The organism is Bifidobacterium crudilactis (assembly GCF_000738005.1).
GTDB lineage: Bacteria > Actinomycetota > Actinomycetes > Actinomycetales > Bifidobacteriaceae > Bombiscardovia > Bombiscardovia crudilactis.
Window position 1 is genome coordinate 461374 of record NZ_JHAL01000001.1, and the last position, 57671, is coordinate 519044.

General features: G+C 58.1%; 41 protein-coding genes (2 of these 41 only partly in view). 29 read left to right on the forward strand and 12 right to left on the reverse strand.

Features of this window, described 5'->3' with window-relative positions:
- On the forward strand, window positions 1-2129 hold the 3' portion of the coding sequence (gene clpB / locus DB51_RS01800; protein WP_084674486.1) for an ATP-dependent chaperone ClpB. Its footprint begins 622 nt before the window's first position; the window shows 2129 of its 2751 coding nt (coding positions 623-2751); the start codon falls outside the window, past its left edge; its stop codon occupies window positions 2127-2129.
- A 135-nt stretch (window positions 2130-2264) separates the two neighbouring features.
- Here clpB and DB51_RS09685 read toward each other — a convergent pair whose 3' ends face one another.
- Both DB51_RS09685 and DB51_RS09690 read right to left on the reverse strand, forming a co-directional pair.
- The gene (locus DB51_RS09685; RefSeq protein ID WP_084674487.1) at window positions 2265-3545 is read right to left on the reverse strand and encodes an HAD-IC family P-type ATPase; all 1281 of its coding nucleotides are present in this window, start codon (window positions 3543-3545) and stop codon (window positions 2265-2267) included.
- Window positions 3520-4188, reverse strand: a complete 669-nt coding sequence (locus tag DB51_RS09690) for an HAD family hydrolase (RefSeq protein WP_051867158.1) — start codon at window positions 4186-4188, stop codon at window positions 3520-3522. The genes DB51_RS09685 and DB51_RS09690 overlap by 26 nt, the downstream gene beginning before the upstream one ends.
- Before the next feature lie 350 nt (window positions 4189-4538).
- On the opposite strand from DB51_RS09690, the gene DB51_RS01810 reads away from it, so the two are divergent.
- The 14 genes from DB51_RS01810 to DB51_RS01870 all read left to right on the forward strand — a co-directional run bounded on the left by DB51_RS01810 (window position 4539) and on the right by DB51_RS01870 (window position 19345).
- A complete protein-coding gene (locus DB51_RS01810) occupies window positions 4539-5945 on the forward strand; it encodes a DNA recombination protein RmuC (protein ID WP_051867159.1) in 1407 nt (468 codons plus the stop codon).
- Between the two features lie 54 nt (window positions 5946-5999).
- Window positions 6000-6725 (forward strand): orotate phosphoribosyltransferase, encoded by a 726-nt coding sequence (locus tag DB51_RS01815; protein WP_238548271.1) that lies wholly within the window; start codon window positions 6000-6002, stop codon window positions 6723-6725.
- Window positions 6722-7444 (forward strand): TrmH family RNA methyltransferase, encoded by a 723-nt coding sequence (locus DB51_RS01820; protein ID WP_034250830.1) that lies wholly within the window; start codon window positions 6722-6724, stop codon window positions 7442-7444. The genes DB51_RS01815 and DB51_RS01820 overlap by 4 nt, the downstream gene beginning before the upstream one ends.
- A gap of 161 nt (window positions 7445-7605) precedes the next feature.
- The gene (locus DB51_RS01825) at window positions 7606-8586 is read left to right on the forward strand and encodes an ATP-binding cassette domain-containing protein (protein WP_034250831.1); all 981 of its coding nucleotides are present in this window, start codon (window positions 7606-7608) and stop codon (window positions 8584-8586) included.
- Complete coding sequence (locus DB51_RS01830) at window positions 8583-9515, forward strand: ABC transporter permease (RefSeq protein ID WP_051867160.1); 933 nt, start codon at window positions 8583-8585, stop codon at window positions 9513-9515. Before DB51_RS01825 ends, DB51_RS01830 begins: the two co-directional genes overlap by 4 nt.
- Before the next feature lie 92 nt (window positions 9516-9607).
- Window positions 9608-9904 (forward strand): Asp-tRNA(Asn)/Glu-tRNA(Gln) amidotransferase subunit GatC, encoded by a 297-nt coding sequence (gatC, locus tag DB51_RS01835; RefSeq protein WP_034250832.1) that lies wholly within the window; start codon window positions 9608-9610, stop codon window positions 9902-9904.
- A gap of 8 nt (window positions 9905-9912) precedes the next feature.
- Window positions 9913-11454 carry an Asp-tRNA(Asn)/Glu-tRNA(Gln) amidotransferase subunit GatA gene (gatA, locus tag DB51_RS01840; RefSeq protein ID WP_034250833.1) on the forward strand — a complete coding sequence of 514 codons (1542 nt, stop codon included), beginning with the start codon at window positions 9913-9915 and terminating at the stop codon, window positions 11452-11454.
- Window positions 11455-11477: 23 nt separating this feature from the next.
- Window positions 11478-12980 carry an Asp-tRNA(Asn)/Glu-tRNA(Gln) amidotransferase subunit GatB gene (gene gatB / locus DB51_RS01845; protein ID WP_034250834.1) on the forward strand — a complete coding sequence of 501 codons (1503 nt, stop codon included), beginning with the start codon at window positions 11478-11480 and terminating at the stop codon, window positions 12978-12980.
- A gap of 81 nt (window positions 12981-13061) precedes the next feature.
- Window positions 13062-14183 carry a GNAT family N-acetyltransferase gene (locus DB51_RS01850; protein ID WP_034250835.1) on the forward strand — a complete coding sequence of 374 codons (1122 nt, stop codon included), beginning with the start codon at window positions 13062-13064 and terminating at the stop codon, window positions 14181-14183.
- A gap of 4 nt (window positions 14184-14187) precedes the next feature.
- Window positions 14188-14502, forward strand: a complete 315-nt coding sequence (locus tag DB51_RS01855) for a DUF2469 domain-containing protein (RefSeq protein WP_034250836.1) — start codon at window positions 14188-14190, stop codon at window positions 14500-14502.
- Window positions 14503-14779: 277 nt separating this feature from the next.
- The gene (locus DB51_RS01860; protein WP_034250837.1) at window positions 14780-16369 is read left to right on the forward strand and encodes an NAD(P)/FAD-dependent oxidoreductase; all 1590 of its coding nucleotides are present in this window, start codon (window positions 14780-14782) and stop codon (window positions 16367-16369) included.
- 61 nt (window positions 16370-16430) lie between these two features.
- Window positions 16431-16598, forward strand: coding sequence for a hypothetical protein (locus DB51_RS10145; RefSeq protein WP_156958180.1), 168 nt, complete (start codon window positions 16431-16433; stop codon window positions 16596-16598).
- Between the two features lie 200 nt (window positions 16599-16798).
- Entirely contained in the window at window positions 16799-18757 is a 1959-nt protein-coding gene (rho, locus tag DB51_RS01865) for a transcription termination factor Rho (RefSeq protein ID WP_034250838.1), read from the forward strand.
- Between the two features lie 141 nt (window positions 18758-18898).
- Window positions 18899-19345, forward strand: coding sequence for a chorismate mutase (locus DB51_RS01870; RefSeq protein WP_034250839.1), 447 nt, complete (start codon window positions 18899-18901; stop codon window positions 19343-19345).
- Between the two features lie 109 nt (window positions 19346-19454).
- Here the strand turns inward: DB51_RS01870 and valS are convergent, their stop codons facing one another.
- The 4 genes from valS to DB51_RS01890 all read right to left on the reverse strand — a co-directional run bounded on the left by valS (window position 19455) and on the right by DB51_RS01890 (window position 25600).
- Window positions 19455-22190: a valine--tRNA ligase gene (gene valS, locus DB51_RS01875; protein ID WP_034250840.1), complete on the reverse strand. Its 2736-nt coding sequence runs from the start codon at window positions 22188-22190 to the stop codon at window positions 19455-19457.
- 272 nt (window positions 22191-22462) lie between these two features.
- The gene (locus DB51_RS01880) at window positions 22463-24001 is read right to left on the reverse strand and encodes an ABC transporter substrate-binding protein (protein ID WP_034250841.1); all 1539 of its coding nucleotides are present in this window, start codon (window positions 23999-24001) and stop codon (window positions 22463-22465) included.
- 27 nt (window positions 24002-24028) lie between these two features.
- Entirely contained in the window at window positions 24029-24703 is a 675-nt protein-coding gene (gene nth, locus DB51_RS01885; protein ID WP_034250842.1) for an endonuclease III, read from the reverse strand.
- A gap of 123 nt (window positions 24704-24826) precedes the next feature.
- Window positions 24827-25600, reverse strand: coding sequence for a winged helix-turn-helix domain-containing protein (locus DB51_RS01890; RefSeq protein WP_034251272.1), 774 nt, complete (start codon window positions 25598-25600; stop codon window positions 24827-24829).
- 177 nt (window positions 25601-25777) lie between these two features.
- Between DB51_RS01890 and DB51_RS01895 the strand changes: the two genes are divergently transcribed.
- Window positions 25778-26521: a hypothetical protein gene (locus DB51_RS01895; protein WP_156958181.1), complete on the forward strand. Its 744-nt coding sequence runs from the start codon at window positions 25778-25780 to the stop codon at window positions 26519-26521.
- Between the two features lie 249 nt (window positions 26522-26770).
- Here DB51_RS01895 and DB51_RS01900 read toward each other — a convergent pair whose 3' ends face one another.
- Both DB51_RS01900 and DB51_RS01905 read right to left on the reverse strand, forming a co-directional pair.
- Window positions 26771-27265, reverse strand: coding sequence for an inorganic diphosphatase (locus tag DB51_RS01900; protein ID WP_034250844.1), 495 nt, complete (start codon window positions 27263-27265; stop codon window positions 26771-26773).
- A 124-nt stretch (window positions 27266-27389) separates the two neighbouring features.
- Window positions 27390-29579 carry a maltotransferase domain-containing protein gene (locus DB51_RS01905; RefSeq protein WP_156958182.1) on the reverse strand — a complete coding sequence of 730 codons (2190 nt, stop codon included), beginning with the start codon at window positions 29577-29579 and terminating at the stop codon, window positions 27390-27392.
- Between the two features lie 174 nt (window positions 29580-29753).
- Between DB51_RS01905 and DB51_RS01910 the strand changes: the two genes are divergently transcribed.
- A complete protein-coding gene (locus DB51_RS01910; RefSeq protein ID WP_051867161.1) occupies window positions 29754-32012 on the forward strand; it encodes a hypothetical protein in 2259 nt (752 codons plus the stop codon).
- Window positions 32013-32137: 125 nt separating this feature from the next.
- Here DB51_RS01910 and DB51_RS01915 read toward each other — a convergent pair whose 3' ends face one another.
- On the reverse strand, window positions 32138-35359 hold the full coding sequence (locus DB51_RS01915; protein ID WP_156958183.1) for a glucodextranase DOMON-like domain-containing protein: 3222 nt from the start codon (window positions 35357-35359) through the stop codon (window positions 32138-32140).
- Between the two features lie 228 nt (window positions 35360-35587).
- Window positions 35588-36601, reverse strand: coding sequence for a LacI family DNA-binding transcriptional regulator (locus DB51_RS01920; protein WP_034251286.1), 1014 nt, complete (start codon window positions 36599-36601; stop codon window positions 35588-35590).
- A gap of 201 nt (window positions 36602-36802) precedes the next feature.
- Here DB51_RS01920 and DB51_RS01925 point away from each other — a divergent pair, with 201 nt between their 5' ends.
- The 8 genes from DB51_RS01925 (at window position 36803) to DB51_RS01960 (ending at window position 47511) form a co-directional block, all read left to right on the forward strand.
- Window positions 36803-38437: a type 2 periplasmic-binding domain-containing protein gene (locus DB51_RS01925; RefSeq protein WP_034250845.1), complete on the forward strand. Its 1635-nt coding sequence runs from the start codon at window positions 36803-36805 to the stop codon at window positions 38435-38437.
- Window positions 38438-38564: 127 nt separating this feature from the next.
- Window positions 38565-40385 carry a glycoside hydrolase family 13 protein gene (locus DB51_RS01930; RefSeq protein ID WP_034250846.1) on the forward strand — a complete coding sequence of 607 codons (1821 nt, stop codon included), beginning with the start codon at window positions 38565-38567 and terminating at the stop codon, window positions 40383-40385.
- Between the two features lie 13 nt (window positions 40386-40398).
- A complete protein-coding gene (locus tag DB51_RS01935; RefSeq protein WP_034250847.1) occupies window positions 40399-41358 on the forward strand; it encodes an ABC transporter permease in 960 nt (319 codons plus the stop codon).
- A gap of 11 nt (window positions 41359-41369) precedes the next feature.
- A complete protein-coding gene (locus tag DB51_RS01940) occupies window positions 41370-42338 on the forward strand; it encodes a carbohydrate ABC transporter permease (RefSeq protein WP_034250848.1) in 969 nt (322 codons plus the stop codon).
- 210 nt (window positions 42339-42548) lie between these two features.
- Entirely contained in the window at window positions 42549-45041 is a 2493-nt protein-coding gene (locus tag DB51_RS01945; protein WP_084674489.1) for a glycoside hydrolase family 31 protein, read from the forward strand.
- 110 nt (window positions 45042-45151) lie between these two features.
- Window positions 45152-45844: a YesL family protein gene (locus DB51_RS01950; RefSeq protein WP_034250849.1), complete on the forward strand. Its 693-nt coding sequence runs from the start codon at window positions 45152-45154 to the stop codon at window positions 45842-45844.
- Between the two features lie 223 nt (window positions 45845-46067).
- Window positions 46068-47072, forward strand: coding sequence for a zinc-dependent alcohol dehydrogenase family protein (locus DB51_RS01955; RefSeq protein ID WP_034250850.1), 1005 nt, complete (start codon window positions 46068-46070; stop codon window positions 47070-47072).
- A 52-nt stretch (window positions 47073-47124) separates the two neighbouring features.
- The gene (locus tag DB51_RS01960) at window positions 47125-47511 is read left to right on the forward strand and encodes a VOC family protein (protein ID WP_034251292.1); all 387 of its coding nucleotides are present in this window, start codon (window positions 47125-47127) and stop codon (window positions 47509-47511) included.
- Between the two features lie 48 nt (window positions 47512-47559).
- On the opposite strand, the gene DB51_RS01965 is transcribed toward DB51_RS01960, so the two are convergent.
- On the reverse strand, window positions 47560-48990 hold the full coding sequence (locus DB51_RS01965) for an aminotransferase class I/II-fold pyridoxal phosphate-dependent enzyme (RefSeq protein ID WP_162174600.1): 1431 nt from the start codon (window positions 48988-48990) through the stop codon (window positions 47560-47562).
- A gap of 567 nt (window positions 48991-49557) precedes the next feature.
- On the opposite strand from DB51_RS01965, the gene DB51_RS01970 reads away from it, so the two are divergent.
- The 4 genes from DB51_RS01970 (at window position 49558) to DB51_RS10280 (ending at window position 56702) form a co-directional block, all read left to right on the forward strand.
- Window positions 49558-50499 (forward strand): ABC transporter permease, encoded by a 942-nt coding sequence (locus tag DB51_RS01970; RefSeq protein WP_034250851.1) that lies wholly within the window; start codon window positions 49558-49560, stop codon window positions 50497-50499.
- Window positions 50496-51383, forward strand: a complete 888-nt coding sequence (locus tag DB51_RS01975; RefSeq protein ID WP_084674490.1) for an ABC transporter permease — start codon at window positions 50496-50498, stop codon at window positions 51381-51383. Before DB51_RS01970 ends, DB51_RS01975 begins: the two co-directional genes overlap by 4 nt.
- On the forward strand, window positions 51380-53224 hold the full coding sequence (locus DB51_RS01980; RefSeq protein WP_034250852.1) for a dipeptide ABC transporter ATP-binding protein: 1845 nt from the start codon (window positions 51380-51382) through the stop codon (window positions 53222-53224). The genes DB51_RS01975 and DB51_RS01980 overlap by 4 nt, the downstream gene beginning before the upstream one ends.
- A 1399-nt stretch (window positions 53225-54623) precedes the next feature.
- Window positions 54624-56702: an isopeptide-forming domain-containing fimbrial protein gene (locus DB51_RS10280; protein ID WP_162174601.1), complete on the forward strand. Its 2079-nt coding sequence runs from the start codon at window positions 54624-54626 to the stop codon at window positions 56700-56702.
- Between the two features lie 143 nt (window positions 56703-56845).
- Here DB51_RS10280 and DB51_RS01995 read toward each other — a convergent pair whose 3' ends face one another.
- Window positions 56846-57671: the 3' portion of a P1 family peptidase gene (locus DB51_RS01995; RefSeq protein WP_034250855.1), read on the reverse strand. 140 nt of this gene lie beyond the right edge of the window; only the last 826 of its 966 coding nucleotides appear in the window; its start codon lies off the right edge, out of view; the stop codon is at window positions 56846-56848.

The following is a 57671-nucleotide window of genomic DNA, read 5'->3' on the forward strand; positions in this document are numbered from 1 at the left end:
CCGGAGTCGGCAAAACGGCGGTGGTCGAAGGACTGGCGGAGCGTATCGTCGCCGGGGATGTCCCTGTCGGCCTGCAAGGAAAGCGCCTGATATCGCTGGATCTCGGTTCCATGGTCGCCGGGAGCAAATACCGTGGCGAATTCGAAGAGCGGCTGAAGGCGGTGCTGAACGAAATCAAGAGCGCCGACGGGCAGATCATCACCTTCATCGATGAGCTGCACACCATCGTCGGCGCCGGTTCCGCGGAAGGTTCGATGGACGCCGGCAATATGCTCAAGCCGATGCTGGCCCGTGGCGAACTGCGCCTGATCGGTGCGACCACACTTGACGAGTACCGCGAGAACATCGAGAAGGACCCGGCCTTGGAGAGGCGTTTCCAGCAGGTCTTCGTCGGCGAGCCCTCCGTCGAGGACACGGTGGCCATCCTTCGTGGTTTGAAGCAGCGCTACGAGGCGCACCACAAGGTCACCATCGGCGACGATGCGCTGGTGGCGGCGGCGACATTGTCGAACCGCTATATCAGCGGGCGTCAGCTTCCGGACAAGGCCATCGATCTGGTCGATGAGGCCGCGGCTCATCTGCGTATGGAACTTGACTCGCAACCCGAGGAAATCGATGAGCTGCAGCGTAAGGTCACTCGCTTCGAGATGGAGGAGATGCAGCTGAAGAAGGCTGAAGACCCCTCGTCCAAGGCACGGCTCGAGAAGCTGCAGGCCGACCTTGCGGACACCCGTGAGCGTCTGGCAGGTCTGAAGGCTCGATGGGACGAGGAGAAGGCCGGGCACAACAAGGTCGGAGACCTCCGTGCAAAGCTCGATGCGCTCCGCGTGGACGCAGACAAGGCCACCCGTGAGGGTGATCTGGAGAAGGCTTCGCGCATACTCTACGGTGAGATTCCGACCATTCAGAAGGAACTGTCCATCGCTGAGGAGGACGCCGATGCGAAGGACGCCGAGTCTGGCCAGTCACCCGAAGCTGCGGGTAGCGCCGGTGGTTCCGGCAAGGAGCCGATGGTCCCGGACCATGTGGATGCCGATTCCGTGGCGGAGATCGTCGCCGACTGGACGGGCATCCCTGTAGGAAGACTCATGCAGGGCGAGAACGAGAAGCTGCTGCATATGGAGGACTTCCTCGGCAAGCGGGTAATCGGTCAGCGGCGGGCGATCACCGCGGTCTCCGATGCCGTTCGGCGCTCGCGTGCAGGGATTTCCGACCCCGATCGTCCGACAGGTTCCTTCATGTTCCTGGGGCCGACCGGCGTAGGCAAGACGGAGCTGGCCAAGGCGCTCGCGGACTTTCTCTTCGACGATGAGAAGGCGATGGTACGTATCGATATGAGCGAATACATGGAGAAGGCCTCCGTGTCACGGTTGATCGGTGCCGCGCCTGGGTACATCGGCTATGAGGAAGGAGGGCAGCTCACCGAAGCCGTGCGTCGCCGCCCGTATTCCGTGGTGCTCTTCGATGAGGTCGAGAAGGCCAATTCCGAGGTCTTCGATGTGCTCCTCCAGGTGCTCGACGACGGGCGTCTGACCGATGGGCAGGGCAGGACGGTCGATTTCAGGAACACGATTCTGATCATGACCTCGAACCTGGGCTCTCAGTTCCTGGTCAACGATGCACTCGATGCAGAAGCCAAGCATCGTGCGGTCATGGATGCCGTCCATGCCCAATTCAAGCCGGAGTTCATCAACAGGCTTGACGAACTGGTGGTCTTCGACCCGCTGACCCGTGACGAGTTGGGCAGCATCGTCGATATTCAGGTCGCTCAGGTCGCCAAGAGGCTGACTGACAGGCGTATCAGCCTGGATGTGAGCGAGGCGGCCCGTGAATGGCTGGCTGATGCGGGATATGACCCCGCCTACGGCGCTCGGCCCTTGCGCAGGCTGGTGCAGACCGAAGTCGGGGACCAGCTGGCACGTATGCTGCTTGCGGGAAGCGTGCATGACGGCGACACCGTGCTGGTCGACCAGACCGGTGGCGAGCATCTGGAACTCACCGTGTGGCCGACGGACACGCTTATCGATGACAGCGAGATTCACCGCTCGGGTGGGCGTCCGGACGGGCGTCTGGAAGGCGGCCATCAGGCGTCCTCCGATGATGCGTCGGACGGTTCGTCGCAACGGTAGCAATTGCCGTCACAAGATCGCGGAACGCCAGGCTCACGCCGTGAGCGGCGCTCCGCGATGCTTTCGACGCCATCCTTCTGCGCTCGGATCTGCCCGTTGCTGTGGGTCCGAGCGCAAAGGTGATTGACTATCTCGTCAGCCTTCGATCAGGCGAGGTTCATGCGTCGACCTTGAGGAGGGCTGCGCGTTGGCGGTGATGCGAATCACCTGATGGTGCAATCTGTGGGCGTTGAGCACGACGCACAGAGACGACAGGGCCATGGCCACGGCCGCGATGACGGGGTTGAGCAGCCATCCGGTGAAGGGGTAGAGCACACCCACGGCGATGGGGATGGACAGCAGATTGAAGGCCATCGCCCAGATGAAGTTCTCCCGGATGTTGCGGATGGTGATTTCGCACAGTCGGATGGTGTTGGGTATCCCTCGCAGATCTCCGTTTACCAGCGTCACATCGGAGGATTGCAGCATGCCGTCGGCCCCTGAACCCATGGCAAAACCCACATCGGCCGAGTTCAGCACGGCGGCGTTTTCAAAACCATCACTGGCCAGGGCTACAAGATCGCCGGGTTCGGACTCTGCAATAAGACGCTTGATCCAGGTCTTCTTGTCCTGTTGATTCACCGAGGCGATGACTTCCTCGATGCCGAAACGCCGTGCCTCTTCGACGGTCGATGTGCTTTCCCCGCTGCCCATGAGAATGGTGCGTATGCCTCGATCATGCAAGGACTTCACTGCGGAGGCGGTGCCGTGGGCATCGTCTTCGTCAACGTTGCCGATGGCGCTCTGATCGAGCACCACGGTGCGAATGCGGGCGCCTCGCTGCAGAACTTTGGCGGAGGATAGCAGTATGCCATTGGCGGCACCGAGATTGACGCTGGCGCTGACGGACAGGGGCGTGACGAGCCCAAGAGCGCATGGGCACGCGATGATCAGGACGTTGATGGCGGTTACCACCGCATGCGACAAGCGCGGTTGGGGCCCGAGGACCACCCAGATGGCAAAGGTCCAGATGGCGATGAGCATGACCACCGGAACGACGATTCGGGAAATGATGTCGGTGAGCCGCTGGACCGGAGCCTTGCTGTTCTGGGCCTTTGCGGCGACGTCGACGATACCGCCTAGTGTGCTGTGCCTACCCACCTTCGTGCAGCGAACGAGGACGGGGCCGCTCGAGGCGACCGTCCCTGCATGGACTCGTTGCCCTGGTCCTCTGAGTGGGCTCTCTCCTTGCCCGTTGATGGCGGATTCGTCGATGAGCGCCTCTCCGGCGACGATGCTGCCGTCGGCGGGGAATGATTCGCCTGGACCGACAAGCACGATGTCGCCCGGGGTCAGGGCGTCGCTATCGACATCGGTGCAGTATTCCGCCGCAGTGGAGGGGTCGGTGCGATCATCGCTGTGCCTTGGGCACGAGATGGGCGATTTTCGGAAGCAGCTCTGCGAGCTGGCGTACCGAAGAGGCGGACTTCGCTCTGGACTTGGTCTCCATCAGACGTCCCAACAGCACCAGGGTGATGGTCACGCCCACCGATTCAAAGTAGGGTTCACGGGATCCTTCGGGCATGAAATCCGAAGCGACGCATACGGCGAGGCTGTATATGTACGCTGCGGAGGTGCCGATGGAAATCAGCGAATTGATGTCGGGGCTGCGTTTCGCTATCGTATGCAAGCCGATGTGGTGGATGGGCCTGCCGCAGTAGAACATCACGGGAGTGATCAGAATCGCCTGAAGCCATGGGCTTTGTATCCAGGCGGCATTCGTCCAGTTGTTCGGATCGTCGGATCCGAACAAGGCCAGCACCGCCAACGCGAATACGATTGCCGTGAGAACTATGCCGACCAGCACCAGTCGGCTGAGCGCCGCCGCTTCGTGCTCTCTGTCCCCGTATAGAGCCGCATAGGCCTCATCGCTGGACTGCGAGTCTGCGGACGTGCCGCTCCCTTTTGCGGACGAGGATGACTCTGCGTCGGACGGGGAGAAAAAATACCAGATGACGAACCAGGTCAATGCTCCGGCAGCGACCACAGTGGCGCCGAGCATGAAGATATCGAATCCCATGTGTGTCCTCCTTCGGTTTCTATCATCTCATTGCCGGGTATGGTCTTCGGAATGCCGGCCCGTGAAGTGCGAAGCGCCGTGCGTCCCGTACGGCTTCGGCAGGCGTCCGCCTGTGGCGCGAAGGCCGTGCCGGAGGCAACACCGTGACCTTTGCATTGTATATTCCTGTACCGTTGCGCATCAGATGGACCATATGTTTACACGCAGACCACGTATTTGCCGTCTGGGGCCCTGACCTCTGCAAGGCCGGGGAGAGGATGCCGTCTGAGTCGGGATGACCTCGTCTGCTCAGACGTGAGCACCGTCGCAATGCCTGCGCGACGTCCAGCGATGCTGATTCAATAGAACATATGTTCGATAATGCTTCTGCTTCCATGTCGTTGCTTCTTGTGGTCCTGGCCGTATTGCTGGCTGCGCTCGCAGGATTCGCATTCGGAAGGTATTCTTCGCTGGGCGCCCGCTCGGGCGCAGACGGCGGTCAAGGGGGCGAGGACGCCCAGACACTGCTTCGTCGTTGCGAGACTCTGACGGAAAATCTGCAATCCGCCAATGCCAGGGTTGTGGAGTCTTCAACGAGGGCCGAAGGGCTGCAGCAGCAGCTGGACTACGTGAAGTCACAGCTGGTCGAGTCCCAGCGCTCGGAACAGCGGCGTCTGGAGCTGGAGCAGGAGCGCAACCGGGAGGAATCCCGGAAACGTGAGCAGCAGCAGCGGCAGGGCATGCAGGAGCAGAGCAAGGTTCTGAGCGCGTTGTCTCCGGTGCAGCAGAACCTCGAGGCCTTGCAGCGCAAGGTCGCGCAGATTGAAGAGGGACGCAAGCACGAGATGGGGATGCTCGGTGAGCAGCTCAAGGGGCTTGGTGATCAGCAGACCCGATTGGACAAGGAAACGAGTTCGCTGGCATCGGCTCTGCGGAACAACAAGATTCGCGGCGCCTGGGGCGAGGCCCAGTTGAAGAACATCGTCGAATCGGCGGGATTGCTTGAGCATGTCGACTTTGATACGCAGGTTGTGGTCAGCGATGGCGATGGTCATATTCAGCGGCCGGATATGATCGTTCACCTGCCGGGAGGTAAAACGATACCCATTGATGCCAAAGCTCCGTATGCCAATTACCAGAGGGCCTGTGAGATTCCCGAGACCGCGCCCCAGGACGAGCTGCTTCGCAGATCGGCCTTGCTTAAATCGCATGCCAAGGATCTGAGGGAACACGTCAAGACACTGGGGGACAAGGCCTATTGGAATGCCTTCGACACCGCCCCTGATTTCGTGGTGGCCTTCATACCCAATGAATCTCTGCTCCAAGCGGCTCTGGAAGCGGACCCCACGCTGATGGACGACGCCTTCGCGCAGAAAGTTGCCCTGACCTCGCCGGTTACATTATGGGCCGTTCTCAAGTCCGTCGCCTACGCATGGCAGCAGCAGAGTCTCACCGATGACGCGAAGACGCTGTTTACCCTATCCAAGGAGCTGTATGGGCGTTTCGTGGTGCTCGGCGGCAGAGCCAATGCCTTGGGCAAGGCCATCACCAAAAGCGTAGGGGCATACAACCAGTTCGCATCCTCTCTGGAATCGAGGGTGCTGGTCACCGCTCGCAGGTTGCAAAAGCTCGACCAATCCAAGATCATCGAGGAAGTCGGACTCATAGATTCGGAACAGGCCAATATCCGCGAACTCACTGCGCCGGAAGTGCAGGAAGAGGATGCGAAGATAGCGTCGGATACGCCGGTGCCTGACGGAGGGGAACGCGGTCGCTGAGCGTTTCATGGCTTCGGATTCACTCTGGGCGTGCCCGGCTCTATTCTGGTTGTCATGGCATCACAACGAGAATCCGGAACATTTCGGCAGACAGGCGCTCCTGAATTGCGCAAGGAACAAGGGGTCGGCAACGTTGAGACACTCGATACCAAGGAACAGCTCCGACGTTTGCTGATTCCCGAGGTCTCCCTTAAGCCCTTCAGCGAGCTGTCCGCTGTGACATACGATCACCAGGGTTCCCAGTTGGCGGGTCATCTGCTGCTGGATACCCTCGAGGAAGCAGGCTTCGGCATCGATGATTTCGATGCCGTGGGTGCGCTGACGGCGGCCGCGATTCCTTTGGCCATCTCAATGGTGCAGGCCGCAGCTTCGCGAGGACAGGATCTCGATGCCTTCGTCATGGATTTCGTCTACCCGGGCATCAAAGGGCCATCCGTGCGCGGCGAACGTGTGTTCCTGCTGGACGCGTGGCTCAGCGAAAAATCATACGTGCAGACATCGTCGCTGGTTACACTGCGCAACGGCAACGAACTGAGCCTGGATTTCGGCATCCTGCAACGGGAGGGTGCTGAAGTGCTGGGAATCGCCTCTTTGATCGGCTCCACGCGCTCTACGGAAGGCATCGAAGCGGTGAACCCTCTTGACGGGAGCAGACACACCCTGCCCTTCGTCAGAGTGTTCGACGAGGATGAATTCTCCGCGGTCAACCCGGAGCGGGAATCGGGTGCCGGGGATTCCGCGCGCGTTGCCGTTGATTCGGACGCCAAGGAGGGGCAGTGAGCAAGCCTTCCGCCTTCACGCTCGCATCGCTGGCATCGGGGGAACCTGAGTTTCGCGAGGTCGGGGTAGGTCCGTGGGCGCAGACGCATCCGGATGAGCCGCGTCCCGATGACCCGGCATCAGAGCAGTATGACCCACGATACGACAGCGAGCTTCTCGACAACGGGGATCGGCGCAACGTGCTCGATGCATTTCGTTACTGGAGCGTCGAGGCGATACGCGACGAACTCGACAGTCGGGGCAGACATCTCTTCGAAGTGGCCATCGAGAACTGGACGCATGACTTCAACATCGGCTCGATCGTGCGTACCGCCAACGCCTTCGCAGCGGCAAAAGTCCATATCGTCGGACCGCACAAGTGGAATCGCAAGGGCGCGTTGATGACCGAGCTCTACCAGCATGTTGAGCAGCATCCCTCCATGCAGGCTCTTCTGGATCACGTGAAGGCTGCGGACGAGGAACGCGACGACGGCACCTCCACGCGGATCATCGCCATCGATAATGTACCGGGCGCCGTTGCCATAGAGCGGTTCGAATTTCCCGAGCGCTGCCTGCTGATATTCGGTGCGGAAGGTCCGGGATTGTCGGAAAAGGCCCTGACCTGCGCCGATGACGTGGTGTTCATCTCCCAGTACGGGTCGGTCCGCTCGATCAATGCCGGAGCGGCCGCGGCGGTGGCGATGCATTCCTGGATCGAGCAGCATGGGCGGTCCCGGTGAGGACATCTTCGCATATGGCAGTCGCATGCGGCAGTTGTCTGTGATAGTGCCATTCGTGCATCGGCCATTCGTGAATAGGTCATGTGTACATAGGCCATGCGTAACGGCCTGGTCGTCTCACAGGCGGCACGAAGCTTGGAATTAGCTGATAGATTCGTAGTGTGATCGAAATACGGAAGCTCAGCAAATCATTCAAAGGCAGGCTCGCGGTCAACGATGTGTCCTTCGTTGCACAGGATGGCAAGGTGACTGGTTTTCTCGGCCCGAACGGCGCCGGCAAATCCACCACCATGCGTACGGCCCTGGGGCTTATCAGAGCCGACGAGGGCGAGGCCTTGATCGACGGACAGCCCTTCCTGAGCATGCGTTCACCGATGTTCGAGGTCGGCGCGGTTCTGGACGCCAAATCTGCTCACAAGGGCCGCTCGGCATACGCACATCTTCATGCCCTGGCGCTGACCAACAACATTCCCAAGTCGCGGGTCGATGAGGTCATCGACATCACCGGCATCGCCAACGTCAAGAAACGTCGGGCAGGAGCCTTCTCTTTGGGAATGGGCCAGAGGCTCTCCATCGCCACGGCTTTGCTGGGAGATCCGCACAATCTGGTTCTGGACGAACCTATCAACGGTCTTGACCCGGAAGGCGTGCGTTGGGTGAGGGAACTCTGCCGCTACTACGCGGGGCAGGGTAGAGCCGTGCTGCTCAGCTCTCACCTGATGAGTGAGGTCGCGCTCACGGCCGACAGCCTCGTCATCATCGGCCAGGGTCGTGTCCTGGAAGACACCTCCGTGCAGGCCTTCATCGATAAACACTCGAGTTCGGCCATCCGGGTAGCGACGCCGGACGAGGAGGAACTGAGAAGGGTGCTGGCGACGCTCGAAGGAGCGCAGGTCGAGCGCATCGACGCCAGCTCCGAAGATCCAGACGGCGTTCCCGTATTCCATATCGTCGGCGTTCCACTCGAGCGTCTGGCGCAGGCCGTGTCCTTCGGGAGCATACGCATCTATGAGCTACGCACCGAGCACTCGTCGCTAGAACAGGCATACATGGAGCTGACCCACGGCCATGTGGAGTACATGGCGCAGGAGATTCCGGCGCAGCGCGTCGTACCGATGGCATCAGGGGAGGTCGCACGATGAGTTCAACGAATACGCAAGGCTCGACGCAGTCACCACGACACGGCTACGTTTCCGGCAGTCGCCTGTCCCCACGACGAATCCATGTAAGCCTGGCGGGCAGCACCCGAGCTGAACTGGTCAAACTCCTCAGCCTCAAGTCCAGCTACATCCTGCTGATCATCAACACCGCATTGATTCCGTTGGGCACACTGCTCGTGGCTTGGAGCATACAGCTGACCAGCACTCTTGACGACAAGGGCAACACGCTCGACGTTGCCAGACCAATACAGATGACGGCGTTGTGGACCTCCGTCGGAGCCTTCGTCAGCACAGCGGTTCTGGCGATAGGCATTCTGTCCATCATGTCCCTGACCTCAGAATTCGGGAACATGTCGATACAGTCATCGTTGACGGCGAACCCGCGCCGCGGGATGCTGATGGCCGCGAAGGGGCTCGCACTATCGGCGCTTACCGGAGTCTCCACACTGGTGGGTGTGCTGCTGGCGTGGGGGGTTGCGCATCTGTTCTTCGTCGGCTCGACCTTGGAGCCCTTGTCCTCGGGGCAACGCTTCACGCCGTTGATCGTCATAGGCGCGGCCGTGGTGTCTTCGGTGCTGGTCTCGATACTGGCTCTCGGCATTGCCGGCATCTGCCGGTCAACGGTAGGCGCGGTCTTTGCCTTCATTGCCTTGATGATGATCGTCCCACAGATTCTTTCGGTGCTCTCCTTGCTGGGAGGGGGATTCGATTGGATTGGCTCCGCGACGGAGTTTCTGCCCAACTCCCTGATGGATGGGGCGATCGGTGCCGACATAAACAGCTCGATGAGTTCGGCGTCTTCGAGCGCCTTCGACCCGAATTGGTGGCAAAGCCTCCTGCTGCTGCTGGTTTGGTCGGCCGTGTCGTACGTGGTGGGGACCCTGCTGGTCAAGCATCGCGACATCGCCTGAACGCCGAGGCATTCGGCCATCGCCGATTCGGGGTGCGAATGTGTCCTGTATATGACGTTGAGGTGTCACACACGGCACATATAGTAAAGGCTATGCCAACATTCACACGAGAAGAAATCGAGCATTTGGGAGACCTTGCTCGCATAGCCCTCACCGATGACGAGATCAGCAGGCTCCAGGGCGAGCTCAACGTGATCGCCGAGTCGATTGCAAAAGTCCAGGAAGTCGCCGGTGAGGATGTGCCCCCCACGGCGAATCCGGTGCCCTTGGAGGCATATCTGCGGCCGGATGTGGCGGAACAGCCACTGACGCAGGAAGAGGCGCTGAGCGGGGCGCCTGCAACCGAGGCCGGTATGTTCGTGGCCCCACGCATTCTTGGTGAGGAGTGAGGGAAACAATGACACAACACAGTGAACTTGTCAGGCTGAGTGCTGCCGAGATGGCGGAGCAGATACGTAGCGGAGAGGTCTCCAGCCGAGAGCTCGTCGAGGCGGAAGTGTCGACCATCGAAGCCGCGGAACCGAGCATTCAGGCCTTCCTTCAGGTCTCCAAGGATGAGGCTTTGCAGCAGGCCGATGACTTCGATGCCCGTCGCAAGGCGGGTGACATCGACGGTCTTCCCGAATTGGCCGGTGTGCCGATCGCAGTCAAGGACATGATCGTTACCAAAGGCATTCCCACCACTGCGGCATCCAAGATTCTCGAGGGATGGATTCCTCCTTACGATGCGACCGTCGTGCGCAAACTCAAAGACGCAGGTATGCCGATTCTCGGAAAAACCAATCTGGACGAGTTCGCCCAGGGTTCTTCGACCGAGCACAGCGCCTACCAGACCACGCACAATCCCTGGGATACGGAACGAGTCCCCGGTGGTTCAGGCGGTGGCTCCGCTTCCGCGGTCGCCGCTTTCGAAGCGCCTTTGGCGTTGGGCACCGACACCGGTGGCTCGATTCGTCAGCCAGGCGCATTGACCGGAACCGTCGGGGTGAAGCCGACCTATGGCGGCGTTTCGCGTTTCGGTGCGATTGCGATGGCGTCCTCTCTCGATCAGATCGGGCCGGTCTCACGTACCGTCCTTGATGCTGCGCTCCTGCACGAGGTCATCGGCGGCTACGATGAGCGCGACTCCACATCGATTCCAAAGCCTCTGCCCAAGCTGGCCGATGCCGCTCGAGAAGGGCAGAAGCGTGACCTGCACGGTATGCGCGTCGGATTGGTCAAGGAAATCGGCGGCGAAGGGTTCCAGCCCGGAGTCGAAGCACGGTTCAAGGAAGCGGTCGCGGCTCTTGAAGACATGGGCGCCGAAGTCGTTGAGGTCTCATGTCCTCATTTCTCCTATGCCCTTGGTGCCTACTACATCATCATGCCTTCCGAGGTCTCAAGCAACCTTGCACGGTATGACGGTATGCGATACGGCCTGCGAGTGATGCCTGAGGATGGCACGCCGCAGACGGCGGCGAATATGATGGCGGCAACCCGTGAGGCAGGATTCGGCGACGAGGTCAAACGACGGATCATCCTGGGCACGTATGCGCTGTCCGCCGGGTACTACGATGCCTGGTACGGTTCGGCCCAGAAGGTCCGTACGCTGATCATCCGCGATTTCGCCAAGGCCTTCGAACAGGTCGACGTATTGGTGTCTCCGACGAGTCCAAGCACCGCATTCAAATTCGGCGAGAAGATGAATGACCCGCTGACGATGTATCTGGAGGATATCGCCACGATCCCTGCGAATCTTGCGGGCGTTCCGGCAATGTCGATTCCTGCCGGTCTCAGTGATGACGGGCTGCCAACCGGTTTCCAGTTCTTCGCACCGCAGATGCATGACGAGAAGCTGTACAAGCCTGCCGCCGCCTTGGAGGCCGCGTTGCTCGAACAGCAGCAAGGACCAATCTGGCAGTCCATGAACACCCCTTGGCTTGACGGCCTGAACAAGTAAGCATCGGAAGGATTACATTCGATATGGCTGACAAATTGATGAAGTACGCCGATGCCGTTTCAGAGTTCGACACGGTTTTCGGTCTTGAAGTCCATGTGGAGCTCAGCACGAACACCAAGCTCTTCTGCCCCGCGCACATTGAATTCGGCGGCGAGCCGAACACCCAGCTCACACCGGTGTCGCTTGGGCTGCCCGGCAGCCTTCCGGTGGTGAACAAGACCGCCATAGACTACGCCATCAAGCTGGGTCTGGCATTGCACTGTGAAATCGCGGAATGGAGCCAGTTCGCACGCAAGAACTACTTCTACCCGGATATGCCGCGCGACTATCAGATCTCGCAATATGACAAGCCGCTGAACGGCAACGGATATCTTGATGTGGAGCTGGCGGACGGAGAGATATTCCGCGTGCAGATCGAGCGCGCCCATGTCGAGGACGATGCCGGGAAGAACACCCACGTCGGCGGAGCCGATGGGCGAATCGAAGGTGCCGATCACTCGCTGTGCGACTATAACCGCGCAGGAGTGCCGCTGGTGGAGATCGTGACCAAGCCGGTGGAAGGCGCGGGTGCGCGTGCACCTGAAATCGCCGGTGCATACGTGCGCGCCATCCGTGACATCGTGAAGGCGCTGAATATTTCCCACGCCCGTATGGAGCAGGGCAATATGCGCGCCGATGTGAACGTTTCTCTGCGCAAGAACCCGGGCGATGCTTTGGGTACCCGTTCGGAAACCAAGAACGTCAACACCTTCAAAGGCATCGAGAAGACGATGGCATACGAGATTCGCAGGCAGGCGGCGATTCTGGATGCAGGTGGCGAGATTCTTCAGGAGACCCGTCATTGGGACGAAGGTTCTCAGTGCACCGCCGGAGGGCGCATCAAATCCGATGCCGACGATTACCGCTACTTCCCCGACCCTGATCTGGTCATGGTGCATGTCACCAGCGACCACATCGAGGAGCTCAGGAAGCAAATGCCCGAAATGCCACGCGACCGTCGTGCACGACTCAAGGCAGACTGGGGCTTCTCCGATTTGGAGATGCGTGATGTGGTGAACGCCGACGCTCTTGACCTCATCGAGGAAACCGTGAAGGCTGGCGCCAAAGCATCCGGAGCGCGCAAATGGTGGATGGGTGAGCTGTCCCGCGAAGCCAACGCCAAGGAAATCAGTCTGGAAGAGCTGCCTATTACTCCGGCTGATGTCGCACAGGTCGAGGTGCTGATTGCCAAGGGAACGCTGAACGACAAACTCGCCAAGCAGACCGTATCCGGAGTGCTCGCGGGCGAAGGCAGCCCTGAAGAGGTCGTAGCCAAGCACGGGTATCAGGTCGTTTCCGACGACGGGGCGTTGGTCGCCGCAGTCGACGAGGCTCTTGCCGCCAATCCCGACATCGTCGAGAAGCTGAAGTCGGGCAACATGAAGCCTATGGGAGCGATTATCGGAGCTGTGATGAAAGCCACCCATGGACAGGCTGATGCCAAGGCGGTGCGTACCATCGTTTCGGAAAAAGTCGCCTCGCTGTGATGTACACTGTATGCGCGTAATCGCATCAGAGTCGTGCAATACATGGAAATTCCAGACGACTAGCAACTACGAAGGCGGGATATGGTACAAGCCAACGAAGTCAACAGTCCGGAGTCGGAGCAAAGCAGGGAGCTGCCGGAGCGCCTCATCATTCCCGAAATAAAAGGGGAGATGGTGCACCTGCGCCCTGCCGGGCTTGACGATCTTCTATATATGGACCGACTTGAGGCTTTCTACAATGCTTCGGGCATTACAGGAAAAGGACCGCAGGCGGAACGAGCCGTGGTGCACACCTGGGTAAAGCGCTCGGTCGCCTGGAGTTGGGGGCAGACGGCAGGAGAGTCCGGCGTCGGCGATCCCGAATCCCGCAGGACCGTGGCATGGGCGATGCTCGCCAGCAGCGAGAACGGCGATGAGGATGCCGAGTCAGAGCGCAATGGCGATGCCATCATCGGCATGATTTTTCTGATCGATATCGACGGATGGGCACGATCGGCACGCATACAGGTCGTTCTCGGCAAGAACTACCGGGGGCGCGGGTACTCGCGCGACGCCATGCCGAGGGTTATGACCTATGGTTTCGCCCCCGAGCCAGCGGGCCTTGGACTTCACCGGATATGGGTCAGCGTTCCCGAGAAGAACACCCGGTCGACATCGGTGTATCAGTCCCTCGGCTTCGTTCCTCAAGGCACGTCGCGTGATGCTCTATGGGATGCGGAAAACGGGAAATATCAGGATCTCATCGTGATGGACACGCTTGTCGACGAGTATGATCCGATTCAATCGCTGGATGCCTTCGGCATGCATGTGATCGAGGACAATCCCGGTGTGCGCGAGGCCTTAAGCGCCAAGGAGCACTCGCTGGCCATCCAGCTGCGCAACAAGGCGGAATCCTCAGGGAAGAAGACTGCGGCGAGCATTGATGATCACCCGCTCCGTCAGGCGCCTCCTGTGGCGCTTCCACCTGAATCCGTGGAGACCATAGAGAAAACCTCCTTGAAGGATGCGCTTGCCCCGCATCCCGCCGAAGACGAGCATGCCGATAATCGACATGTCGAGAGTCCTGACGAACAGAAGGACGATCAGGGCGACGATCAGGCGGAATGGCCGTACAACCAGAGCAGCAGAAAAACGTCCAAACGTGCCTGGTGGAGGAATATCGGCAGAAGCCGCACCCGCACGGATGAAGGTCAGAAGGACTGAAACGATGAGTGCAGAGGACTTGGATAACTACGAAACCGATGCGGAGCTTGCACTGTACCGGGAATACAGGGATGTCATCAAGCTGTTCACCTATGTGGTCGAAACGGAACGCAGGTTCTACCTCGCCAATAAGGTGGATTTCAATGTTCGAAGCGCCGGGCAGGATGTGTATTTCGATGTTCAGCTCACCGATGCATGGGTTTGGGATGTGTACCGGCCAAGTCGCTTTGTCAAGAATGTGCGCATTGTCACATTCAAGGATGTCAACGTCGAGGAAGTCCAGAAAAGCGACATAGACATTCCCGATTCCATAAACTGAGCCTGCCGGGTCGCTTCGGTGATTCCATGGCTTCGGTGAGCGCCCGCCAGATTGGGAGGCTGCCCGTAAGTCCGGGCAGGAGTCGCTCGTATTCAGGCAAAGGCGACGAAGGTAATCTCAGAAACGATTGCGGCGCGGGGTGTGTGAATCGGCATAAACCGTTCCAGTCAACCGCTTTCCCTTTAAGCGTGTGCATTGGCTGGAGATTTTGCTATTCGGCAGTTACGTGGGGTCTTTCGTATAGACTAGACGGGATTATTGTGCTCAGGAGGTCAAGTTGACAGAAAAACAATCCGTGGTCATCATCGGTGGAGGCCCGGCAGGTCTGACCGCCGCATGGGAACTGGCCAAGGACGGCGGCAGCGACAAATATGACGTGATCGTGCTTGAAGCCTCGAATCAGTTCGGTGGCATTTCAAGAACCGTGAAGCATAACGGCAACCGCATGGACATCGGAGGGCATCGCTTCTTCTCCAAGGACGATCGCATCATGGACTGGTGGAAGAATGTGCTTCCGCTACAGGGTGCTCCTTCCTATGACGACAAGAAGCTCAACCGCCACCATGATCTTGAGCCTGGTGGCCCAGACCCCGAAACCACTGACAAAGTGATGCTGAAGCGTCACCGCGTTTCGAGAATCTACTGGAACCATCACTTCTTTGATTACCCCATCTCCCTTTCGGCCAATACCCTGAAGGCTCTGGGCTTCAGATTGACTATGGTTGCGGGCTTCAGCTACCTCAAGTCGGTGTTCCACAAGCTTCCCGAAGACAACCTCGAGAACTTCTATATCAATCGTTTCGGACGCAAGCTCTATTCGATGTTCTTCGCCGGTTATACGGAGAAGCTGTGGGGCCGCGCACCAAAGGAGATCAGCGCCGACTGGGGTGCCCAGCGTGTCAAGGGACTGAGCATCATGGGCGTGCTGAAGAACGCGGTGCAGAAGATGCTGCCGAAGAAGCGCGATGCCCATGAGGTCGAGACCAGTCTGATTGAGGAGTTCTGGTACCCGAAGCTCGGGCCTGGTCAGCTTTGGGAAACCGTGGAGGAGAACTGCCGAGAGGCCGGTGTCAAGGTCATCACCGATGCCAAGGTCGTTGAGCTGGATCAGCAGGACGGACGTCTGTCTGCGGTGGTGTACGTGGATTCCGACGGCAACAGAGTCAGTCTTCAGGCTGATGACGTGATCTCATCCATGCCCATCAAGGACCTGGTCAACGCGGTCAAGGCCTCCCCGACATCGGCGCCGGCGGATATGACGCATATCGCCAACGGCTTGCCATACCGTGATTTCGTCACGGTTGGGCTTCTCGTCAAACGTCTGCGAATCCGTAACACCACCGACACTCCGACGCTGGGCAATCCGCCGATCGTCCCCGATTGCTGGATTTACGTTCAGGATCCGGGATTCAAGGTCGGACGTCTGCAGGTGTTCAACAACTGGAGCCCATACCTGGTCAAGAACGTTGACGATACGGTGTGGATCGGCCTGGAGTATTTCTGCGAAGAGGGCGATGATTTCTGGAACCTCAGCGATGAGAAGGCGACGGCCTTCGCCGTGGACGAGCTCACCCGCATGGGCATCATCAACGGAGCGCAGGATGTCATGGACTCGCACCGCGAGCGTGTGCCCAAGGCGTATCCGGCCTACTTCGATACCTATGCGCAGATGCCTGAGCTGGTGGAGTGGCTGGATTCCTTCGGCAACCTGTATTGTGTCGGACGCAACGGTCAGCACCACTACAACAACCAGGACCATTCGATGGCCACATCGATGGAAGCGGTCGAGAACATTCGCACGGGTCGCACGTCGAAGGCCAATGTGTGGAACGTCAACACGGAGAAGAGCTATCACGAAGAGAAGTGAAGTCTGAGCAGGCGATAGCAGGGGCTTCTCGCCACTGTGGTTCCACCCGAGCGGCAGTTGGGTGAGAGCCTGGTTTTTGAATACGGCGGCGGTGTCGTCAGCGGCTTTGACGGTCGGTGACGAGACCGCCGCCGTCATATGCCGTGACATCGAGGTCACGGCGATACGCGAAACGATGTTCATGACGAAGACCGTCGCATCATTGCTTTCATATTCGGATTTGCCGTAGAGTGCGTCGTCGGGCATTCACCGGGAATCGTGGAATGTCGCCTTGGCGTTTCGTTTTGCAAGATAAGCCTTGTCGATGTAAGGTATTCAAAGTTCCTGATGCTGAGACAGCATTGGACTTCAATATGCGGATGTTCCGCCATTATTCTCTAGCCACGTCAGACTCTGTGTCGACGAAGCGGTAGGAAAGGCATTATTACTGTGGCAACAAGCCAAAAACTCACTGATATGAAACTGCCTGAGCTCAAGGAGCTTGCCAAGCAGCTCGGTCTGCGAGGCACCTCCACGATGCGAAAGCCCGCTCTCATTGCAACGATAGAAGCGGCACGCTCGGGCGGCGAGGCACCTGCGGGAGTGACAGTGCGCTCCGTCAATGCCAATCAGCAGGAATCTGTTGACAGCAAGGAATCGGAAAACGGCACCCTTGGTGCTTCGAACAACGCGGGAAGCGATGAACGCTCTCGCGAAAGTGCACAGGCCGAGGAGAGTGGAATCTCTCAGGCTTCGGGCGCGGGTCAAACACGTCGCGTCCATGATGCCAAGTCAGACGATGTGTTCACTCCCAGCGCGGCAGTCGACGCACCATCGAAGCGGGGCACCTCGCAAGATGGTCAGCCGACCCGTACCCACAAGGACGGGGATGCGCTGACGCTGCCACGTCGCAGACGCAATCGTTCTCAAGCCGCGAGCGAGGACAGCAACGATCACGGTTCGGTACGCGATCTCGATGACATCCTGGCGGTATTGCCTAATCGCAATGAGCATAGCCAGCAGCGCAGCAATGATCATGAAGGCAATGGCGAAGAGCACGAGTTCGTTCGTCGTGGACGTCGTGACAGGAGTGAACGCAACGATCGCGGTGGCCGAGGCAATCGTAATGACCGCGGTTCAGACCGTAATGATCGCAACGATCGTAATGATCGCAATGACCGCAATGGTGAACGCCGCAACCGTAACCGCCGCGACCGTTCAGCGGACTACGAGGCACGCGAGGAAGACCGTCGTGAGGACTCGCAGCAGGAGGAGCTGGTTCCCGTTGCAGGCATCGTAGACGTGTTGGACTCCTATGCGTTCATCAGGACCTCCGGATACCTGCCCGGCCCGAATGACGTCTATGTCTCGATGGGACAGGTTCGTAAATACGCGTTGCGCAAGGGCGATGCGGTCCATGGCGCCATCAGGCCTCCACGCGAGGGGGATCGGCGCAATCAACGCCAGAAATTCGTACCGCTGCAGTCCATCGACTCGGTCAACGGCATGAGCATCGAGGATGCTTCGAACAGGGCGCATTTTAACAAGCTCACACCGCTGTATCCCCAGGAACGTCTGAGGATGGAGACCCAGCCGAACAAGCTCACCGGACGGTTGATCGATATCATCTCGCCTATCGGCAAGGGACAGCGTGGCCTGATAGTCTCCCCACCCAAGGCGGGCAAGACCATCACCCTGCAGAATATCGCCAACTCCATCTCCACGAACAACCCCGAGGTTCATCTGATGGTCGTCCTCGTCGATGAGCGTCCTGAGGAAGTCACCGATATGGAGCGCACGGTTCAGGGTGAAGTCATCTCATCCACATTCGACCGTCCCGCATCCGATCACACCACGGTCGCCGAGCTTGCCATCGAACGTGCCAAGCGTCTGGTCGAGCTGGGTCAGGACGTCGTGGTGCTGCTCGACTCGATGACCCGTCTCGCGCGCGCTTACAACATCGCCGCCCCGGCTTCAGGGCGTATCCTTTCAGGCGGCGTCGACGCGCAGGCCTTGTACCCGCCGAAGAAGTTCTTCGGAGCTGCACGCAATATCGAAAACGGCGGCTCGCTGACGATTATCTCTTCCGCATTGGTGGAGACCGGTTCCAAGATGGACGAAGTGATTTTCGAGGAGTTCAAGGGCACCGGCAATATGGAGCTGCGTCTCTCCAGGGAACTCGCCGACAAGCGCCTCTTCCCTGCCATCGACATCATCTCTTCGGGTACGCGACGTGAGGAGCTCATCACGCCACCGGAGGAGCTTGCAGTCATCTACAGGCTGCGTCGTGCCTTCGGCGGCATGGAGCCCGAGCAGGCCTATCAGACTCTGGTACCGCGTCTGAAGAAAACGCCATCCAACCGGGACTTCCTCGCGGCCATCACCTCAACGATGCCTCAGGTCAAATAACTTCACGGCCCTTGAGGCCTGTGGCTACACGAATGCGTGTGCCTCCGCTCTGATTTGAGAAGCGGAGGCACACGCATTCGTGCTTCCTGTGCCGCTTACGGCGACCGGCTCAATGAATGCTCTGGTTGTATTCTATTAAGCATGAGTGAAGCAGACGACGCAGGAAACTGGCCTCGGCCAGAGGAATACGAATCACAGAAGTACGAATCACAGACGACGGAGGCTTCCACCACGGTGGATGCGCAGAGCAGCAGCGATGATCCTGAGGTCGCCCGTTGCGTGGCGGGCATAGAAGCCCTCAGACAGTCAATCGATAACGTGGATACCGCGATTGTGTCTCTTCTCGCTGAACGCTTCAAATACACCTCGAGAGTGGGCGTGCTGAAGGCCAGGGCAGGCTTTGAACCCGCCGATTATCAACGCGAGCATATGCAAATCGAGCGACTCCACCGTATTGCACAGGATGCCGGGTTGGATACGGATATTGCAGAGATGTATCGGGAGTTCGTGGTTACCGAGGCTAAGAAACGCCATCGCAGAATAGCGGAGGAGGGCGGTGACCCGGGAGTTCTGGACGTGTTCGCCTAGGCCCTCCAAATACGATAACTGCACTAAAAGGACAGCTTTGTGGTAATAATTTCACCACAAAGCTGTCCTTTTAGTGCAGTTATCTAACCCAAAGCCCTTGGTGGTGGTGTCAGCGCTTGGGCTTCTTCACAGGTGGCTCACCGAGGGTGCTGTCAACCACGGTGATCGCGGTCTCGTCGGATTGTTCCGCAGTGCCGTCGGCGGCATCCGCTTCCACAAAACGCAGTTCGCCGGTGACTCTTCCGGCTTCGGCGATGTCGGCCTGTGCTTCGCGGACTGCTGCGATCGCTTCGGAGGGAACCGCCAGTCTTGCACTGAGAATCGGTGTTTTCATCGATACCTTGGCCTCGGACTTGATTTTCCGCAGCTCCGCCAAAGCCTGACCCGCCCAGACCAACACATCCGGCCGGACATCGCCGCAAGCCTGTTCATAGGCTTCAGACGTGGGCCAGCTCGCGAGGTGCACGGAAGCGGAGCCTTCGTGCATCCAACCCCAGACCTCTTCGCATGCGAATGGCAGATAAGGGGCGAACAGGCGAGCGAAGGCGTCCAGAACGAGGCCGAGTGTGGTTCTGGCCGAGCGCACCGCCTGTTCGGAAGGCACGAGACCGGTGGCATCAGCGGTACCGTAGGCGCGGTTCTTCGCGAGTTCGATGTAATCGTCGCAGAAATCCCAGAAGAAACTTTCGATGACTTCCAGGGCTTTGGAATGCTCGTATGTATCCAGGCTTTCCGTGGCATCACGGATGACGGATGCCAGACGTGCGATGACCGCACGATCCAGGGTCTCGGTGACGTCGCTGAGTTTCCATTCGACCTTGGCGGGCGATGCGACGTGATGGTTCTCGTCTTCGCGGCCGATGGCCAGGGCGAACTTCGTGGCGTTGAGCAGCTTGATGGACAGACGGCGACCGATTTTCATCTGTCCTTCGTCATATGTGGCATCGAGTCCCAGTCGAGCCGAAGCCGCCCAATAACGGACCGCATCCGCGCCGAATTTGGCGATCGGTTCGTTGGGTACGACTACGTTGCCCTTCGACTTGCTCATCTTCTTATGATCGGGATCGAGAATCCACCCTGAAAGCGCCGTATGGGCCCAGGGGAGGCATCCGTCTTCCAAGTGGGCGCGTGCCACGGAGCTGAACAGCCAGGTACGGATGATGTCCTGTCCCTGGGGGCGCAGATCCATCGGGAAGGTCGCGGCATGCAGACTTTCGTTTTCCTTGCCGGGCTCGGCCCAGCGGGTGACGATCTGCGGTGTCAGAGAGCTCGTGGCCCAAGTGTCCATGATGTCGCGTTCGGCGGTGAAGCCGCCGGCCTGGTCACGTTGCGACTCGTCGTAGCCCGCAGGCGTATCCGTGGTCGGATCGATGGGAAGCTGATCCTCGCCGGGGGTGATGATTTTGGAGAAGTCCGCGTTGCCGTTCGCGTCGACTTCGTACCACAGCGGGAAGGGAACGCCGAAGAAGCGCTGGCGTGAGACCAGCCAATCGCCGTTGAGTCCGTGCACCCAATTGTCGTAGCGCACCCTCATGAAATCGGGATGGAACTCAAGTTCCTTGCCGCGTTCTATGAGCTGGGCGTTCAGTGCTGCATCGGTGCCGCCGTTGCGGAGGTACCACTGACGTGAAGTGACGATTTCCAAGGGTTTGTCGCCCTTTTCGTAGAAATTCGTCATACGCTTGGTCGGTGTGGGCTCCCCATCCAGGTCTCCGGACTCGCGCAGGGCATCCACGATGATCTTTCGTGCGGAAAAGACCGTTTTGCCTTCGGTTTGCTCGAATATCGAGCGTCCTGCCTCATCCGTGATCCACTCCGGGACGTTCATCACGATGCGTCCGTTGCGTTGGATGATGGACCTGGTGGGCAGGTGGAGTTCCCTCCACCATTGCACGTCGGTGATGTCGCCGAAGGTGCAGCACATCGCGATGCCGGCGCCTTTCTCCATTTCGGCCGCAGGATGGGCGAGGATGGGAACCTCGACGTGGAACAGCGGTGAATATACCGTTTCGCCGAAATGTGCCTTGTATCGGTCGTCGTCGGGGTGCGCGATGAGTGCGCCGCAAGCAGCCAGCAGTTCGGGTCGTGTGGTCTCGATGTACAGCGGCGTTCCGTCCGCGAAGCGGAAGGCGATTTTGTGGTAGAAACCGGGGTATTCACGCGATTCCAGTTCTGCCTGGGCTACTGCGGTCTGGAACGTCACGTCCCACAGTCCGGGTGCTTCCTGCTGGTATGCCTCGCCGCGGGCAAGGTTGCGCAGGAATGCCTTCTGCGCAACGCGACGAGGGTGTTCGCCGATGGTGTGGTAGGTCTGTTTCCAGTCCACGGAAAGTCCAAGGGACTTCCAGAGTGCCTCGAAGAGTTTTTCGTCTTCGCCCGTAAGGCGTTCGCACAGTTCGATGAAGTTCTGCCGGGAGACGGGAACCTGGTCGCGGGCTTCGATTTTCTTGCCCTCGGTGCCTTCGAAAGGAGGTTTGAATTCAGGATCGTATCTGAGCGAGGTATCGACCCGCACCCCGTAATAATTCTGCACACGACGTTCCGTCGGCAGTCCGTTGTCGTCCCAGCCCATCGGGTAGAAGACGTCGAATCCCTGCATGCGCTTGAATCTGGCGATGACATCGGTGTGAGTGTAGGAGAACACATGTCCCACGTGCAGATGACCCGACACCGTTGGCGGAGGTGTGTCGATGGAGTAGACGCCGCTACGTTCCGCGGTGTTGCGGAAACGGTATGTTCCCTTCTCCTCCCATTGCTTGCACCACTTGTCTTCCAAGCCATCCACACCCACGTGGTCGGGTAATGCAGTCAGGCTCGCCTGTATGCTTTCAGTGTTCTCGCTCATAGCGTCCAAGTTTATGAATCCAGCGTGACATGTTCGGCGCGGACAACCTCGGCATCAGAGGCGTCGCAGAGTCATGTGGGATTTGTCATCGTTTCCTGAGCCGCCGCATGTCGCTTAGCAATGCGTCGCCAGTGCAGAAGAGAGGACGTACGAGCTCCTTCACAAGGCAGTATGGGGGAGCCGGTTATTCGACTGGAAAACTGATAAGGGATGTCTGTCGCGGGCGAAGCAGCGAGCAAGTCAGACCTTGTCTTGGGTGTTGAGAGGCCTGGTTATTCCTTCGAGATATTCCAGAGAGGGAGGTATGTGGTGGTCATGTTGGTGGGAACGCCCTTGAGATTCCTGCTGTAGGCAGTCACCGGCACCTTCATGTACAGCCAATCGGCAGGTGCACCCTGGCTGACGGCCTTCGCGTATTCCTGGAGCTCCCGGGTATGGTCCGCCTCGGAGGTTGCGGCCTGCGCAAGACGGTAATGGTTCTGTGCATCCGGATTGTCGAATCTGGTGATGGATTTCGACGGGTCCGCATATTGTGCGGAGTCGGTCGCGGAGGATGTGGTGATAATCGTCATGTCGAAGGCGCGTTGCGATTCCACTCGCTGTTTCCAGTCGGCATCATTGACCATGGTCACCGTGACCGGTATTCCCCCCTTGGCCAGTTGGGCCTTGACGAGCTGTCCGAGTTGCTCGCCGTAAGAGTCCTGATAGACCAGGCGCAGGCTTCCCCCGTAATATGAGGGCGGGAAATAGGCCGCCAAGGCCGAGCCCTTGGTGATGTCCAGAGGGAATAATCCGGTGAGATCCTCGTAACCGGCGTCCAATGGAGACAACGGTCCGCCGATGGCCGCTCCCAGCCCCTGCTGCTTGCTGATGATGTCGTCGTTGTCGACAAGAAAGCGGATGGCCTGACGTAGTCGTTGATCGGACAATACCGAGCTGGTGTCGGTGTTGAATGCGAGGACCACCGCGTCTTGGCTGAGTCCCTTGGCGACGGCGAGGGAAGTATTGTTCTGCGCTGTCTGGAGTCCCGCTGCATCGAGCGGCGTCGCCACATCCACATCGCCTGATTCCAAAGCCTTCGACAACTCGCTGGCGTTGCCGTAATAGCGAAGGGTGACGTCGCCGATTTTGGGTGCCGACGCCCAATACCGGGTGTTCCGGCTTAGCGTCAGGCTTGAGCCCTTGTTCCATTGCGATACCACATACGGGCCTGAGCCTATCGCCTGCGAGGAGTAGTTGAGTTTGGCATCTTGGTCGTAGATGATTCCAGCTCTGCCGGAAAGCGTCTGCAGCAGATCGGGTGACGGTGATTTCAGCGTGATGCGCACACTGTGGTCGTCCAGCTCGTTGACTGCGCTGAGTGCCGAAAGAGCGTCGGACCCTTGAAACTTCTTGGTGATTGTCTGTTGCAGAGACCACACCACGTCCTGGGCGTTGAGTTCGTCACCGTTGCTGAATGTGACGTTGTCACTGAGATGGAAGGTGTATGTCAAACCGTTGCCGCTGACATCCCATGATTTTGCTATTGCCGCCTCGGGGGCGTTCCTGTCGTTTTTCCCGACGAGAGTCTGATAGACATTGCCCAGCAGGGCCTGCGTAATCGCCGGCTCCTGTTCGCTTCGAATATCCAGCGATTGCGGTGCGTCGAGAACCCCCACGGATATGCTCTCCTGCGAGGTCAGGGGATTGCTGACCAGTGGCAGGCGGTGGTTGAACGTCGACCAGACAATCCATGCGATTGACCCCAACACCACAAGCGTCACAAGGAAGATGATGCCGGATTTCCACGACCGTTGTTCTTTCCTCTGCATATCGCCGAGTCTATAGGATGGGCTGTCCTACGTTGTGGGAGTGATTTCTGCGCTGGGGCAGGTGTCTGCCAAGGGGCAACGGCTGCATTCGGGCTTTCTGGCATGGCATACGGCACGCCCATGGAGTATGAGCCTGTGCGAAAGGTCGGTCCATGTCTCCGGAGGAAAGTACGAAGTGATTTCATGCTCGATGTGTACAGGGTCGGGATGCGGCGACTTCCAATCCTCCCTCCACCGCAGTCTGCGGGTGAGGCGGATCACATGCGTGTCAACGGGGAATCCGGGAATCCTGAAGGCGTTGCCCAGCACCACATTCGCCGTTTTCCTCCCGACTCCGGGCAGACTGGTCAGTTCATCCATGGTGTGGGGGACCACAGAGTCGAAGCGGGTCACCAGGGCGGCGCCGAGACCGATGAGATGCTTCGCTTTGGCGTGGTAGAAGCCGGTCGAGTGGATGATGTCCTCAAGCTGCGAGGGGTTTGCCGCCGCCAGCGCCTCAGCCGTCGGATAGGTATCGAAGAGCTCCGGTGTGACCATATTGACGCGCACATCCGTGGTTTGCGCGCTGAGCACCGTGGCGACCAGCAGCTCCAGAGGAGATGAGAAGTCTAGCGCGCATCGCGGCGCGGGGTACAGCATGCAGAGTTTCTCGTATTCCTCATGCATGCGTTCAAGGCGGTGGGCTTTGCTTTCCTTCGCCATGGTTAGGATCGCTTCGTGAGATGCGTGCAGTCAGGTTGCGAGCAGGCTGAGGAGCTTGCCAATCCGCACGGCTTGAATGCACACGGTTCCAATGTACACAGTGCCAACCCGCGCAGGGCACGTCTATTCATGGGTATCCGCGTCACCGTCGGGCAGGGATGCGATTGCCTGCGCGCGTGCCACGTCCTCTTGAAGGTCGCCTTCGGGTGGATCGAAACGGTATCCGACATTGCGGACCGTTCCAATCAGATGTTCATATTCGCCGCCAAGTTTGGCCCGAAGACGTCGGATATGCACATCAACGGTACGCGTGCCCCCGTAGTAATCGTATCCCCAAACCTCTTGCAGCAGTTGGGCGCGGGTGAACACCCGGCTGGGATGCTGGACCAGATATTTCAGGAGTTCGAATTCCTTGTACGCCAAGTCAATCGGGCGTCCATGGAGACTTGCCGTGTATCCGTTGGTATCGACCACGAGATCGCCGGATCTGATCTGTCCGTCCAGACCTTCTATTGCCGTGTTCGCCTGAGTGGCATTGTCGGCGGCAGCGTTGCCGCGCTCGGAAACCAGGCGCAGCCGGGCCTCAACCTCTGCCGGGGATGCCGAGGACACCACGACGTCACTCACACCCCATTGTGAATTGACGACCGTGAAACCACCTTCGGTCAGCACGAGCATGATCGGAGTGGATAATCCGGAGGCATGAATGAGACGGCACAAGGTCTTCGCCGTCGCCAGATCATCGCGGGCGTCGAGAAAGAGGATGGTGTTCTCAGGCATTTTCACGAGGGAGGCCGCATCCATCGGCAGCACGCGTACACGGTGAGAAAGCAGCGCTAGTGAAGGCAACACGGTTGCAGGATCACCCGCAAACGTCATCAACGTCAAGTCGGTCACGCCGGTTCCCCTTTGATATAAGGTCTGATAGCAGACAATGTTGTGTTTCATTGTACAGTCGCGGAGATGATTGCTTTATTTTGTAATAGGAGTTGTGGACACTTCGCGCTAAATTGAGTTCTGGCGGTTCTTAGGCCGGAGCGTGGCATGGCCTTCGTGAGATCAAAGGATGTGGTTATGAGCGAAAAAGACGTGCGAGGACCCAGGCCCGAGGATTCGGGCAGAGGCAAAGGGGTCATTGGTGTTCAGCTCATTGCATATTCGATGCTGCTGCTTTCGGGATTGGCCGTGTCTCTCTGGCCGGTACCCGCCGTCATCCTGTGCTGGATTATCGTCGTGGGTGCGGCCATGTTGGGCGCGCTGTTGTTCTGGTGGCCCTTTGACGACACGGTGACCACAAGTCTTGTGGAACGGGGTGTATCCGGGGTGACCGGTCTATGCGCCTTCGTGGCTTCGGCCGTGGTGGTGCCTCGTCTGGTCATGGAAGTCGATGCAGGGAGCGAGTCGAGAGCTTCTCTTACCTCATGGGCTGTGGTCTTCGGCACCTTGGTCACTGTACTGGTCATCATCGCGTTCATCACGCAGATGCTGCGCCGTGTGCGCTCGCATCTCATCCGTTCGCTGTCGCATGCCGTGTTCGGAGGCATCGCCTGCGTGAGCGCCGCCGGCTGGTCGTTCCTGCCGTTGCTCATCGGCATAGCCAAATCCGCGGGCGGAGTGAAGCATGTGGTGGGTTTCGTGCTGGTTGTGCTGGTGGTGCTCGTGATTCTGCTGTCCCTGGGGGCTGCTGCATCATCATGGTGGAACGAGGACACCGCGAAGGAAGCTTATGCGCGGGTGGGTATCGGTCTGCTGCCTGTCATGGTCGGAGGAATAGCCGTCTACATGGCGACTTTGGCGACGTATTTCCTCGTGTTCTAGGGGAATTCCGCTTCTCAGGTTTTAGCGTGTAAGTCGTCGCTATGATAACTGCACTAAAAGGATAGCTTTTCCGAGAAATTGCTGCCAAAAGCTGTCCTTTTAGTGCAGTTATCTATTCTCAATGAGAGCAAAGTGAGGCGCAGTGCCTGGCGGCGCGAGGCCCTGGTGACCGCGTGGCCGTTCGGGAATCCATACGAGATGAGGCCCGCAACCTCATTGTTGCGGGCCTCATCAACGGTGTATCGTGCCTCAGCGTTCCGATTCCGACAGACGCACGACGGCCTTCTGAATTTCCGTCTCAGCTGCTGCCGCATCCGTCCAGAAGTCTCCTGGCATGACTTCCTTTCCTGGCTCAAGCGCCTTGTACTGCTCGAAGAAGTGCTTGATTTCGGCCTTGTGGAAATCAGAGACGTCGGCGATGTCCTTGATGTCGTCGAAACGTACGTCGGCAGGTACGCACAGCACCTTGTCGTCACCGCCCGCTTCATCGACCATATGATACAGACCGACTGCGCGGCACTCGATGACGCATCCCGGGAATACCGAATTCGGAATCATCACCAAGGCGTCCAGCGGATCGCCGTCCTCTCCGAGAGTGCCTTCGATATATCCGTAGTCATCCGGATATCCCATGGAGGTGAAGAGCGTACGGTCCAGCTTGATGCGGCCGCTGTCGTGATCGACCTCGTACTTATTGCGTGAGCCCCTTGGAATTTCAACGACCACATCGAATGTTTCAGCCATGTTGTCTCCTTGACGTTAATGGGTTGATGCCTTGACTACAACCACAATACCCGCTGTCCGAGAAGGCGGCGGGTATGGGTTCCGAAGTCGTCGAGCGGTGGCGTGCATCACCCCTTGGGGGCTTTCACTGTGAGGTTTTCACGGTGAGGATATGCGCCACGTCCGCCCATGGCGCCAACGAGACGTAGTCGTCCCCATTCCATACGAATTCGCGCCCGCTCAGCTCGTCGTGCATCGGCAGGCCTTCTCCGGGTGCGTAGCCGAAGTCGGCGGGATTCCAGTGCACGCCGGAAGCATGGGCATTATGTCCGTCTAGGTTTACGACCACGATGATGGTGTCTGCATCATGTGATTCCGTGAAATCTGCGCTGGTGTGCCTTGCGAAGGCGATGATTGAGGGGTCGTCCGTGCCGAGGATGCTGAGATTGTGGTACCCCTGGCAACTCGGGTGGCCGCGCCGTATGTCATTGAGGGTGCGCAACAGTCCGGAAATGCCGATGCGTTCGGCATTCGCCCAGTCACGAAGCTTGATTTCGTACTTCTCGTTGTCTATCTGTTCTTCGAATCCCGGGCGCTGTCTGTTTTCTATCAGCTCGAATCCGTTGTAGATTCCCCAGCTCGCCGAGCCCATCGAAGCCAGCACCGCACGTACCGCGTGACCGGCTATGCCGTTGTCGCGCAGATAGTCGGTGAGGATATCGGGGGTCGTAGGCCAGAAGGAATTGTGTTGGTAGTAGGCCGTATCGCCGTTGGTCAAGGTCAGATACTCCGCCAGTTCCTCTTTGGTGTTCCGCCACGGGAAATAGCAGTGTGATTGCGTGAATCCGACATAGCTCAGTGCCAGCATCATGCCGGGACGGGTGAAGGCTTCGGCAAGGAACAGTATTTCGGGGTGACGTTTGTTGATGGCCTTGATGACATCCTGCCAGAAGCGGACCGGCTTGGTGTGAGGATTGTCGATTCTGAACGCCGTGACACCGGCGCCGATCCAGAGTTCCAGTATTCTGATGACTTCGCGCTCGATACCGGGCATGTCCTCGTCGAAATCTATGGGGTAGATGTCCTGGTATTTCTTGGGCGGATTCTCGGCGAAGGCGATGCTGCCGTCGGCTTTGTGACGGAACCAGTTCGGATGCTCCTTCACCCAGGGGTGGTCGGGAGAGCATTGCAGCGCGAAGTCCAAGGCGATTTCCAAGCCCAGCTTGTGGGCGGTGTCGCAGAAGTCACGGAAATCGTCCATCGTGCCCAGAAGAGGATCGACGGTGTCGTGGCCGCCGAGTGCGGAACCGATGCCGAATGGCGAGCCCGGGTCATATGGTCCGGCGATGAGCGCATTGTTTCTGCCCTTGCGATTGGTCTGCCCGATAGGGAATATCGGGGGCAGATAGACGATATCGAAGCCTTCTTCCTTGGCTCTGTTCAGACCGCTCGTCGCCGTAGCGAAGGTGCCCTGCACGATGTGGTGGGTCTGCGGGTCCAGATATGCGCCTTCCGAACGTGGGAAGAATTGGTACCACGATGCGAAGCTCGACTTGGGGCGTTGCACGAGTATGGCTTTCGGCCTGCTCGGCGAAATGTCGCTTCGCAGCGGATTGCTCTGATGCAGACGCTGTATCTCGGCCGTATTCGCTGCCGCGAAACGTTCTGAGATGTCCAACGTGATATCGGCAAGTGTGTCGGCTGCCTTGAGCAGCGTCTTCTTTGCCCGCGCTCCCAGACCGGCATCGTCGTCCGTGGCCCAGGCGGTGAGGATGCGTGCGCCTTCGTCCAAGGCATTGGCGATGTCGTCATTGACTTCGACCTTGATTGTTGCGTCGTGGAGCCATAGTGCGAAGCTGTCACGCCATCCTTCGATGGTGACCGTCCACAATCCCAGTTGACGGCGTATGGATGAGAAGCCCCGTTCCCAGGGGTTGACGTCGCTGTGTCGTCCGGCCTGGAGCTGCCCCGACCAGCGGTCGAGTCCGGCGTTGAGACATGTCATTTTTCGGCGTTGCACCACTCGACCCTGCGGGTTCCGCAGGACGGCGGTGGCCCCGACCTTCGCGCGGCCTTCGACGAAAACCTGGGCGCTGACGGTGATGGTCTCTCCCAGCTCCACCCTTGCAGGGAAGCAGTCGTCCTCTTGCGAGGGAGTGACGTCGAGGATGTTCACGCGGCCGAACAGTGGTGGCTCCGTGTTGTCCGCCTGTGCTTTCCGCGTGCGTTGTGCCGCGTTTTTCGAAACCTTGCCGGTTTTCGAGTTTTTCGTCGATGATGTGCCGGATGTCTTGGGCTGAGCTGCGCGTGCCCCGCTGCGTTGTGGTGCTGTCATATACCCATTGTATGGAGCTTTCGAGGTTTTGTCCGCAACCGTTTTACGGATTGTCCACTTTTCCCGGCTGCCGAGCTCGTTGGTGCACACCCGGAGGCTTCGCATGGATGACGGGCCGGTCCGTGAAAAGCTCGTGCTTCGTAAAGAACACGGACAGGCGAGAAGGAGTAAGTGATGAGTGCTCACGGTTTTCATAGACGGGCTGTGCCACTGGTGGTGTTGGCGCTAAGTCTCATGCTGATGGTGCTGACGGTGCCGTCGTCGCAGGCCGCGGAAGGACTTGTGCGGGCCCAGGACCAGCTGTCGCTTGCCTACACTCATCGCTCGGCTGAGCATCGAATAGGACCCTTGGTGGTCGATGCTCAGGGAAGGCGAGGGTATTGCATGGAAACGGATTTGCCCGCGGAATTATGGTACGGGGATGTCGAAGCCATCGGAGATTCCGAGGACTCCCGTGCGATCGCCTACCTCGCCGAGCGGTATCGCAGTAGTGATGATGCCCTGATTCAGGCTGCGGTGGCCGTCCTGGTGCACGACTATTTCGATTTGCGTATGCCGGATTGGTTGAGCCGTCGAAGCAGCCTGTCGGCGCAACGTCCCGACATCATCCAGAAGGCCGAGGAATTGTGGGCACAGGCCCGGACGGCCATTCCCATCGATGCTCGGAGCTCGGTTGGCTTCACGGAGGCGAAACGTCGTGGATTCGTGGAAGTGCATATCATCAACCCACAGGGAACTGCGGTGGCGGATGTCCCCTACGAGGCGCGGCTGATAGGGCCGGCCGTGTTCGCCGCCAACGGGAAGAGCGACATTGCCGGCGTATCGCATGCGGATGGCTCCCGGCTGGATTGGGTCGCCACCGGCGACGGTCCGGTTCGTGTGGCCTTGGACTACGAATATCAGGGGGTCGAGCGGCTGGTCAGCGCTCAGGATTACCTGCGTAGCTCCGGTGCTCATCGAGCGGCAATCAAGGAACAGGAGATAGAGGTTCGCAAATCGTTCTCCCCGGTGCTGACCTCGCGGGTGCCTCAGCAGGTGCTTGACGGAGGCGAGGGGGTTGAGGATACCGTCAACTCGGATGTCGTGGAGGGGGACGTCTGGGCTGCAGGCGTCAGTTTGAAGGCGCAGGGGTATTTTTTCGAGGGATTGACGGTCGCGGACCTCTCCGAAGAGGTGTTCGCAGGGGGCGGCGATACTTCGGCTGCGGCCCTCGAAGCCTTGGCGGGAAAGGGTTTGCGTCATGCAGCCAGTTCGGAGATAGAGTTTACGGATGCAGGGCAGAGTTTCACGGTCGCGGCGTATCTGGACGATGCGCGAACGCAGCGGTATGCCCTGCCGACGACCGGAGGATTCGGCAGTTGGATTTGGGTCATTGCCCGCGATGAGCAGGACGATGAGAGCAAAGGGTATCTGGAGGGCGACTATGCCACCGCCTTTCCCGATGCGTTGGAGACCGTGTCGGGCAGGTCGCAGGTACTGGTCGACTCGAGTGTAACGGAGCATACCGCGTCACGGGGCAGTGTGCTCAGCGACACCATCACCGTGACGGGTTTTCCTGCTGACCATGGGGAGTTCAAGGGAAATCCCGATTTCGGATTCGCGTCGGATAACGCGGTCGCCAGGGTGAGACTGCTGTGGTCGGGAGACGCCGAGGATGCCCGGAACGATATCTTGTACGAACCGGCAACGCAGACCCCGCCTGAGGGGGACGAACACCATAAGGTGGTCGGCACATGGGAATACCCGGCAAGGAACGGTGTCTTCAAAATAGGTGGCGGCGCGCCCGACGTCCATGGGATGCCGGTGAATATCGTCGCGGACGTCCACGGGTATTACGTCTTCATCTACGAATTCCATGGAGATGACCGTGCCTCCCCGGTGGCTAGCTCCTACATGGATGCCTGGGAACGGGTACGGGTTCTTGAAGATTCGCCACCTCCTGCGGCAACTTTGACGACGAAGGCCAGCCCGGGGAAAGCGAATGTCGGAGATGAATGCATCGATACGGCAGAGATACGGGGCAGGGTCGAGGATGGCTCGTATGTGACCTTCACCGCCTACGGCGCGACTTCTGAGCACACGATGCCTGATCTGCTGCGACCTTTGCTGCAGGAGGAGCGGGTGGCTCTCGAAGCGGATTCGGCAGAGCAGGACGCGAGCAGTCCGGGCGTTCGTGCCGAGCAGGCAGGGGCCGTGTTCTGGAAGGCGACGCTCTGGGGGCCTGACGGCAATATCATCGACGCCCATCATCTCGGCGCGGCTGGCGAGGTGACGACGGTTTCGTCGCTTCCGCAGAGTGCCGCAGCGGAGCGGCAACCGGGCACTGAGCGCTTGGCGGACACAGGATCGGGTGTTGTTGCGAGATTCGCATTGCTGTCGTTGACGCTTGTGGGATTTGCGGTGGCTCTTCATCTGGTGGCTTCGTCGCACTGAGCGGAGTGCCGAGGGTTCTGGCCACGGCGATGTGTGACTGCCGTCTCGTACAGAAGACCACAACGGGCTGTGCCCTCGGAATAGCTCATCCCGAGGGCACAGCCCGTTGTGGTTGTATCGGTGATTCAGTTTTCGTTCTTATGGTGCATGCTGTAGGAGATGCCTCCGGCAGCAAGCAGCAGCAGGGTCACGGCGATAACGGAAGCCATGCTGACTCCGGTGCTTGCCAGCACCTTTTGAGCCGGTTGATGCTTGTCTGTCGTGCCGTTCGCATTCTGCGATGCGGGGGGTCCGCCTTGGTCTTTGCCGCCTGGTGTGGTACCGCTCCCGCCGTCCTCGCCTCCCGGGTTGTCGGTATCCTGCTGTGCGAAGGTCACGAAGGGCAGCACCACCTGCTGCTTCTTCAGACTCATCAGATCGGCCTGACTCTGGCTGCCCGAGATGATATCAATCGCGTTGCTGTCCGTGGTTACGCTGTCATGAGCCGGAGTGTCGGCAACGTTACCCAGGCCGCCGCCGAAACGGTAGTTATGCACGAAGCTCGGGCAGGAATTCAACCCGTCCCAGCAGTCCTTGCTGAATACGGGACGGACGTTGCCGATGCCTTCGGAGTCTTCTGCGCTGCTGAATATCGCGACCTGATATCCGGTGTTGCCCAGATCGATTCCGGTGAGTGCGTCAGACGGCACGGAGGCGACGATGGCGTTTCCTTGAACGACACTGAGGTCGACATCGGCGGATTTGCTGGGTTCGTTGCCGGGCTCATATACTCCGCTGCCATATCGTGCGCCGTTGTTCCTTCCGTCGGCGACTATGGCTTTCTGCCAGGCACCCTCGGTGAAGGTGTTGGTCCCCGGTAGTTCCGCCGTCGCAGCTGCGGTGGAACGCGCCTTCGACGACGATGCCTTCCCCAGATAGATGTTCAGCCTCTGGGTGCTCATGCCGTTGCCGCCCCATGCGTTCGTGATGCCGCCGTCCACGGTGGTGACGAAGCGGATGTTGCCCCCGTCCCGATATACGGAGAAGGTGCGGAGATCGAAGCTGCCCTTGTTGAATGCGCTGTCGCTCGGATACACGTAGCTTCCGGGCCCGTTGTCATCGCCCTTGGGGTCGTTCAGGCTTCCCACGAGTGTGCCGAAAGCATAGACCTTGTATCGTTTGACGGTCATTACTTGGTTGTCGCCGACTGCGGTGACGCGTACGGTATTCGATACATTCGGCAGGTTGACGGTGGTGCTGAATGCTCCGTTCGTCACAGGCACTTCGGAATAGTCTCCGTCGTTGACGGAAATTCGCACGCTGGCGGCATTGCTCTTTCCTGAAACCGGCAGGTCGCGCTTGGCTGCGGTCTCCCCGTCGTTGATACCGGACAGCTCCAGGGTGGGGGCATCGCCAGTGGCCTGTCCATCGGCTGTGGCGTCCCAGTTATCCCACAGACCTGCGTCGAAGTTCAGGCGGCCGAGTTCAGTGGATGACCAGTTGTCTCCCGACTTGATGATGGACGTTCCGCCCACCGTGTAGTTGTGCAGCAGCAAACCCTTACGGTCGGTGCTCTGGTTGCCGATGGAGACGGGTTTGCCGTCGGAATCGGTGAATGCCTTGAACAGGCTTTCCTGGGCACTCTGATTGAGTTTGTTCCATGAGTCGACGTGGAATCCGTTGATGGTGATGCTCTGGGTGTTCTGCATGGCGAAAATACGAATGCCGCAATTGACCATGCCTTCCACATTGGTGTTGGTGAAGGTCAGATTGCTGAAGTTCTTGCCGGTGTCTGCGGTGTTGGTGGCGCCCATGTCCAGATACGAGGACGAGGAATTGAACACGCAGGTGTTGTATTTCTGGTCGTTCCAATACATGCGGTTGTGGATCACATCGGTGTTGGAGACGGCGACGTTGTCGACGTTGCGAGAGGTCCAGCCCCACTGGAACACGGGTCCGTTCTCGTTCTTCCAGATGACGGTGTTGTCCACTTTCACGTTCGAGTGATAGAGCTTGATGACGTCGTCGTTGGAATGGAAGAAGGAGTTGCGCAGCGTGCTGCCCTTGTACATTTCCAGACCGTCGGTCTGCCAGTACCAGCCGCCTATCTGCTGGTAGTTGTTCACCGTCATGGCGAAGGGGCCGTCCTCGTCGCCGTACATCACGAAGGTGTGGTACGGGGGAGAGGCGACCGTCACGCCCTGCAGGTCGAGCGTCTGCGGGGAGCCGGTGGACTCGAATTGCAGCATCTTCACGCATGAGCTGTGGCAGTCGGATTTGTCGGCGGACAGATGGTTGTAGCCGTCTGCGGTATCTGCCTCATAGACGTACTGTTCACCTGAGAGCACGCCGTAGCCGGTGACTTTGAAGCTGTCGCCGGTGGAGAGGAATTCGAATGCACCCTTGACGTAGGCACCTGGAGCGAGATACACCCACTTGATGTTTTTCGGCAGTTGCGCACGATACTTGGACCCCATCCAGTAGGTACCTGGGTCAAAGTACAGGGTATCGATGCTGGAATCGATTGTGTCCAGTCCGCTCATGTCTTTTTGTGTCACGTGTTTGACATTGGAGGCACTCGCGTCGGGTATGTGTTGACTTGCCGAGCCGCCGGTCAGCAGGGGCTGGGCGAATACCAGCATGGCGTTACGCGGCTCGGTGCTGACGGCCTGCCCGCTGGCGGCATCGGTGGTGAGCGCTCCGGAGCCTCCAGAGTTGTCGTTGTACGAAGTGATGAGCTGAGGGTCGAATTCTACCGAGAATCGGTATCCTGCGTCGCTGTATGGAACCTTGATGCGTACGGTGTTGTTGCCGATAAGCGTCTTCTCGAAGTTGTCGCTGGTCGGCCGAATGGTGACCTGATCCGCCGAGCTGATGGTCTGACCGGTGTCCAGCGTCACATCCACGTATGCATCTGCGGAATACTCGAAGGTGGACCAGGACATCGACATTCCTGCTTGAGATGAGAACTCGGCGCCGTCCTGTTCGGTATAGTCGATTTTCCCGTTGCCGTTGCGAGGCACGCTCATGTAGGTGAACGATTTGTACGACTCGTCGGGACTGGATGCGCTGGCGACCTGGGTCGTGTAAAACGGTGACTCCCTCACCGTATCGTCTGCGATGCTGTCAGATGTTTTCTTGGCGTTATCGTGCCACCAGGTGTGCAGGCTTTCGGTATCTGCGACCTGGGTGGCTGATTTTGCGGCCACGTTCTTCTGGGTTGTCGACCCTGCAGTCGGTTCGGCGGCTGTCGCCGTGATGACCGAGCTGCCGAGCATCATGAGTGCTGCGCCGATGGCGGTCAAAGCGATGAGCGAACGTCGCGAAGATGACCGATGGCGTGTAAGTTTCCCCCACTGGGCGTGCATTGAATCTCCTTCTGGTGTTCTTCTATAATCCCCGTTGATCAGTATGCCCTAGTCGCATCGTTGCGGGGCACGAAAACAAGTGTAATGTATTGAATCTTTTGCGCAAGTTTCCAGTGGTTTGCATCCAGAACGGCGAGTCAATCCCTGAACTGGGGGCAGAACATAGGGTCTTCGTGTCGTAGCGACAACGGGAGCGACCTCAGGGATAGCGGATGTCGAGGAAGGATTTCAGCGACTGCTGCAGCGTCCGGTGGACTCGCGAACGATGAGTTCGGGTTCGAAGAGGAGCACATCGCGTCGATTCGCCAGTTTCTTGTTGTCCATCATGGCCATCAGCCCATTAACGGTGGATTGGCAAATTTTATCCACTGGCTGCCGGACCGTGGTCAAGGATGGGGACATGTACCTCATGGCAGGTGAATCGTCATATCCGGTGACGGAAATGTCTTTCGGAATGCTCAGGCCAAGAGAGCTGGTCGCCTTCACGGCACCCAGGGCGAGTTGGTCGCTTGCACAGGCGATTGCGGTGGCACCGCGCTCGATGAGAGCGCGCGCGGCCATTTGTCCTGATTCGACGCCGTATGTGGTCCATGCGGTCATCTCTTCATTGTGCAGTATGTGCTCATCGAGGAAGAACTGTTGCGCGGCCTGGTATTTCAGGATGGTCGGATAGTGGTTTTTATCGCCCAGCAACAGTCCGATATTTCGGTGACCGAGGTCTCTCAGATGGCGCAGGGCCATGGTCATGGCGGTCTTGTCATCGGTTCCGGCGTAGAGACCGTTCATGTCTCGTGCCGCTCCGTTCAGGAATGCGGACGGGATGTTCCTCTCACTCAGGGACCGGTAGGTGCTGAGACCTGTGTCCTTCGTGTCGTATTTGCCGGCAAGGAAGATTGCCGCAGACAGGGGTTGGTTCTGGAGCATGGCAAGATAGCCGTCTTCGGAGGTTCCTGAGGGCGTGTATGTGCATACGATGACCAGGAATCCGCGCTGTGCGAGCAACGTGGTGAGCGATGTGATGTATTCGGGAAAGATGGGGTTGGACAGATCCGGTGTGATGATGGCCACCAGCCGTGTGCCATTGCGCTGGAGTCTTTCCAACGGCATTCCGAGAGACGTTATGGCTTCGAGCACATTGTCGCGTGAGTCGTCGGAGACTCCCGGTTTGGCGTTGATGACGCGGGAAACCGTCGCCTGGCTGACGCCTGCTTTGGCTGCTATGTCTGCGAGTCTTGTTGCCACTGTTGGTGCTCCGATCCAAATGACTGCTTCGTCCATTGTGCCGCAGGGCGGGTATAAGGCATTCATTCTAATGAAAGAAACTGCAAGAGTTGCGAAAGAATTGCAATGGGTTTACACTTTCAAATGCCTGAGATGGTGGATTCCATGCAGGCAGCAACTATGGCGTTGCACATGGATCGAAGATCAAGGAGGAGACTTCGCATGGTGAAGAAGAGCGTGATGTGGAAGGCCGGGGCTATGGCGTGCGTCGCTGTACTGGCGCTTTCCGCTTGCGGTGGCGGCAACGATTCCGCCACTACCAAAGACGGCAAGCCAATCGTGACCGTTCAGATCGTCAAGGACGCACGAGCTGAGAAAATGGCGAAAATGGGCTGGACCAAGGATCTTGAGAAAGCCTGTGATTGCTCCATTCAGTGGCAGGAAGTCGCGAGCTCGTCCTGGGATCAGCAGAAGCAGGCCTCGCTGGCTGCAGGTGAGGTCGCTGATGTGACCATCAGCGGTTTCGGATCTGGCGATATGGGCCAGTATGGCAGCCTGTTCATGGACCTCAAGCCGGAACTCAAGAGCATGCCCAACCTTTCCAAGCTGTTCAAGGCCGAGCCGTATTCACAGGTCATCTCAACCACGACCGACGGAAAGATTCTCGGTTCCCCCACCGTCGCCCGCCCTGTGACCGCACGAACCAGCAATCACATGTTCATCAACAAGCAGTGGCTCGACAAGCTTGGTCTCCAGGTGCCCACCACCTGGGGTGAGCTCGAAACCGTGCTCAAGGCCTTCAAGACGCAGGACCCCAACGGCAATGGCAAGGCCGACGAGATTCCGATGGACTTCAACTCCCCGGGAACCGGTGGTTTCGGGCTGTTCCAGCCGAACGTGCTTCTTGCAAGCGCCGGCATCACCGTTCCAAACGGAGCATTGGGCATGTACGTCAAGGACGGCAAGGTCCAGAATTATCTGACTGACCCGAATTACAAGGAGCTGATTTCCTACCTGCACAATCTCTGGTCGGATGGGGTCATCTCGTCGGAAGCATTCACGCATGACTGGTCGAAGTATACCGGCACCGCAAAGGGCAACGGCACGACAGCGACCGTCGGTTTCACATGGATGTGGACGCCTTCCGATATCTTCGGACCTCAGCTCGCCAGCCAGTATGTGACCATCCCCTCGCTCAAGATGGATGCCAACCAGACCGAAACGCCTGTGTGGGCATATAACGGTGACGATCTCGCGTATCAGGCCGATAGGGCAGTGGTATCCGCCAAGGTGAAGAACAAGGAAGCCGCACTCAAGTTGGTCGACGCCTTCTACAGCCCTGACATTTCGATCCAAGCTCGTTACGGTTCCTTCGGGACCGCAGTCAAGCGCAATGCCGAGAACGATTACAAGGTGCTCGACCCTCCCGCGGATCACAACGGCGCATCCGACTGGCAGTTCTATCAGTCGCTGGCAGACGGTGCCCCGGGCTGGATCAGCGAGGACATGAAGCTTGACCTGCCTTCCGCACATACCGAAGTCAAGCCGGTCGATGCGGTGTACGACAACGATTACAAGAACGTCGACTTCAACAAGGACGTCCTGTATGCGAACATGCCGATGACGCCGGAGCAGACCTCCACCTTGAACGCCAACAACACCGGTATCACCCAGGGCGCGATGAGCAAGTTCGCACAGTGGGTCACCAAGGGTGGAGTCGACAACGAATGGGATGCATACGTCGCCAATCTGAAGAAGAACAAGCTCGACGAGAACATCAAGCTTGAACAGCAGATCTACGACAGCTTCAAGAAGAACATGGACACCATCGGAGTCAACCTCAACAGCACGAACTGAGGTTGCGGTTTCTCATCCCGGGAAGGTCTCATGGCGAGACCGTCCCGGGATGAGTTCCGATGAGTATGAGCAATGCCGCCCGAAGAACATTCGTGCGGCATATCAATGAGAGCAAAGAAGAGCAGTCATGACCACTAAGCAACGTCAGCTCATTCCTGACGACGTACACACCAATGGCGCGACACCTAATCCCTGGTGGTCGAATGCGGTCGTGTATCAGATATATCCGCGTTCGTTCCAGGACAGCGACAATGACGGCTTCGGTGACCTCAAGGGCATCGCATCCCGTCTCGAGTATCTGGCGCAGTTGGGGATTGACGCAATATGGCTGAGCCCTGTCTATCGTTCGCCCCAGGATGACAACGGATACGATATTTCCGATTATCGCGATATCGATCCGATGTTCGGGACGTTGGACGATATGGACATGCTGCTCTCCGAGGCGCATGCCTTCGGCATCAAGATCATCATGGACCTGGTGGTGAATCACACCTCCGACGAGCACGCATGGTTCCAGGCTTCGCGTGACCGCAACAGCGAATACGCGGACTGGTACTGGTGGCGTCCGGCACGCAAGGGATGCGAGCCCGGGACTCCCGGCGCGGAGCCGAATCGATGGGGCGGCACCTTCGGTGGTTCCGCATGGCAGTACGATCCTCAACGAGGCGAATATTATCTGCACACATTCTCGAAGAAACAGCCCGACCTGAATTGGGAGAACCCCTCGGTTCGTCATGCGGTATACGACATGATGAACTGGTGGCTTGACCGAGGCGTTGACGGTTTCCGCATGGATGTCATCACCTTGATCTCCAAACGTATTGATGAGCAAGGAAAGCTTCCGGGAGAAGATGGCGGAGCGATTGCCGACGAGGAGGCTGGCGAGGAAGGATATTCCAGCCCGTGGCCTTTCAGTATGGACGGTCCCAGACTCGATGAGTATCTCCAGGAAATGAGGCGAGAGGTCTTTGCGGGTCGTAAGGGTCACCTCACCGTTGGCGAAGGCCAGGGTATTTCGCCGCAGCGCAATGAATACATCACTGATCCGGAGCATGAGGAACTCGATATGCTGTTCCTGTTCGACCATGTCGGTGTGGACCAGAATGGTGCGAAATGGAATATGGAACAACTCGAGCTTCCGAAGCTTAAAGCCGCGATGGTCGAACAGCAGGAAGCGGTCAAGCATAACGGTTGGGCCAGCCTGTATTTCAACAATCACGATCAGCCGAGAGCCCTGTCACGGTGGGGAGACACATCTACCCCTGAAATGCGGGTCAAATCAGCCAAAGCGCTCGCCTTGATGCTGCATATGCATAAGGGAACTCCCTACGTGTATCAGGGTGAGGAAATCGGCATGACCAATGCGGGGTTCACCAAGCTCGAGCAATATCGCGACCTGGAATCCATCAACGCATATCACCAACGCGTGGATGAAGCTCAAGTTCAAGACGGAGCCTCCATGATGGATTCGCTGGCAAGGGTGAGCCGCGACAATTCGCGCACGCCGATGCAATGGGATGATTCGACCTACGCCGGTTTCACATCCGAGAATTCGTCGAATACGCCATGGCTTGCGGTGAACAAGAACAAAGACACCATCAATGCTGCGGATCAAAGGGACCGCCCTGATTCGGTCTTCTCCTTCTACAAGGAGCTCATCGATCTCAGGCACGGCAATGTGGTGGTCGCCGCGGGTGACTTTGCAGCTCTCGACGTGCAGGACGAGCATATCTACGCGTTCACAAGAAGCATCGGAGAGCAGCGTCTGCTGGTAGTCGTCAATGCTTCCTCGCAAGCCGCCTCTCTACCCGAGCAGACCGCTGCGCTGCTCGCTGATGCCGATGACGCGTCCCGTGTGCTCATCGCCAACGAGGATCACCAGAACATACTTCGACAGGTGGCAAGGCGAAAGCTCGAAGCCTGGTCGGCATTGGTTTACGAAATCTAGGATGGAGAAAGCTATGGGTGCAGTCAATGACGGTGGGACCGTTGTGGTTGACAACATCGAGGCGCGTCGGCATGAGCCGTTGTTCAAACGCATCGGATCGCATTTCAAACAGTATTGGCAACTATGGGTCTTGGCCTTGCCCTCAATCGTCTTCGTGGTGATATTCGCGTACGTGCCGATGTACGGTGTCCAGCTCGCTTTCCGCAAGTATGACATCACCAAAGGCATGACAGGCGGAGATTGGGTCGGGTTCCAGTACTTCGAACAGTTCTTCAACGACCCGATGTTCAAGGAAATCATACTGAACACCTTCCGCATCAGCTTGTGGACCCTGGTGATGGGCTTCATCGCCCCGATCATCCTCGCCCTGCTGATCAACCAGATCGGCAGCTCCAAGGTCAAGGGATTCGTGCAGACGATCACCTACATGCCGCACTTCATCTCGACCGTGGTTATGGTGTCGATGCTGCAGATCTTCCTCTCTCCCGGAACGGGGCTCCTCGGCCGTTTCCTCGGCAGGGAGAGTCTTATGGGCGATCCCAAGTCCTTCACCTCCATCTACTGGATTTCAGAGGTATGGCAGCACATGGGGTGGAACTGCATCATCTACCTTGCCGCACTGTCTTCCGTGGACCTGGCTTTGTACGAGGCGGCGAAGATTGACGGAGCCGGTCGCCTGCAGCTCATCAGATACGTGGATTTGCCGACGATCATGCCGACGGTCGGTGTGATGCTGATCCTCAACATGGGTTCGGTACTCGGTGTCGGCTTCGAGAAGGTCTGGCTGATGCAGAACACCTTGAACATCACCGCTTCGGAAGTCATATCGACGTATACCTACCGAATAGGCATACTCGACAACCAGTTCTCATATTCGACGGCCATCGGACTATTCAATTCCGTGGTGAACTTCGTGTTCCTGGTGATGGCAAACGCCATTGCCAAGCGCGCAAGCAACACGAGCATCTTCTAGGGAGCGAAGACATGTCATTTTTCCAACGTGGTGCCTCAACAGTACCTTCGGTGATACCGCCGAAGAGAAGCCATCGCAACGCTTCGCTGAACCGTCCCCTGAAACAGAAGAAAACGGTGTCCGATCGGGTGGTGGATGCCGTCATCGGTCTGATCATCGCCCTTATCGTGGTGGCTATTCTGTATCCACTGTGGTTCATCGTCATTGCATCGTTCTCGGACCCGACGGCTGTCGCCACCGGTCAGGTGAACCTCATACCGAAAGGTTTCAGCGTTTCCGGCTATGCCAAGATTCTGACGGATGAACGTATCTGGATCGGTTACCGGAACACGATTCTCTACACCGTGGTCGGCACGGCCGTCAATCTGGTGGTGACCATCCCCTCGGCCTTCGCCATGTCGCGTCGTGAATTCAAACCCCGCCGCATCATTATGTTCCTCTTCGCCTTCACGATGTTCTTCAGCGGCGGTCTGATTCCCAGCTACCTCTTGATGAAGCAGCTCGGACTGCTTAACAGCATGTGGGTGTTCATCCTTCCCGGTGCGTTCGGTGTGTATAACATGATCATCGCGAGATCCTTCTTCGAAGGGTCGATTCCGGAGGAACTGCGAGATTCCGCAAGGGTCGATGGAGTGTCCTATTTCGGATTCTTCTTCAAAATCGTGCTGCCTTTGTCGAGTGCGATCATCGCGGTTATCGGACTCTACTGTTTCGTGGGGCATTGGAACGACTACTTCACCGGTCTGATCTATATTCGGGACCAGGATCAGCAGCCCTTGCAGAATATTCTGCAGATGATCCTGTTGGCCAACCAGACCGATTCAGGTTCGGCGGGTATGACGGCCGCGCAGTCTCAGAACTTTGCCGACCAGATCAAGTTCGGCATCATCATCGTCTCCACGCTGCCTCTGCTGGTGATCTACCCGTTCCTGCAGAAGTACTTCAACAAGGGTGTCATGATCGGCGCAGTCAAGGGCTGATCGTCGCACCTGTGAGTTCACCGCTCCGACCTCGTCGATGTTGCGCGAGGACGGAGCGGCTTATGATTTTCCTGTCCACAAGGCGTCCGACGAAATCCGTCGGACGTCCATAACCCGAAGCATGAATCCGCCGGTCCTGACGGCAAATACGTCGGCCGCCCACAAGGCGCGTGATGCGCGCCCTCACCGATCAGAAGAAAGCAAGGGTCAATGTCTACCTTTCACAATGACAATCCTCGATATTCATTTCCGCACGGAGCGCATCCGAAGATGGATGATGCCTGTGTGATCGTCGGTGATCACTGGCGTATCGGCGTGCTTACGGAGTCCTTGATTCGATTGGAATGGTCCGAGGACGGGGCCTTCGAAGATCACTGCAGCCAAACCGTCATCAACCGGAATTTCCTATCGCAGGACTCGGTGGAGCGACGTGTCTATGACCAGGATGGTCTGCTGGTGATTGATACCCCTTACCTGCACCTCAGCTATGACCGCAGACCTTTCAGCAAGGAAGGGCTGCAGATACAGGTCAAGGGCATGGACGGTTTCAATGGCACCTGGCATTACGGTGCGTCACAGCACGCCAATCTCAAGGGAACGGCGCGAACGCTGGATGGAGCGGATGGCGCAATCGGACTGGGTGACGGGGTGATCTCCCATGACGGTTGGGCTGTGCTCGATGATTCATCGAGTAATGTTCTTGTCGCGGAAGAAGACGGCGATGCCGCCGCTTCATCGCCAAGACTCCGAGTCGCTCCGAGAAGCTCAGGCAGACAGGACCTCTATTTCTTCGGATACGGACATCGATATCGACAGGCGGTGCAGGACTTCTACGGACTGACGGGGCCGACGCCATTGCTGCCGCGATTCGCCTTGGGCAACTGGTGGAGCAGGTACTACAAGTACACTGCCGACGAATACCTTGCGCTGATGGACCGTTTCGCGGCCGAGGGCATCCCGTTCACTACTGCTGTGATCGATATGGACTGGCATATCACGGAGGTTGACGCCAGCTACGGTTCCGGGTGGACCGGATACACTTGGAACGAGGACCTATTCCCCGACCCTGAGCGTTTTCTGCATGAACTGCACAGGAAAGGTCTGCGGACCACGCTTAACGTACATCCCCGTGACGGTGTGCGCGCCTTCGAGAAACCGTATGTCCGCATGGCCGAGACGATGGGCGTGGACCCCGCAACCGGGGAGGCCATCGAATTCGATGTCACCAATCCTAAATTCGTGGATGCATACTTCGACATGCACCATAATCTGGAGGACGAAGGCGTCGATTTCTGGTGGATTGACTGGCAGCAGGGTGGTGTGACCAAACAGGTCGGGCTCGACCCTCTCTGGATGCTGAACCATCTGCATTATCTTGATTCGGCAAGAGACGGACGTTGGCCGCTGACCTTCTCCAGGTATGCGGGGCCGGGATCGCACCGTTATCCTATCGGTTTTTCGGGGGATACGGTGGTGAGCTGGGAATCGTTGAGGTTCCAGCCATATTTCACTGCTACGGCATCCAATATCGGTTATGGCTGGTGGAGCCACGATATCGGTGGTCATATGTCCGGCATCCGCGACGAGGAGCTGGAGGCGCGTTGGTATCAGCTCGGAGTCTTCAGTCCGATCAATCGTCTGCACTCCAGCGCATCTCCCTTCAACGGCAAAGAGCCGTGGAACTTCCATGAGCCGGTTAAATCCGCGATGGTGGATGCTCTGAGACTGCGGCAGGCTCTGATGCCGTACATGTATACGATGAACTGGCGCAACGCCGTCGAGGGCAGGGAACTCATCGAGCCGATGTACTGGCAATACCCCGAACAGGGTGAGGCCTATGGTGTGCCGAATGAGTATTTCTTCGGGTCGGAGCTTATTGCCGTGCCGATTACCGAAGCGATGGATAAGGCTTCGATGAGGGCGAAGGCGAAAGTCTGGTTGCCTCAGGGCGAGTGGTTCGATTTCTTCTCGGGAAGACGGTATCGCAGTGACGTCGCGTCCGGAATGAATTTCTACGCCTGGCGAGGCATAGGGATCATGCCGGTCTTCGCAAAGGCGGGCGGCATCGTGCCCTTGCAAAGCGACAACATGACCAACTCCACGGAGAATCCCGAGGCTCTGGAAATTCTGGTATTCCCAGGCGCCGACGGCAAATTCTCGCTTCGCGAGGACGATGGACGGTACGCACCCGACGGCGGTATCGAGCGTATGCGTGTCTCCGACACCGTGATGTCCTTCGACAACGCGAGCAGCACACTGACCATCGCAGCCGCGGCGGGTGATGCTCGTGTGACTCCCGAACGGCGCACGTGGACCGTGACGTTCCGTGGCGTCGCCATGAGTGAGGTCCAAATCGACGGCGAGTACTCCTCCGACACTTCCTACGACAAGGAGAGTCTGAGTCTGACGGTGCATGTCGGCTGCAAAGCGACCGATAAGGACGTCACGGTGAGTTTCCCCCATGGTCTTGAACTTGCGGCCGACCCGGTGAGTGATGATGTGTTCGCCATCTGCAACGACGCGCAGATCGCCTACCCCTTGAAGGAGGCGGCGAACGCTGCGCTGCAGGAACACGGAACTCGTGCACTGCCGTCACTGAAAACCTTGTCCTATGAGTCCAAGGACCAAAATGGCGGCATTCACAGGGAGGAGCTTTCCCCGAGTGTGCTTTCGGCCGTGGAAGAGGTACTGTTCCGTTGCTGAAGGGCACCGAGATGGCCGCATCAGGTGTTTCTCGCTGGTGTTGCACCGGATGTCGGCAGGCGATGGGTGAAGAGGGACGGTCGTGAGAGGACCATCGGAAGGTGGAAAATATGAGACGGTTCGCACTCGGGTATGAGTATTTTGCCCGTATTATCATGATGGTCGTGATGGTGAACATCGCCTTCATCGTGCACACGGTGATGGGGTTGCTGGTGTGGGGGTTCTTCCCTTCCCTCGCCGCGTCCTATTCGACCTACCGGGCTTGGATTCTGTCGGTTGAGGACAGGTCATGGACCGTTCGTCAGACCTGGTCGACCTTCCATCGGGCTTGGAAATCTGAACTGCGTGATGCGAATCTCTTCGGATGGCCCCAGTTCGTCGTCTGGGCGCTGCTGATTTGGGAATACTGGTTCGTCCAGAACAACAATCTCGGTACGCCCGGCTTCGCCGTCTCCGGGGTCTTGCTGGTCGTCAATGTCTTCTACGCGTTGTTCGTGCTGGTCAGTTGGGCTGTGCGCGCCAACTTCGACGAGCGTGCATGGTGGACGGTGCGTGCATCCTTTTCAATGATCATCGTCAGGCCGCTGTGCTCCGTGGTTATCCTGTTTCTGCTGGCCGTCATTGTCTTCGCATACTACAAGTGGCCTGGATTGATGGTTGCTTTCGGGGTCTCAATACCCATCTTTGCCACCATGATGACCCTGTATTCATGGGGAAGGCTTCCTGGCATGGACGTCCATGATATCGAACCGATGGAGAAAGACCAAAGGCATATGCGGCAAAGCCGCCATTCGCATCGTTGATAATGATGCGAATTATCCCGATTCGTTTCTTTCGAAGGTATTGTTCTGCCGTTGAGAATGTTCTGTTATGTGTTGTCTCAACTTTATGCGCGTCATTTGCTGCGTAAGGTCCGGTGAGCTATCGTGCCAATAGGGAATTCGGACAATGAAGCCGACCCCGCAGTCTTGTCAACGCCACGACGATGTTGTTGTTGACACAGACCACACACCGAAAGGATTTGGCATGAAAGCCTTAGTGCTCACCGGAACGAAGCAGTTCGACATCGAAGATCTTCCCACGCCTGAAATCGGCCCTCATGATGTGCTGATAGATACGGCCTATGCAGGGGTGTGCGGCACCGATCACGACCTGTACGCGGGACGTCCCGGTTCGGCAGCTGCGGTCCCGCCAATCGTGTTGGGGCACGAGAACTCCGGTGTGGTCGCCGCCGTCGGCGAACAGGTCACGCGGGTGAAGCCCGGCGACAGGGTGGCGGTGGACCCGAATATCTATTGCGGTCAATGCGAGTTCTGTCTGACCCAGCGTCCTGAGCTGTGCGATCATCTCAGCGCGGTGGGCGTGACCCGCAACGGTGGCCTAGCCGAACAGTTCAGCGCGCCGGCAAGCGTGGTCTATCCTCTGCCGGACAACGTATCGTTGAAGTCGGCGGCCGCGGTCGAACCGATTTCCTGCGCTGTGCACGCCGTCGACCTGCTCAAGCTCCATCCTTATCAGAAAGCCCTGGTCATCGGTGACGGATTCATGGGGCAGCTCTTCGTGCAGGTGCTGCAGGCATATGGCGTTCATGAGGTCGATCTGGCCGGTATCGTCGATGAGAAGCTCAAGCTCAATGCCGAACGATTCCACGTCGTGAATACCTACAACACCTTGCGTGAAAGCATTCCCGAGGGCCGCTACGACGTTATCGTCGAGGCGGTCGGTCTGCCATCGACTCAGGCACAGGCCATCGCGGCTGCCAACAAGGGGGCACAGGTGCTGATGTTCGGGGTCGGTCCGCAGGAGGCCGTATTCGAGATGAACACCTATGACATCTACAAGAAGCAGCTGACCATACAGGGGTCCTTCATCAACCCTCTGACCTTCAGCGATGCCATTGCCCTGCTGTCAAGCGGCAAGGTGGATGTCGATTCCCTGATCAGCCACGAGTTCGCGCTGGAACAGGTGCAGGACTTCCTTGACGGCGCGATCACCGGGGTCTCCAAAGCGGTCGTCAGGCTTGCCGAATGAGGTTGGTGAGTGTGCGCATACGTCAAAACCAAGGAGAACCGCAATGAATACCATGACCGCATATACTACGGATGTTCAGCATGTGGGCCTGCCCACAAGCGACCTTGATGGGACCATCGACTTTTATACCAAGACCATCGGTTTCGAACTCGCCGGAGTCTTCAGGAACGGCGATGACCGCTGCGCTTTTCTGCGCTACGGACACATCACGATAGAAACGTGGGAGGTGGAGGAATCCGCCATGGGCGACGGGGCATGGAATCACATGGCTCTGGACTGCACCGATATCGATGCGGCCTTCAGCAACGCAAAGGCGCTGGGTCTGGATTTCAAAGACACCGAGGTCCAGTCGATTCCCTCGTTCTGGGACAATGGCATACGGTATTTCAACATCTACGGCCCGAACCGGGAAATCATCGAATTCTGCCAGATTATGTGAGTCGCCTTCGTCCACGACTTCGCCGACCGCCGACTGTCGGCGTGAATGTCATTGCTCGGCGGCCTCTTGCAGAAGCGGGGCCGTTTGAGCAATCTGTTCGGCCTTGATGCCGGCTATGGTGATGCGAATGTGTTCCGGCACACCTTCGCTGCCGTCACGGCCGTAGGAGTCGCGCCCGACGATGAAATCCGAGCCACGCCGCACTTTGATGCCTTTGGCCAGAAGGTAGTCGAATGCTGCATCCTCGTCGTGTACCGGAAGCCACATATTGAGTCCATCGCCTTCAGACAGGTCGATACCCTCGCGATGCAGCGCATCTCGGAGCATCGACCTTCTGCTTTCATACTCCCTGCGTGCCCGCAGAATCTGCGCATTCGTCCTGGAATCGGCAAGCATCATGTACAGCAGCTCCTGCAACAGTTTGCTCACCCAGCCGACACCGAGTTTGCGCTCGCGTATCAAGGACTCGACTATGGTCTCCGGCCCTGAAAGCGCAGCGAGTCTGAGATCCGGTCCATGTGTTTTCGAGAAGCTCTGTATGCGAACCGTTTCGTCCGGAATGAACGCCCCCATGCTCATCGCCATCGCCGTCGAGATGCTGCCGCTGTGGTCGTCCTCGATGATCAGCGGCCTGCGCTGCTCGCCACCATTCGGGTAGTGCTCCATGATGACGTCTGCAAGGCGGTGGAGCCTTTCGGGCGTTGTCGTGGTTCCTGTGGGGTTCTGGGCTCTGGGTTGCAGGATGATTGCACTGATGCGCCGGTGTTGTGCGTGGCAGTCGTCGATCGCCGATTCCAGAGAGCTCGGGGTGACACCGAATTCGTCCATTTCGATGCCGACTGCGGTTGCGCCGCACTGCTGCACCAGGTGGATGATGGGAGGGTACGTCGGGTTTTCCAGCAGGATAACGCTGCCCTCGGCCTCGCAGATGCGCAGCACTCGTTCGATGCCGTCCATCGCCCCCGACACCACGGTCAGGGCCTGCACTGGATACGGCCAATTGCTGCGAAACAGTTCGGCCAACGGCGACAGGATGGACGATTCGTCGTAGGAGCCGATGTATGCGGTTCGCTGACCTTGCATGATGAGAAAGCGGTTGATTCCGGGCAACAGTGAAATATCCGGTGTGCCCAGGGAAAGGTCCTGCAGAACAGTGCCGTCTTCCGAATTCGACGACGGCTGTCTGAGATTCGTCCAATCGTTGTTTCGAGACAGCACGAAGGTGCCTCGCCGCCCGCGCATCATAAGATAGCCCGCGACCCCAAGCTGATGGTAGATGGTCGAAATCATGCCGTAGCTGACGCCCAGTCTGGATGACAGGATGCGGACGGTCGGCATGCGCTGATTGGTCTGCAGGGATTGACGTTCGAGCAGTTCGATAAGCGTGGTCTTGATGGTATTCGAAGTGATGGTCGCACCGGACTTGGGCAAGGCTTCGAGAATGGTATCGAGCGCACAGTCATCATGTTGTGTTCCCATGGCGTTCGTGCTGTCCATGTCTTCGATTCACTCGCTTTCTTGTTGGCTGCGCGGGTACTGCCCGGCACGTTCGGAATCCCCTGCCGCATCAGATACGGTGTGGTCCGCTCCTGTTCTGTTGCAACGGGGGCATGTGCCGGTCTCGAACCGTCCTCTTCGAACCGTCCTGTTCAGACCGTGCAACGTGCCCCATGTGATCTGTACAAGTGCATCCCCGTTTCTGATTGTCGCCGATTGCCGTGCCGTTGCGCGCATAGCGGATACCTTATCCGTACTGTCTCTTGTCTGCGTTGCGTCGCTTCGGCATCTCGTCCGATGTACAGGAATCATAACGCCTCCATGTATCGGCCGGTGAGGAGAGGCGCGGCCTGTATCGGGCGTCCGGTGGCTTCCCTGAATCCGGTTTGTGCCGTGGCTTGATTCGGAAGAGACCGTTGAGAGGGTCGCTCGGTAACTGCGTGGTAACGCAAGGTTATGTGCACGAAATGTTCAATCGTGACCATAAGAGCCTGCTTGGGCACGCGGTGTTGGGCATAAGTGACTCAGTGGCATCGTAAAGGGGCTGGTATGAAGAAGGTATTATCTCGGATCGGGGTTTTCCTGATAACCGTTGCCGTGGCATCCGTCGCGGTATTTCTGCTGCTGTCCGCCCTTCCGGGGGACGCTGCGGCCATAAAGCTCGGGACGGAGGCATCCCCGCAGGCTTTGGAACAGATGCGTCATGAACTGGGACTGGATCGTCCCATGTATCTGCGCTATCTCTCTTGGGCTGGCGTCATGATTCGTGGGGATATGGGCATCTCCGCGAACTCTGGGGTGAGCATTGCGGCGGATGTCATGCAAGGGCTTCAGGTCACGCTGCTGTTGGTGGTCATCGCCATGGTCATCGCCCTGCTCATCGCCTTCGTTTTCGGCACTTTGGCGGCGGTGTACAGGGAGCGTGCACTCGGCACCGTCATCAGTGTCATCAGCCAGATCGGCGTTTCCATACCGGCGTTTCTGGCAGGGTTGATATTGGTGATTGTCTTTTCGGTCGGACTGGGTCTGCTGCCCGCGACCGGCTGGGCATCCCCTGACGATCCGGTACAGTTCCTTCGTCATGTGGCCCTGCCCGCGCTTTCCCTCGGTCTGGTGCAAGGTGCGATACTCAGCAGATATGTGAGATCGGCCGTTCTTGAAGTCACCACTGAGGATTTCATGCGCACGGCCCGGGCCAAGGGACTGAGCTCCTCGCAGGCATTGCGCAGACACGGCATCCGCAACGCACTGGTGCCAATCATGAATATAGCCGGTGTGGAAACCGCTTCGGTCCTTATCGGAGCCGTTGTCGTCGAGCGCGTGTTCGAAATTCGCGGGCTGGGCAGTCTGCTGGTGTCTTCCGTTGAAAACCGAGACCTGCCAGAAGTGCAGGCAATCGTGATGGTGCTGGTCGTGATGGTGCTGTTTGTCAATCTCGTGGTCGACCTGTTATCTGCCGCGGTGGATCCAAGGTTCGGAGGGGAACGATGAGTGTCGCAAGTGTAGATGCCTCGGTTGGGGGACGCCGAAAGGGCGAGGGCGAGGGCGTGCGGCTGTTCGGCAAGCGCATCAACGCCGGCATGGCGATAGGTGGATGCATGCTGCTGCTGGTCGTGCTGATGGCCGGTATTTCGCTTGTCTGGACGCCCTACGATCCGCTGAACGTGGTCGCCGACAAACTGTTGAGGCCTAGCGGACAGCATTGGTTGGGAACGGACAGGCTCGGATACGATGTCATGTCCGTAATCATGGCGGGGTCGAGAACCACCTTGACGGTCGGGTGCATCGCAGTCGTCGTGGCTGCGCTGATAGGAGTCCCCTACGGCATTCTGTGTGGAATGTCCGCCAGTGGCATGGGCAGGTGGCTGATGCGTTGGAATGACGTCATGCAGGCTTTCCCTCCATTGCTGTTGGCCATCGTGTTTACCGCAGCGCTGGGGCAGAGTTCCGTTACGGCGGCCTTTGCGCTCGGATTGGGCGCGTCACCTGCCTTTGCGCGAGTGACGCGAAGCGTGACCAAACAAATCATGGGCAGGGAATATGTTCTGGCTTCACGTGCGGCCGGGAGGGGGAACCTTTTCATAGCTTCCAGACATGTTCTGCCGAACATTCGAGGAACCATCATCGTCCAGCTGTCCGTCAACTTCGCGGTTGCCGTGCTGGCTGAGGCGGGACTCTCGTATCTCGGTTTGGGAACTCCGGCACCACAGCCATCATGGGGACGTCTGCTGAGGGATTCCTCCGCAGTGATTTATTCGAATTGGCTTTTGGTGCTTATCCCTGGAATCGCCATCGCATGGACGGTTCTGGCGTTCAATCTACTGGGTGATGGATTACGGGACTACCTGGATCCACGTTTGGAGGGGCAATCATGACGGACGGCACAGCAACGGCAGCACATCAGTCATCTTCCGACCTGGTGCTGAACATCTCCGGTCTCAGGGTGTCGTCCGGGGACAAGGAGATTATTCACGGCATCGACATCACCGTCAGAGCAGGGGAGCGGCTCGGTCTGATTGGTGAATCAGGTTCGGGGAAATCGCTCACGTGTCTGGCCGCCATGGGGCTGCTGCCCCAGGGGCTGACGGCAACGGGGAGCATCGAGCTGCCATCCGCGGGCATAGACGTGCTGCATGCTGACGACCAGCAGATGAGAACCTTGCGCGGTTCGACCATGTCCATGGTGTTTCAGGAGCCGATGACGGCATTGAATCCCCTGATGAAGGTCGGCAGACAGGTCGGCGAAGTGGTGAGCATTCACAGGCCCAAGGCTTCCGGTGCCGAAATCGGCAGCAGAGTCGACGACATGCTGACAAGCGTGGGCTTGGCTGACGTGAAACGCGTAAGCGACTCGTACCCATTCCAACTGTCCGGTGGTCAACGCCAGCGTGTGATGCTGGCCATGGCGATGATTAATTCGCCGGGACTGCTCCTGGCGGATGAGCCTACGACCGCCCTGGATGTGACCGTGCAGAAACAGGTGACGGAACTCATGTCCGAGCAGGTCCGGTCCTCGGGGTCATCGCTGTTGTTCATCACCCACGACCTGGGCGTGGTAGCGGGGCTGTGCAACTCGGTCGCCATCATGCGCCATGGTCGCATCATCGAGCGCGGCGCTCTCGAAGAGGTGTTCGCTCATCCCCGTCATCCCTACACCAAGGCCCTGCTCGCCGCATCGAAACTGGAGAAGGACGAGCATAGTAATCGATTGGTCACTCTGGCGGATTTGGAGAGGCGTGAGCATGACGACGGTATGCACGGCCAAGAAGGGCAGTCTGCCGAAGGTGCTGTGGACGGGAGATTGCACGGCGATTCGCCTGCCGTGATAGTCGAGGGTCCGGAGCCTGCTGCCATGGCACCGCACGATGTCCTGCCTGAGGAACCGCATGGCACGCTGGTGTTCAATCGTTATGAGTCGAGCCTGGCACATCCCCACGAGGAAGCGATACAGGTCAGCGAACTGGTCAAAAGCTATAAAACAAGAAGTCTTGGGTCGACCAGAACGTTCAAGGCGGTGAACGGCATTTCCTTCGATGTGCATAAAGGAGAAAAGTTCGGCATCGTGGGTGAGTCCGGATGCGGTAAATCGACCACGCTGAGGATGCTGTCCGCACTCGACCGGGCGACGTCGGGTTCCATCAAGATATTCGGCACCGAGATAGTCGAGCAGAGCGCACGCGGCAACGCCTGGGTGCACCAGAAGGTGCAGGTGGTCTTCCAGGACCCGATGGGCTCTCTCGACCCGAGGATGAGAATCTGGCAGATAGTATCCGAACCGTTGGGGAAGACCCCCAGGAAGGAGCGTCTGGCCCGTGCGGAGCGCATACTTGAATCCGTGGGTCTGGACGCGGCTTCGGCTCAGCGCTACCCCCACCAGTTCTCCGGCGGCCAGCGGCAGCGCATAGCCATTGCGAGGGCTTTGATTACGAAACCGCAGGTGCTTATCGCCGACGAGGCGGTTTCCGCGCTCGATGTTTCCGTCCGAGCTCAGGTGCTCAATCTGCTGGCTGATTTGTCCGAATCGCACGCCTTCACGTTGGTGTTCGTATCTCACGATTTGCATGTGGTGCGGAATCAGTGCGATGTGGTTGCCGTGATGCGCAAGGGCGAAATCGTCGAATGCGGTCCGAGCGAAGAGATATATAAGAATCCCCTGCACCCCTACACCAAAACCCTTCTCGAGGCGATGCCGAACATCGGCGCAGAGGGGGAGTGAATTGGTGCGTGTGACGTGCGTCGACGGCATGTTGACGGCATGCCGCTGGTATTTCGTATGAGATGAACCCCGATAAGTGTCGCAAGGTCTGCTGATAGTGAATGCTTCGGCGTCCCACCGACCGTATCGTCTCGCCTGCAACTACATGGTTTGCCTATACTCTCCAAGCAAAGACATACATAGTGTAATATATTACCCATCATGTTCGCTGCATGTTCCTTTCGTTGATTCAAGGCGTTTCGTCTGATTGATGCCGGTCGCGGGGGGGGGGTGTGCTGTTTTCGCTTCGGTGGGTGGTGCTCTTATGGGTCGGTTGCGTACATTTGTTGCATGTTGTCGTCATCTGGAGCGCAGCGAGGGAAATCGTCCTGGCGATTACAAGAGGAAACTCCTGACCTGCATTGCTTTCACTTTTGCTATGTTCGTGCTCATTGGAGCAATACTCGTGTCGACGCCGGTGCGTGAAGCGGTTGCTGATGCTAATGATTATGGACCGGATGGCTATTTCAGTCGTCTGCAGGATTCGGATGCAGATGGTGCGGTAGTGCCATATTTGAAAACTGAGGGTGACTTTTCGGGATATTCGTGGGGGACGCAGCCACAAATTCATTTTGGCAAACAAGGTACCACTGGCACATATGGTTCGAGTGACGTTTATGGACGATACATAGTTCTGGGGGTGGGCCGTGGAGTATCGGGGATGCCAAGTATAAATGCTTCTGCACATGTGGAAGGGTCTGACTTGTATACGTCAGCAACAACCTCTGTGAATCCTAATGAAGCGTTATTGTTCGCGCAGAGTATGGAAACAGCGCCCAGCGATTTCGGAGATAATGACGCATTTGATATTGGTCAAAATGAGTATCAATCCGCTCTCGCCAGACTTGCGGATGACAAAGACTCTGAGGATGACGTGTATGGGAGCAATTATTCTCTCTTCGAACAAAGAATGCTGAGGAGAGATGTTGTCGAAGGTGTGTGTACGGAAGTCGTAGCCACTTCGTGTAACACAACCAGTTTTGTGGGTCAGGCACATTCGAATTACTCTTATGGAGTTTTCCCTCTTTCACTCGGGGATTTGAAAAGGTATTTTGGATTTTCTGGGGGTGCTGGGAAAGGTAGCTCTGCATTTGCAGATTCAAGAGGCGCTGTCTGGGTTAATGGCTCAGCGGGATTCATGTTGCGGACCCCGTGGTGGATAACTACGGATAGCTGGCCGTGGGTAGTAAATACAAGCGGCGTGAACTCAGGGAAACCAAATTATCAATATAACTACCTTGGCTCGATTTCGCTGGAAGGTAGTCAATATGGACTACGGCCGGCCTTGCGGTTGCGGATTGAGACGCTAATCCTCTCCGCTGACTCTGGAACTGAAAGCCAAGCAAAGACATCCGATGCTTTGCGGTTGACGTTTGTGGATGCGTCGAAGAGTGTGGTGTTGTCGAAGATCCCGTATATCGAGCAGGAGTCTGGTGTTGGTGGTGAGTGGGTGTTGAAGGATTTGGAGGGTTCTTCGAATCTGGAGTTTCAGACAGGTTTGGGGTGGAAGCTGGTGGACTCGACTGATGATTCAGGTGAGGTGGTGGCTTCGGGTCGGACGAATACGGATGCTGCGACCGGTGTGAAGGGCAATATGGTGGTGCCGTGCGAAACCTTGGAGTCAGGTAAGGATTACGTGTTGTCGGTGTGGGGTCAGGAGGATGGTTCGGATACGGTGGGCTGGTCGAATCGTGCGACCAAACCCATCACGGGTACGGTGACGGTGAACGGGGCTGGGTGCTCTCTGGCTATAAGGAATTCTCCGTCGTACGGTATTGCACTGACAGGCCAGACTTCGGGCACGCTGAGCGCGTACAAGATTGGTGACTACAATGACGAGGCGTTCAACCACACCGGTGCGTTGAAGAGCGTGATGTTGACAACTCCGGCCGCGTTGAAGGACACGCTTAAGAATGCGGCTGAGCCTGCTGGCGCTACGGGTGTGGATGTGGATAATCCGATGGGTTGGGTGGCGTCTCGGTGGTTGGGGTATCCGACTGACCCGTCGAGTGATGATGTGACTTCGGCGTTTAGTCCGTATGCGGGCAGGCTTCAATTGTTTGCTCAGGCGTTGCGGGATGCCGTCAAAGCGGATGGTGATGCTTTAGGTGAGGTCGCCGGTCAGTTGAATGGTTTGGACGCTCCTGTGGGTAATCCCGTGACCTTGCCGCTGTCTGGCCCGGGCTTGTATCTGATTGTGGATTCCAGTGGCGCGTCCCTGCCGATTATCGTGGGCACGAAGGTGTTCAACGATGCTCTCGGTGAGGATGGTGGTTTCGTAGATTTCACTGACGCCGGGGTTAAGGGCAAGCCGCGTTTGGGTCAGGCGGCGTTGAAGACCACGGTGACGGATATTGCGAAGCGGATAGTCAATGATGCGGGTATGGATGGCTTCGATGTGGGCTCCGAGGTGGAGTACGAGATAGCGTTGCAGGTGCCTGATTTGACCGAATTCTCCGTGCCCTATGACGCGTATGAGTTCAGGGTGGAGGACACGGCTGATAGCGGGTTGACGTTGCCTGACGCAAGTGGAGTGAAGGTGTTGCTGGATACGTCTTCGCCTGATACCGATGTGACGGGCGCGTTGCCGTCTTCGTCGGTCACGGTGTCGGGTCAGATGTTGACGCTTACAGGGTTGAAGACCCTGTTTGCGGATGATAACGGCTCGTCCGGCGTGACGAACAAGCTCCCTGCGGGTTCGTTGATACGCATCCGGTATACGGCGGTACTGAACAAGGAGCATGCCACGTACGCGGTGCCCACCAGTGGGGTGGTTGCGGCGAATATGAACGAGGCGAAGCTGACCCGTTCGCATGCGGGAGCCGTATCCGAGGGTTGGACTGATGCTGGTTCAGGTGTGGAGTCCAAGATGGTGAAGGCGAACGCATATTCCTTCCGTGTGGAGTTGTCGAAGCGCGATAAGGATGACTTGTCGACAACGCTTGTGGGTGCACGGTTCAAGGTGTTGCGCGATGGTCGGCCCTTGGACTTCGTGGAGGTGCCTGCTGCCGGTAGTGGCGTGTACCGTCTGGCGGTGGCTGGGGATACAGGTGTGACGCAGAGCGTGGAGACCGTTGCGGATGGCAAGCTCACCGTGCAGGGTGTCGAGGCGCGTGAGTTGGTCTTTGAGGAGATTGCGGCTCCGTCCGGCTATTTCAAGGTGTCGGATTTCACGGTGGATGTGCGTCCGATATGGGATGCGGATGCGACGCTGGTGACGGAGCTAGCGTATGTCACTTCGGGTTCGAATCTGGCGTATGTCAGCGAGGATGGCAGGCAGGTCATGGTGCTCGACCCGGCGTGGAGTCTGGCGAACCTGCCCTACACGGGCGGTATCGGCATCCTCGTCCTGCTCATCGTCGGCGGCCTGATACTCGCGTTCGCCATCCGCCCCTATATCCTCTCCAAGCGGGCCGAGCGCGACGCGAATCTGGTCTAGCGGTTCCGGCCTTGGGCCTCGAATGAGATAACTGCACTAAAAGGACAGCAATTTGGTGATACTTCACCGGAAAAGCTGTCCTTTTAGTGCAGTTAACTCTGTGGCGGTCGTGGGGGGATGCCGAAAATGCATCCGCATGCCGCCTAGTCGACGAAATCCTTTGCACAGGGAAGTCCATAGGCGCTTTCGGCACTGAGAACAGCGACTTCCACGGCCCGTTCCATGACATAGGCTGCCAGCGTGCCCACGCCATCCGTATCCGCAACGACGGAACCGGTTGAGACGGCGTAGATGGAATCGCCGTCCACGCTGGTATGAACAGGACGTATCGTTCTCGCATAACCGTTATGCGCCATGGAAGCGACTTTCGTCAGCGCCGACTTATCCAATCTCACATTGGTGAACACCGCGCCGATGGTGGTGTTTCCCTCGGGTGCGTGCCGTTCGGACTCCATATCTTCAATCATGGATGAGAACGAGGATTCGAATGCAGTGTTCGTATCGTCAAGCATGCCTGCGAGAGTGGTTCCTGAACCTGCCGCGTACACATCTCCCATCGCATTCACGGCGACGACCGCACCTATTTTCACCTGACCGACCTGAACAGCGTAAGACCCGAGACCACCCTTCATCGCGTGCTCCATGCCATGGTATTTGCCGACCGAGCACCCTGTTCCGGCTCCGATATTGCCGTTCTGGAATACGCTCCGCTTGGCCTGGAAGCATGCATCGTAAGCATTCTGGGCATTCGGGCGAGCGTGCTGGTCGCCGACGGGCAGGTCGAAGAGGCAGGATTGACAGACAAGAGGAACGCAAGCCTCTCTGATGTGCAGCCCTGTGCCTTGCTCTTCGAGGAATCGCATGACACCTCCGGCCGCGTCCAGCCCGTAGGCAGACCCACCGGAAAGCATCAACGCGTGGATGCCGGAGGATGAGGCGACTGGTGCCAGCAGCGGGGTCTCCCGGCTG

Bases quoted from the DNA above. Each gene is read 5' to 3' on its own strand.
- DB51_RS09690 (WP_051867158.1), bottom strand. From the start codon at position 4,188: ATGGGATTCGATATCTTCATGCTCGGCGCCACTGTGGTCGCTGCCGGA.
- DB51_RS01810 (WP_051867159.1), top strand. From the start codon at position 4,539: ATGTTCGATAATGCTTCTGCTTCCATGTCGTTGCTTCTTGTGGTCCTG.
- DB51_RS01815 (WP_238548271.1), top strand. From the start codon at position 6,000: ATGGCATCACAACGAGAATCCGGAACATTTCGGCAGACAGGCGCTCCT.
- DB51_RS01830 (WP_051867160.1), top strand. From the start codon at position 8,583: ATGAGTTCAACGAATACGCAAGGCTCGACGCAGTCACCACGACACGGC.
- gatC (WP_034250832.1), top strand. From the start codon at position 9,608: ATGCCAACATTCACACGAGAAGAAATCGAGCATTTGGGAGACCTTGCT.
- gatA (WP_034250833.1), top strand. From the start codon at position 9,913: ATGACACAACACAGTGAACTTGTCAGGCTGAGTGCTGCCGAGATGGCG.
- gatB (WP_034250834.1), top strand. From the start codon at position 11,478: ATGGCTGACAAATTGATGAAGTACGCCGATGCCGTTTCAGAGTTCGAC.
- DB51_RS01850 (WP_034250835.1), top strand. From the start codon at position 13,062: ATGGTACAAGCCAACGAAGTCAACAGTCCGGAGTCGGAGCAAAGCAGG.
- DB51_RS01855 (WP_034250836.1), top strand. From the start codon at position 14,188: ATGAGTGCAGAGGACTTGGATAACTACGAAACCGATGCGGAGCTTGCA.
- DB51_RS01870 (WP_034250839.1), top strand. From the start codon at position 18,899: ATGAGTGAAGCAGACGACGCAGGAAACTGGCCTCGGCCAGAGGAATAC.
- valS (WP_034250840.1), bottom strand. From the start codon at position 22,190: ATGAGCGAGAACACTGAAAGCATACAGGCGAGCCTGACTGCATTACCC.
- DB51_RS01880 (WP_034250841.1), bottom strand. From the start codon at position 24,001: ATGCAGAGGAAAGAACAACGGTCGTGGAAATCCGGCATCATCTTCCTT.
- nth (WP_034250842.1), bottom strand. From the start codon at position 24,703: ATGGCGAAGGAAAGCAAAGCCCACCGCCTTGAACGCATGCATGAGGAA.
- DB51_RS01895 (WP_156958181.1), top strand. From the start codon at position 25,778: ATGAGCGAAAAAGACGTGCGAGGACCCAGGCCCGAGGATTCGGGCAGA.
- DB51_RS01900 (WP_034250844.1), bottom strand. From the start codon at position 27,265: ATGGCTGAAACATTCGATGTGGTCGTTGAAATTCCAAGGGGCTCACGC.
- DB51_RS01905 (WP_156958182.1), bottom strand. From the start codon at position 29,579: ATGACAGCACCACAACGCAGCGGGGCACGCGCAGCTCAGCCCAAGACA.
- DB51_RS01910 (WP_051867161.1), top strand. From the start codon at position 29,754: ATGAGTGCTCACGGTTTTCATAGACGGGCTGTGCCACTGGTGGTGTTG.
- DB51_RS01915 (WP_156958183.1), bottom strand. From the start codon at position 35,359: ATGCACGCCCAGTGGGGGAAACTTACACGCCATCGGTCATCTTCGCGA.
- DB51_RS01925 (WP_034250845.1), top strand. From the start codon at position 36,803: ATGGTGAAGAAGAGCGTGATGTGGAAGGCCGGGGCTATGGCGTGCGTC.
- DB51_RS01930 (WP_034250846.1), top strand. From the start codon at position 38,565: ATGACCACTAAGCAACGTCAGCTCATTCCTGACGACGTACACACCAAT.
- DB51_RS01935 (WP_034250847.1), top strand. From the start codon at position 40,399: ATGGGTGCAGTCAATGACGGTGGGACCGTTGTGGTTGACAACATCGAG.
- DB51_RS01940 (WP_034250848.1), top strand. From the start codon at position 41,370: ATGTCATTTTTCCAACGTGGTGCCTCAACAGTACCTTCGGTGATACCG.
- DB51_RS01945 (WP_084674489.1), top strand. From the start codon at position 42,549: ATGTCTACCTTTCACAATGACAATCCTCGATATTCATTTCCGCACGGA.
- DB51_RS01950 (WP_034250849.1), top strand. From the start codon at position 45,152: ATGAGACGGTTCGCACTCGGGTATGAGTATTTTGCCCGTATTATCATG.
- DB51_RS01955 (WP_034250850.1), top strand. From the start codon at position 46,068: ATGAAAGCCTTAGTGCTCACCGGAACGAAGCAGTTCGACATCGAAGAT.
- DB51_RS01960 (WP_034251292.1), top strand. From the start codon at position 47,125: ATGACCGCATATACTACGGATGTTCAGCATGTGGGCCTGCCCACAAGC.
- DB51_RS01965 (WP_162174600.1), bottom strand. From the start codon at position 48,990: ATGGGAACACAACATGATGACTGTGCGCTCGATACCATTCTCGAAGCC.
- DB51_RS01970 (WP_034250851.1), top strand. From the start codon at position 49,558: ATGAAGAAGGTATTATCTCGGATCGGGGTTTTCCTGATAACCGTTGCC.
- DB51_RS01975 (WP_084674490.1), top strand. From the start codon at position 50,496: ATGAGTGTCGCAAGTGTAGATGCCTCGGTTGGGGGACGCCGAAAGGGC.
- DB51_RS01980 (WP_034250852.1), top strand. From the start codon at position 51,380: ATGACGGACGGCACAGCAACGGCAGCACATCAGTCATCTTCCGACCTG.